Genomic DNA, 57,506 nt, shown 5'->3' on the forward strand with positions numbered 1-57,506 from the left:
GAACACATTTGCATCTCCCTGCAGCACAGAGCCCGGTGCTTTGCTTTTTGCAACAGACGGAACAAACGCTGCGTCAAACTGGAATTCGCCGTCCAATACCAAAGAAGGCTCACGACGCTGAGCCTCTGCCACAGCTGCCACGACACGCTCCGTTTCCTCTGATTTTGCTGAACCCTTCGTTGAGAAAGAAAGCATCGCTACACGTGGCTCGATATCAAACATCTCGGCTGTCCGAGCACTCTCGATCGCAATTTCTGCCAAGTCCATGCTGTCCGGCGCAATATTGATTGCACAGTCAGCAAACACGTACTTCTCGTCACCGCGGACCATGATGAACACACCGGATGTTTTCTTCACACCCTGCTTTGTCTTAATGATTTGCAGCGCCGGACGCACTGTGTCGGCAGTGGAATGGATTGCCCCGCTGACAAGTCCGGTTGCCTTATTACTATAAACAAGCATCGTGCCAAAATAATTTTCGTCCATTAAAATCTTACGCGCCTGCTCTTCGGTTGCCTTGCCTTTACGGCGCTCAACAAACGCTGCAACCAGCTCGTCCATACCCTCGTAGCTAGCAGGATCATAGATTTCTACACCATCAAGCGAAACGCCGAACTCGTCAGCCTTCGCCTTGACCTCACTAGTGCTGCCCACTAATACAGGTGTCAGCAGGTTTTCAGCCGCTAACCGTCCTACAGCCCGTAAAATCCGCTCATCTAAGCTTTCTGGAAATACAATCTTTAGGCCGCGTCCAGAAATTTTTTGCTTCAATCCTTGGAATAAATCACTCACAATTAAATCCTCCCTTACACACTTACCACTAGCTTACTTTACCCCAGTAAAATTTTAAAGCTGCATCCTTTACAGGTAACGCTTACACGCAAAAGTTCCAGTTTTCAAAAAATTCCACTCACCCTTTTACTATTTACACTTTTTCAAAAAATATCCATCTTGCCGTCAAAAAGCGTTTAATTGGGCATGTGTTGGTCAAACTATGATATAGTGTAAATGATTGTTAGGAACAATGATTATGTAGGAGTGATTATAATGAGTGAAGCAGCACAAACGCTTGATGGCTGGTATTGCCTCCACGATTTCCGTACTGTTGATTGGACGACTTGGAAGATGCTTCCCGAAGAGGAGCGCCAGGAGGCCATTCACGAGTTTCTCGGGCTGGTAGAAAAATGGAATGCCACCCAGGATCGTAAAGAAGGCAGCCATGCTTTATATACAATCGTCGGCCAAAAAGCAGATTTCATGATGATGATCCTGCGCCCGACTATGGAAGAATTAAATGAAATTGAAACCGAATTCAACAAATCGAAGATTGCGGAATTCACAGTTCCGGCATTTTCTTATGTTTCAGTAGTTGAACTTAGCAACTATCTGCCATCTGACGGCAGCGACCCATACCAGAATCCTTATGTGCAGGGCCGTCTCTACCCGATCCTGCCAAAAACGAAGCATGTCTGCTTCTATCCAATGGACAAGCGCCGCCAGGGCAATGACAACTGGTATATGCTGCCGATGGAAGAGCGCCGCGAATTAATGAAAAGCCATGGCATGATTGGCCGCACGTACGCCGGTAAAGTGAAGCAAATCATCTCAGGCTCCGTCGGTTTTGATGACTATGAGTGGGGCGTCACCCTATTCGCGGACGAGGTTCTGCAATTCAAAAAGCTTGTGTATGAAATGCGCTTTGATGAAGTGAGTGCCCGCTACGGCGAGTTCGGCGCCTTCTTTGTCGGCAATATTTTATCGGAAGAGCGCGTACCGAGCTTCCTTCACGTTTAATCCTTTTGAAAAAGTTCTCTACCTTATTAGGTTCGAGAGCTTTTTTCTTTTTCCCATTAGGCACTAAGGAAAACGCCAAAGAATAATCCTCGCAGGAACAAGCTGCGCTTGTTCCGATGACGCCTTTCGCTTTTCTTTCTCCTTCTGAAGTCATATATTTGGGCTTTCTTTCATACTAATAAAACAGCGAGTCATAGGAACCAATTTGGGCTTAAGCGAGTATGTTATAGAATGTTGGGCCATTGATTTATTTATTTTTAGGAGGGAAAAAAATGAACCAATACTATCCTCAATTTCAGCCTTATACTGGGGCAGCGGGACAGCAAGGGGCACAGCCGATGGCCGGGGGACAGCCGTTCCAGCCAACCCAGCAATTTCCACCGGGTACAGGTACGTTTCCACCACCAGGCGTAACTACATTTCCAGCGCCTCCAGCAGGCGGTGCTAGTGTTCCGGGCATGCTGCCAATTGAGCAGTCCTACATCGAAAATATTCTGCGCTTAAACAAAGGAAAACTAGTTTCTGTGTTTGCTACATTTGAAGGTAACAGTCAATGGAATGCGAAGGAATTTAGGGGAGTCATCGAGGCAGCCGGCCGCGATCACGTCATCTTAAGTGATCCTCAATCAGGCGCACGCTTCCTCATCCCAATGGTTGCCGTTGACTACATCACCTTCTCCGAGGAAATCGAGTATGATTATCCATTTGGCGCCGCACCTTCATTAGGTACTTACCCGCCGAGATAACTAGAAAAGGCATTAAGCACACAGCTTTATTAAATGATACAAGAAAAGACGTATGAATCAGCATACGTCTTTTCTTATTTATCAAGTTTTCTACGTCATTTTATTTCCGCTTCTAGGATTAAGAGTAATCCACTTTTATCGGTTGGGGGGATCCAGTTAAGTGCCTGAACCCATAAATAGACGGAACAATTCCGCTTAATTAGTAACTATTATTAAAAATGGCTTTAATGAACGGAACAATTCCGCCTATTGGTCTAAAAAACATGAAAAAAAGGAATTTTGCATTACATAACAGGAAAACCTCCGCTTATTTACCCCAAAAAGAGCGCCATTTTACATTTAACCGGAAATTCTCCGCTTATTCTTTTGTGGGTTAGACCCTGCTTTTTTATATACCTATAACCATGACCATGCGACTGTCATTTCGGAACGTATTTTTAGTCCCCTCAAAAACGGCACCCTTCAGTACACGTCTCAATGCTTTTTTATTGTTTAAAATTCCTTCACCACTCCAAGGATGATCAATACCCATGAAGCCAAGAAGCAGACACCGCCAATCGGAGTGATGGCACCAAGCGGTCCGATTTTTGTCAGGCTCAATACATACAAGCTTCCGCTGAAAAGAATAATACCTGCAAGCATCAGCCAGCCGGACCAGGTAAATAGCGAACTTGCCGCCGCTTTGCCCATCAAGAGGCCAATGACCAATAAGCCGGCCGCATGAAACATTTGATACTGCACACCCGTTTTCCAAATATCCAGGTAATACGCATCGAGTCTGTCTTTTAATCCATGGGCACCGAACGCCCCAAGCGCCACTGCCAAAAAGGCGTTGATGGCGCCGATAATAATAAATGTCTTCATGGTCATTTCTCCCCTATTTAAAAATCAAAAAGTGAATCGCCGTTGGCATCGTCATCCATTTCCAACTTTTTCGGCTGCGGCATCATCGCCGGCTGCTGTTGAAAAACAGCAGGTTGTTGGACAACGGTTGGCGGCTGAAAGGCTGCCGGCTGCGGGACGAATGGCTGGGGTTGAGAAAGCTGAGGCTTCCATGATGACGACTTTTGTGCCATGTCCCCGCTCCCCGCCTTCTTTTCATCCAAAATCAATTCGCATAATATTTTAATAGAGTAAATCCGTTCCCGCAAGCTTTCCTCCTTCTTGCTGTTCCGGGCCTGCTGCAATTCCGTTTCCATTTTGGCTAATAGTTTTTCCATTGATATATTCACGAGTGACACCTCTGATTTGAGTCTCTTATCTATTCTACATGAGTATGGTCGATTTTTCGAAAAAATAGTCTTCGGGTGGAGCTTCGACAACATTCAACGTGTTTCACGTGGAACGTCTCGAAACATGTCAAAAACCCGCACCTTGTTTTGGTACGGGTTTCATTAGCCTAGTATTCGTTGATAAACCGATTTTGCGTGAGTCAAGTCTTTCGTGCCATGTATAAGGGCACGTCCGTCCTGAAAAACAACCATCCGTTCGTTGCCAAGTTCCACCGAAAGGAGATACGGATTCCCTTTGACGTTATAGCCAAGCGCGGATAGTTGCCCGGCAAGCTGTTCCAACGAAATTTCACCAGTCTTCGACGGGCGGATTTGAACCGTATCGCGGCCGCATAAAACGGTGGTTTTCGTCATATTTTCGCGGTCCAGATATGGATATATCCGCTCCTCGCCGCACGACAAGCAGCCGGCATGCTTTGCCTTCGACATTTTTAAACTGGTATATTGGTTCCGCCACAGGTCAAAACTGACAAACGACATCCGAACAGCATCCCAATCCTCAACCAGCATTTTCAGCGCTTCCGCAGTCTGATGGGCGATGACCATTTGCACTGTTGGCGAGATGATTCCCCCTGTATCGCAGGTCATCCCCTGGAGCGGAATGGTGCGCAGCAGACAGTTTAGGCATGGTGTTTTTCCTGGAATGATTGAAAAACTCATTCCAAAACTGCCAACGCAAGCTCCATAAATCCACGGGACATTATATTTCTGTGCTGCATCGTTCATGGCCATCCGCGTCTCGAAATTGTCGGTAGCGTCAATCATGACGTCAACATCAACAATCAACTCTTCCAATAGTTCCGGGGTAGCGTCGCCAATAATCGCGCGAATCTCAACATCAGCATTAATGGCATGTAACCGCTTCTCCGCTGCGGCTGCCTTTGGCAGTTTTTCCGCGACATCCTCCTCGGTGTAAAGCTGCTGGCGCTGCAGGTTGCTTGCCTCAACATAGTCGCGGTCGATAATCGTAATCTTACCGACTCCGGCTCTGGTCAAGATTTCTGCATTTCCAGAGCCAAGGGCACCGGCACCGATGATCAAAACATGTTTGTTACGAATTTTTTCTTGTCCTTCCTTGCCGATTCCGGGGAAGAGGACTTGCCTTGAATAGCGTTCGTTCATCGTATCAGCCTCCGCTGACCGGCGGAATGAACGCAATTTCATCTCCGTCTCCGATGATCTCATCATTGGAAGCGAACTCTTCGTTAATCGCCGTCATTACCGTTTCCATCCGAGGCAGGTTATATTTTGCAGCTAATTCCGCCTTCAATTCAGCGACGGTTTTACCGCTTGCATCAAACCGTAAAACCTCTTCACCAACTGCGTCGCGCAAATGCGCAAAAAACATCACCTTATTCATTGTAGTCACCCTCCTCAGGCTTCCCGCTTGGATAGGCAACCGTCTCCTTTTGATTGCCGACCCATTCCTCGCCGTCTTCCCAGTGCTCTTTTTTCCAGATCGGGACAATTTCTTTAATCCGCTCAATCGCATAACGATTTGCCTCATAAGCATCGGCGCGGTGCGGTGTCGACACCGCAATCACCACAGCGATATCCGTGATATCGAGGCGTCCAACACGATGGGTAATCGCCACCTTCGAACCCGGCCAGCGTTCCTCAATTTCACGGCCAATCTGCTCGAGCTTTTTCACGGCCATTGCTTCATACGCTTCATAGATTAAAAACAATGTTTTCTTTCCGTAAGTTAATTCACGTACTGTACCAATAAACGTTGTAATCGCACCGGCTTCACGCTGGACGACCTTATCGATTACAGCTTGGGTATTAATTGGTTCTTTGGAAATTTCAAAGTACTTCAATAGGCTCACCTCTTAAACCAATGACTTAGGTTCGGCATTTTCAACCACTTGATATCCGCCGATGTTTTCCACCCGCTCCTTAAAGGCCGGGGTATGAATAATCTCGCGTAACAGCAAACCCTGTTCACTTTCATAAAAACTTCTCGTCATCACCAGATCATACTCTTCATCGGCAAGCGGAACAAATTCCAGGTCCATTGCTTTTGCCGCTGGATAAATGCCCAGACCTGCAGCATTACGATCTCCATTTACTTCCGCCGCCACCGCCAGATGCGAGAACATTTCACGGTCATAGCCAAGGACATCATCCGAACTTAGGCCCGCCTCTTCCAAGAGCATATCGAATAGGATTCTTGTCCCAGCGCCCTTTTGCCGGTTGACAAAATTGGCCTTCTTCTCGACCAAATCGTGGACCGTCCCTATACCAAGCGGATTGCCTGCTGGTAAAATCCAGCCCTGCTTTCGTTTCAAAAATGGGTATAAGACTATATCCTGCCCGGCTAAAAGCCTTCGAACATAAGAAATATTATATTGTTTCGTTTCCGGGTTTAGCAAATGAATGCCTGCTACATGGGCTTCGCCCTTGCGGATCGCCATAATTCCGGCCATACTGCCGACATGCGAGGAGACAATTTTCATATCGGTCCTTACCTGCTTTAATGCGGATGACAGCAGGTCAATCGTTAAATCATGGCTGCCAGAGAACACAATTGCTTTTTTGATTTCTTCAAGCGGGCGCAGAAGCTCTACTTCTGCCGTTTCCCCTTGCTCATAACCGATTACATCCGGCGGTACCACCAGCATGCCGTCTGCCCGTACATAGGACATCGTTACCCCCGCCGCGCGTGTCAGCGGATTGGCGACGAATTCCCCATCGACATAGCCGATATTCATTCGGACAAAATCTTCAGCTCCCATCGACGAAACAATCCGGCGGCCTAACCTAACTTCAACCTTCTGCCGCTCGGGTTCAGGAATGCCAAGATACTTGCAGACAAGCGGTCGGGCAAACCACTCCAGCGCTAAATAGGCAGATACAGGATAGCCTGGTACGCCAACAACGATTTTTTCATTTACTTTCCCTAAAATTACTGGCTTACCCGGACGTGCGGCAACTCCGTGAGTAAACACAGTCCCGATTTCGTTAATAATGTGGACGGTATAATCCTTGCGGCCCGCCGATGAGCCGGCATTAATCACGATAAAGTCGGAAGTTTCTGACGCCTCGAGCAATGCTTCCTTGATTTTGTCAGGCTCATCCTTCACAATCCGGTGCAAACGCGGTTCGCCGCCCCAATTTTTAATAAAATTTGCGAAAACTGTTCCGTTAAATTCAACAATCTTCCCTGGGTCCATCTCGGTACCGGGCTCGACCAGCTCATTTCCAGTTGGAATCACGGTGACAACTGGCTTTTTCACGACCGGTACGGTCAGCAGCCTTGAGGTCAGCAGAATACCTAAATCGGCCGGGCGCAGCTTGTGGCCTTGAGGAAACAACATTTCCTCCTGGACAATATCCTCTCCAATTGGCCGGATATGCTGCCAAGGGGTTGCTGGCTCGATAATTTCAATCGTATTATCTTCAATAACGTTCACATTTTCAATCATTATGACGGCATTGAATGGCGAAGGTATCGCATTACCGGTGTCGACATAAACAAACTGCCCGCCGCCCTTCAAATGCAGCGGATTTTGCTCATGGGCAGAATACGTGCTTTCCGCAACAACAGCAACACCGTCCATCGCTGATGCATGATAATGCGGTGTGGAAATCGGTGCGAAAATCGGCTCCGCTGTGATCCGTCCTAATGCATCGACTGCCGGAATCCATTCTGTTTCAGGGGTCAGATCGAATGCAGCAAGAATTTCGTCTCTGGCCTCAGTCCGTGGTTTATCTTCCAAGTAAATTTTCCGTTTGTACATGACTGCGCCTCTCCTTACCGTGACGGAATCACAGGAACGTATTCACCCTGTGAAACGCCTTCTTTTTCTGAACTAATCTCGACAATGCCATCGCTTTTTACCAGTGTGGTAATCAAGCCGGACTTTCCGATAATCGGCTCTGCCCACCATTCGCCGTCTTGTTCAAATAAGCGGACTCGGATGTAATCAGATCTGCCCATCGCCGAAGGGATATTTTTTAAAATGCGGGCATAAATACGCTCTGGGCGATTCACCAACACTTCTCCCTGTAATTGGCGAATGATCCTCTCGCCGAACAGGTTGAAAATAATCATTGCCGAGGCCGGATGCCCTGGCAGCCCGATGACCGGTTTGCCGTTTGCCACCGCCAAAATCGTCGGTTTGCCCGGCTTGATGGAGATTCCGTGGACAAACACGCCAGGCTCTCCCAATGACTGAATGACCTCTGTTGTGTAGTCCTTGGCTCCGACCGAACTGCCCCCGGAAACGATTAAACAATCTACTTGAGCATAAAGTTCCTGCATCCTTGCTTGAAACACAGAAAAATCATCCTTGACAATTCCTCCGTAGACAACCTCCGCATTCCAATCAGACGCCAGTCCGAGGATGGTCAAACCATTAATATCACGGATTTGCCCCATGGAAAGCGTTTCGGTCTCATATGGGACGATTTCATCTCCTGAAGAGATGTAGCCGACCTTTACCTTGCGGAACACCTCAACATGGGTAATCCCCAATGAGGCAAGTGCCCCAAGCTCCTGCGGTCGAAGCTTTGTCCCTTTATCGAGAATTATTTCGCCTTCACGGATATCCTCACCCTTGCTGATGACGTTTTCCCCAGGTGCCACCTGCTTATATGTATTGAGCAATCCGTCGACATCCTCACAATGCTCAATCATGATTACCGCGTCGCTCCCCTCCGGCATCATTCCCCCTGTCGGGATATACACTGCCTTACCGGAGACGACCTTTTCCGACGGGACTTCGCCCATTTTCACTTCTCCCGCTACGGTTAAAAAGCCGGGCATCGATTCGGAAGAACCATACGTATCTTTCGCGCGGACGGCATAGCCATCTACAGTTGAACGATGAAAGCCAGGCACATTTTCCTTCGCTGTCACCGGCTTGGCCAAAACGTAATGAAGAGCATCCTTCAATTCCCTTAGTTCCGTTTCCTCAAGTACCGGTATCTTTTCTTGAATCAAGGCAAATGTCTCTTCAACTGTTTTTACTTTGAAAAATTGCATGGCTCTCTTTCTCCCCTTTACTTTTCCTCCGCCCACTTCCTGGCATTCTCATATTCTTCTGGTTGATTCATATTAAAAAAAGTCCGATCCAAACTTTGTTCGCAAAATTTCGCCAATTGTTCTTTTGATAAGTATAACACATTTAACTCCTCAAGCATGGCCTTAATTGCCAGGCGGCCATTCTCAATCTTTTGCGCAGCTATAGCAGCGACCTTCTTATCGTAGGCTGCAAATAAAGGGTTTTGTACACCGTCAATAACAGGTATAACGGCATCATAGCCGCTGCAGCTTTCAGCAAGGTATTTGGCCAGTTCTCCGGAGATAAATGGCATATCACAGGCGACGACTACATTCACATCATATGGAGATGCCTCCAAGCCGGCATGTATCCCGGCTAGCGGCCCTTTGCCAGTATAATAGTCCGAAGCCATCTTTAAACCCAAAAAATCATAGGTTTCCGGGTCATTGGTTACAAGAAGTATGTCAGAAAACTGCCCGGCAAGTTCGTCTCGGATTCTCTCAATATTCGATTTTTCATTAATTTTTAGCAGGGCCTTATTTGTACCCATTCTACTCGATTTTCCGCCAGATAATATAATGGCAGCAGCCTTCATCATCAGCACCCCTTTTCATCTTCATAAAAGCTCAGGGAGCCGGGACTTGGACTGCATCCCTCAACCTTCGCTTTCGTTTTTCGTGCCAACCGCCTTGTAGCCGTTTTCCTGCGCGACAAAATCGAGGTGAATCGAGTTTAAATCGAGCAGGGCTGCGCTCGGTTTTTCAATATATTGTCTTGTATCAACAATTTTAATATATCCTTCACATTCTTCACAAACCTGAATTTGCGACGCGGCATCGCCTTCAATCGTAAGAAACTTGATTTTGCTATAATCGTCGTTACCGCAATGTGAGCATTCTAAGCGCTTTGCTCTCCAGTGAGCGAGACAGCGCGGACAGTGCAGGATTTTTTTCCCCTCATCCTCGAGTACAGCCAATCTCGCCGGTTCACCGCAAACGGGACAGCCGGCGCCGGAAACGCCTCGGTCAAGCTCTGGCTGGACCATTTCTGCTGTAAGCTGTAGATACGGGCGCAGTGCGGTCTCTGCCAAAAATTGCGGAATCCATGACTCAAGCCCATGTTCTTCGGCAAAGCTTTCAAAGTAAACTTGATTAAGGGAAAAAGCTTCCTCAATCCAACGGGCCGCAGTTTCTTCGTTTAGTAAATTTTCGACTCCGGCAAACTTGTCTTCTAGCTCTGGATTATTGTTGATTAATAGTGTTTTTATATCCTCTATCCACTGTAGGAATAGTGAAATTTCAAAGTCAATAGCCGTTAGAGCGGCAACCGGCACCCCTGCAGCCATAGCTGCTTTGTCCAGGTTCGGTTTAATGGTTTCAGGATTAATCATCCCTTTCCATTGCTCTTGAAGCCGAATAATGTCTTTTTGCAGGTTTTGGTACTCCTTTGAAACAACGGACTTAATCATGTCGCTTCACCTCGTTTTCTATTTTTAAAGCTTTAACTACAGGCCGGCCATATACCTGCCGGATGCTTTGTACTCTTTAGGTTATTATAAAACAGATAGTGAAAATCTATAATATTTAGAAAATACTCTTTCATTTAAAGGGAATGGCTGTCCGATACCAGACAGCCATTCCACTTATTCAATTGTCTAGCTCCAGCGGGCCAAGTCGCTTCTGCTTATCAATTTACGCACCTTTTTTATTCTTAGGATCGTCCAAGTTAGGGAAGTTGCCCTTCTTGGCTTCTTCATCATACCAGTCAGCATAGTGGCCTTTTGCCCACCAAGCAGGGACTTTACCAGTTACAACCCCTGACCAGCCTGGGCGTGAATGCTTGTGGATGACACTCAGATAAATGTGTCCGACAATAACCGCGATTCCCAATCCGAATCCAATGTTATGAAGCACATAGCCCCATTGAACTAATGCTCTTGGGAAGAATTCAGGAAACCACATGGTAAACCCGGATGCAATGACCAAAATGGCACAGAACATCTGAAGGATGGAGTTAATCTTTTCTCCGGCGTTAAAGAAAGTCTGTCTCACGTGATCAAACTTAAAGCCAAACAATTCTTTAACAAAGTTTCCGAAGAACGCCATATCACGTGCTTTCCAGGTGATCAATTCTTTAATCCATAGCGCAAACCACTTCGGGCTAAAAATTAACAGGATAAAGGTTGGTGTTATAAAGGCTACTGCGAAAATTCTATGCAACAGCCGTGCCATTTCCGGGCCGCCAAGAACCGGATACAGCCAGTCAAAAAATTCGGTATACATTGGCAGTGCCGTAATATAGAGAGCAAAGAATGAAAGACCATTAATAGCATGGGCCCACACAAATGCTTTTGGGAAACGCCTGATCTGTTCATTCGCCTTCGGGTGCTTCTGATAATTACTCATGGCTTTCACCACCATTCTCTTGCTCAGTTTTTTTACTGAAAATCTTATTCGTTACAAATGCACCGACAAGGGCCATCGTAGTTGCGCCAAGCATCATCTTGCCGATTGGCTGTGCATAATCCTTCCAGACAACTGCAGAGGTCGGAACCTTTGGATTTTCAGGAAGCCCGTACACAGATGGCTTTTCTGCTAAAACATAGACAGTGTGCGTTCCGCCAACGCCTTGTGGATTGTACACTTGGGCATTAGGGTAACGGTCTTTAATTTCCTGCACGCGCTTTTCAGCTTTTTGAATCATTGCTGCTTTATCGCCAAATTCCATGGCACCGGTGTGGCAAGTGGTAACACATGCTGGCTGCAAGCCCTCTTCTAAACGATCGGTACACATGGTGCACTTCTTCGATTTACGATATTCTTTACCATTTTTATCAATATAAGTTTTTAACGAAATCACTTCAAATGGACAGTTCTGCACACAGTAGCCGCAGCCTACACACTTGTCTTCATCAATAACCACAGATCCAAACTCCGTATAGCTGATTGCATTTTCAGGACAAACCTTTTCACAGGCTGCATCTGTACAATGGAAGCAGGCAGAGTGACGGAACAGATAGTCAAGGCCTCCTTTGGAGTTATCATGCTCAATATACTGAAGCACGTTCCATGTGTCTGCCGATACTTTTGGATGGGATTGGGAGCTGCCTTGGAACTGTGTTTCTTCAACAGGCAGGTCGTTCCAGTTTTTGCAGGCAACCATACAAGCTTTACAGCCGTCACATTTGGTTACGTCAACAAATTTCACATATTCTTTCGCCATTAGTCAGCCCTCCTTATATCACAAAGGAATGCTTTGTATTCAGGAATTTGCGTGTTGGCATCCCCAATGTGCGGAGTCAGGCGGTTTGCTGTATCTCCTGTTACAAATCCTTTATAGCCAAAGTGCCATGGCATTCCCACTTGGTGTACTACTTTTCCTCTAACTTTGAATGGTTTATACCGTTTGGTAACCATTGCGTAAGCAGTGATGTCCCCTCGTGCCGAGCTGACTTTGATCTTATCTTTATTCTTGATGCCTTTTTCTTTGGCAAGTTCTTCGCTGATTTCTACATACATGTACCCGGCAATTTCGGAAAGCCATTCCTGGTTACGTGTCATCGAACCTGATTGCCAGTGTTCTGATACCCGGTAGGTTGTCGCAATAATTGGATAGTCTGCTTTAAAGCCCTTCTTATTGAAGTCGCCTTCATGAATGACAACAGCAGGGTTTAACTCGACAGATGAGAAGGCATTTGGCACTGGGCTTTCAAATGGCTCGTAGTGCTCAGGGAATGGTCCTTCATTCATTGTTGGTGCGTAAAGCAAACCGACACCGTCTTTGTTCATCATGATTGCGCCAGTTCCTCCTGGTGCGGTAGGTGCCGTATCAACTTTAAAGTCAGGAACGTCGTTACCGACCCACTTGTTCTGAAGCGCATCCCACCAAATAACTGCCTTTTCCTTGCTGTATGGTACACCGTTTGCATCTGCGGATGCACGGTTGTAAAGAATCCTGCGGTTTGCAGGCCAAGCAAATGACCAGTTCAGGAAGTTGCCGCCGCCAGTATCTTTGTTATCGCGATTTTTGGAACGGTTCTTGCCTTCTTCAGGGTAGAAGCCGCTGTAAATCCAGTTACCGCTTGAAGTGGTACCATCGTCTTTTAATGCGCCGAATCCAGGAAGCAGTTTGCCTGTTGTCAGGTCATAGCCGTTGATTTCCTTTGCCACCATATCGAGGTCAGGTTCATGGCCGTCGCCATAGTTCCAATCAAGTGCAAGGAACGGTGCTGCTGCTGCGCTTGTATCACCTGCATACATCTTTTTGAGTTTAAGTGCCAGCTCATGAACGATATCAAGATCAGGCCGTGCTTCTCCTCTAGAATCGATTGCCTTCCAGCGGTATTGCATCCAACGGGAGCTATTGGAAATACTTCCTTCTTTCTCGAATGAGGCAGATGCTGGAAGCATGAATACTTCGGTATTAATTTTGGATGGGTCGCTGCCGGCTTCTTTTTTCCAGAATGCCGCAGTTTCGGTTTCCCAAAGGTCCACTGCAACGAGCCATTTTAAGTTGCCAAGTGCCTCTTTTTCTCTGCCCGCGTTTGGTCCGCCAACAACAGGGTTAGTTCCCCAAAGGAAAGCACCATCAAGCTCTTTATTGAACATGGCTTTGAATAAGAAAATGTGCGAGTAGTTCTTTGCACCTGGTTTAGGTAAGTACTGGTAGCCAAATTCGTTGGCTGCTGTTGCGTTTTGTCCGTACCATGACTTTAATAGGCTGACCACGAATTTCGGTCTGTTGCTCCAATATCCTGATGGAGGAGTTTCTTTTTTCAAGTAGCCCTCCAGTGTGACATGCTCAGGAACAGATTGCTTTGGAATGGCTAAGTAACCTGTTAAGTTATCCCATAATAAACCAAAGTCTGTAGAACCTTGAACGTTGGATTCACCGCGCATTGCGTTAATCCCGCCTCCAGGTAAACCAATGTTGCCGAGCAGCATTTGGATAATTGCAAAGGCACGAACGTTTTGTGAGCCGACTGTATGCTGGGTTGTACCCATTGCATAAAGAATGGTTCCGGATTTGCCAACTTTGCTAGTTTCACAGAATGCCTTATAGACTTTTAGCAAATCTTCTTTTGGTGTACCTGTTACAGATGCAACAGTATCCACATCATAGCGAGAATAATGCTTTTTCATTAATTGGAATACCGAACGAGGATTTTCCAATGTTGGATCCTTTACCGGTTTTCCATCCGCGTCTGCAGCAAGCGCCCATTTTGTTTTATCATAGCTGCGTTTTGCTTCGTCATAGCCGGAGAACAAGCCATCGTTGAAGTCATAGCCATCTGCTACAATAAATGATGCATTTGTATAGTTAACTACATAATCCTTATGAATAAGGTTATTATCCAGAGCGTATTTAATCATCCCGCCCATAAAAGCAATATCTGTACCAGAACGAAGCGGTGCGTAAATGTCAGACACTGCTGAAGTCCGTGTATAGCGCGGATCCACACTAATGATTTTTGCGCCTTTATCTTTTGCTTTTGTCAGCCATCTGAAGCTGATTGGATGGTTTTCTGCTGGGTTTGCGCCCATAATGAGAGCAGCATCTGTCCACTGAAGGTCATTCCAGTGGTTGGTCATTGCTCCACGACCAAATGAAGGTGCCAGACCGGCAACCGTAGAGCTGTGTCATATTCGTGCCTGGTGCTCAAGATAAACCACACCAAGCCCTCTCATTAATTTTGAAACGAGATAAGTTTCTTCGTTATCGAGTGCCGCGCCGCCAAGGCTGGCAATCTTTTCTGTTCTATTTACAGTGAAGCCGTTATCTGTTACGACAAATGACTTATCACGAGTTTCCTTTGTCCGTTTGGCAATGGTGTCCATCATCCATTCCCAATCTTTTTCTTCCCACTTATCGCTGCCTGGGGCACGGTAAAGTGGTTTGGTCAAACGTTTTTCAGAAGTGTATAACTGTCTTAATGTTGTTCCTTTGCTGCAAAGCTTGCCTTCGTTAATCGGGTTATCCGGGTCCCCTTCCGTATAAACCACTGTGTTATCTTTTGTATGGACTAGAATTCCGCAGCCCACACCGCAAAAGCAGCAAATGGTTGGTGTTACAGTTGCTTTGGCAATCTTGAATTCTTTTGATTTCGCATAGGCTTTTTTCTCATTAAAGCCCAGTTCAACAACAGCTAATGTAGCAGCGGTTGCACCGGAAAGCTTTAGAAACTGCCGGCGATTCAGGTTCAATTCAACCATTTTCAATCTCCTTCCCTTAACATGAATAGAACATCCCAATTTTTTTCTCTTTCTATCTGCTTACCCTCTCTTGGTCAATTCCCCCCTTCAAGGATTCTCTCCAGAACCGGTTCGACAGCTAAGTCGTTTTCGATTCTGCCTGCCGCGGTATAAATAGTTGCCATTTTCCCTCTTAAATAACCGACTATATCAATGTTCAAGTACCTGGCCAGCTGGACGGCCTGTTTGGTGGCAGCTGTCCGTGAGCCGATGACAGGAAAGCCAAATTTGGCTGCTTTAGAGAGCATTTCATATGAAACCCTTCCGGTTGTAAGCAGAAGTAACCGTTCGGGCTGTAACCGTTTTCTAATGGCGTGACCGATAATTTTGTCGACTGCATTATGCCGCCCAATATCCTCGCGAATGGTAATATTGCCGGATTCGTCTACAATACAGGCCCCGTGCATGCCGCCCGTTTCGAGATAAAAACGGGAATTTTGCGCAAATTCAGCCCGCTTTTTTAACAGATAGCTAAGCTGATAGGTTTTATCCGTGGATACTTTATCGAATTGTTTCACATCGGTCATTGAGAAAAATGTGACACCTCTGCCGCAGCCTGCTGTGTAGTGCTTTTTCTTCGAAAAGATCTGTTCTTCATCAAAGTCAGTGCAAAGCAATACATGGATGCTGCCCTGTTCTTCATTGATCACGATGGATTCGATATCAGATGCATCCTGAATAAATCCTTCAGAAAACAAATATCCGTAAGTCCAGTCCTCAAGGTCGAATTTTGTCAGTTGGAATACAGCCATCTCGTACCCATTTATGATTAAGGAAATCGGATATTCATCGGGACAACCTTTATGATTCATTGTTTGTTCCCTCCTCCAAAGGAATATTTGTGTTTCTATATTTTTCATTGTAAGAATGGTAGCTACCCGAGACAGCGATTTTCATCACACTGCAGAAGCATGCTCCTTTTTACGGAGGGACTTTTGGGGGATATCTACCATTTTAAAGCCAATTAAACCCTTGAATTCATGCATATTTGACAAATTTCTTTCTTTTTTGCAACAGAAATTCTACAATTTTGTGAACTCGCAAGTTAAGCAACATGGCAACGTTATTTACCAGGGTCATGTAAGCGATTGCATCCACCAGTTTGCGCTGGTGCCAACTGTTCTTTATCCTCATCGTACGCCCCCAGCCTCTCTCTGTAAGTGCCAAAAGTCACGCAAACCACCGCTTGGACCCCTTGATGTTGCAATCGTCACTTTTCTGTCAAATTAACGTTTGTTACTGTTTAATAAGTGGCAGTGTTAGATATGGTGTCAGGCACCATCCGTGGACAATTTTCCTGTTTTGTCCACGTGGGGTGGACACTTGCGGGTCCATTTTTACCGCCCTTGTTCCTGTATGAATTTGTAATGCGTGGGATATGTTATTTTTTTGTTATTGAATTATAATAAGAAGGTGAATTTAAGGCATTTAAGGGAGGTTTACATAATGACAATTAAGAAGGTAATGACGATTGCCGGTTCTGATACGAGCGGCGGTGCGGGGATCCAGGCCGATTTAAAGACATTTCAAGAGCTTGGCGTATATGGTATGACGGCCCTGACAACGATTGTAACAATGGATCCGAAAAACAATTGGTCTCATAGTGTGTTCCCGATTGACGTGGCAGTCCTTGAAAAGCAGCTTGACACTATCCTGTCCGTCGGAATTGACGCAATGAAAACCGGAATGCTCGGTACCGTGGAAATTATTGAATTAACAGCCAAAACCATCGATGCTAACAAACTTGAACGTGTTGTCATCGACCCTGTTATGGTGTGTAAGGGTGAGGATGAAGTTCTAAATCCGGAAACGGCAGATGCTTTGCGTGAGCTGCTGGTTCCGCGGGCACTCGTTGTGACTCCAAACCTATTTGAGGCTGGCCAGCTTGCCGGCATGAAAACACCAAAAACAGTTGAGGAAATGAAACAGGCAGCAGTTAAAATTGTAGATTTAGGGGCGAAAAATGTTGTCATAAAAGGCGGCAGTAAGCTTCAGGCAGAAGAAAACTCCGTTGACCTTTTCTATGATGGAAAAGAATTCAGAATCTACGAAACGCCTAAGTTTAATACCACGTATACTCATGGCGCAGGTTGTACTCATTCCTCCGCGATTACAGCAGGACTTGCCAAAGGCCAATCAGTCTATGAGGCTGTTGAGGTTGCCAAGGAATTCGTCGCAGCTGCGATCTCTCAAGGCTTCCGCTTGAATGAATTCGTCGGCCCAACCTGGCACGGCGCTTATCGCAGCAGCAAGTCTGTTACAGAGTTCTGCGACGATTGTGAAGAATAAATAGCATAGTTGATTGGAGTCGGCCCTAGTGGCTGGCTCTTTTATTTAGTTCAGGGGCGATTCGCAAATAGAACTGCTATAACCGCAAATAGAACGAGATAATTCGCAAATAAAACTAGCAACCGCGCAAATAAAAAGCGGAAATTCGCAAATAAAGTTTGCACTCCTCTTTTCCGAGCACGAATTTAGCATTTTTTTACTGATTTTAGTATGATTAAAACACTATTAATTAAAATTAATCAGTAGCTATTATTTTTTAAGAAGGGAAGGGAGTCAGGTTTGGAGTCAGTTGACATTAAAAAAGTTCAAGAACTTATCAATTCCTTTGCAAACAAAGATGTCTATATCCATCTAGAAACAACAAACGGCGCTTATGCATCCCATCATAACCAGGCATTCTTCTCAGCGGGAGCCTACATCCGCAATGCCCTCGTCAACTATGAGCTGGGAAAAATCACCGGCAACGGCCCCTTTCGCGTGGGTTTGAAAATTAACCTTGGCTGGGTCTATGCCGAAGGAATCACCCATTATGAATTCGATGAGCAAGGCAGGCTATTAATGGCCGGCCACGATTATAACGGAAAGCTTGCGGTAGCGCTGGAAATCAGCGAAACCCCGTTTGAATAGAAAGGAGCGCACATATTATGGAAAAAGAACGTCATGTGCTCGTAGTCTTTCCGCACCCAGATGACGAGGCTTTTGGTGTATCCGGAACGATTGCCACCCATGTAAAAAACGGCACACCGGTCACCTATGCCTGTCTGACTCTGGGAGAGATGGGGCGGAACATGGGTAATCCTCCGTTCACCAACCGGGAAAATCTCCCGAAAATCCGGAAAGAAGAATTAAAAGAAGCTGCACGGGCTCTCGGCATCCAAGATCTGCGCATGCTTGGCTTCCGCGATAAAACAGTTGAATTTGAGGACGAATCAAAACTGACCAACATCATCTCCGGATTGATACAGGAATTAAACCCGTCACTCATTATCACTTTTTATCCAGGCTATTCCGTGCATCCCGATCACGAGGCCACCGGTGCAGCTGTTGTCCGTGCCGTGGAGAAACTGCCAAAGGCCGCACGGCCAAAATTGCACTGCGTTGCCTTCTCTAATGACTGCGTTGAAAAGCTTGGCGAGGCTGACATCATCAACAATATCACCCCTGTCGCTGAAACAAAGCTTGCTGCGATTAAAGCACACCGGTCGCAAACAGAGACCATGTTTGTTGACATGGAGGAAAAACTCAAAAACCAGGATCCGCAAATCATGGTCTGGGTCAACAATGAACGGTTTTGGACGTACAAATTTACTGATTAATCATCATACAAAAAAGGACAGAACCACCGCCGGAAGCATTTTTCCAAAGCGAATGGGTCTGTCCTTTTACTTTTTGGCTCTGTAATTATATTTTGTTGATTTCGTATAGATTTGAGAATTCTTAGGCGGAGAATTTCCGTTTATTGTATAAACAGGGATCTAAAGTAGCCGAAATAAGCGGAGGAATTTCCTTTATCTGTTCAAAATTAACCAAAATTCAAAGATTTTCACCATATAAGCGGAAAAACTTCCTTTATTTTTAAGGAAATAAGGGTATTTCCCAATTTAAACGGAATTTCTACGCTTATTTCTCCAAACAAAATCAAATCAATATTCAGCTTATTTTTTAATAATCCCGATGCATCAACGTACAGAACTTGCACCAGTCGAGAATGATAATTTTCCTAGATCTTAATTCGATCATATCTTCCTTTTTCAACTTCGAAAACACGCGGCTGACACTTTCACGTGTTGTCCCGACAATCGTGGCAAATTCCTGAACTGTTAACGGAATTTCTATTCCCCATCTCTTGCCATCGTGATTAAACTTCCTTCCCATCCGCTCAAGTGTCCTGACAGTTTTGGCATAGACGTCCAGCAAGGCGGTATCGCGCAGCTGTGAGGTCATGTCCCGCAGTACCTCGCTCATATAGCTGATCATTTGCATTGCCAGTTCCGGGTGCTCGGCGATATCCTTTTCCAGCTCCTGTTTATCCAAAAAGAAAAGCTTCCCGTTCTCCAACATCGTTGCTGTCGCTGGATAGTATTGTGTCATGCGGGTAAACAGACAAGCCTCGGCGAAAATGTCACCTTTTTGTTTCACACAAACAATGATCTCATTGCCGTTTTCATCCTCTTTCGTCAGCTTCACCGCTCCGGAATGAACAAAGAAAACCCCTCTTGCCTCCTCATCCTCCGAGATAATCCGATCACCCTTTTTAAGCTCAAAGATGACGACCCTTTTTTCAATCACTTGCAGTGATTTCGGAGACAAATCCTTGAAGATAACAATTTTCCGAAGTAATTCCTCCTTGTTCAACTCCTGATAAACAGACAAGTTCGGCTCCTTTATACAGTTGACCCGACTCATGTTAACACCACCTTCATGTGTTTTTTCAATAATTACCACCTATTGTAAATTGTTTTCCCCGCTAATGTAGTGACATGTTTCACAATCATTCTTTTTTAAAAGAAACCTTACATTTGACCTATGTCACAAAACGTTCATTTTTCAAAAATCCTTATATGACAAGGCTTTCATCTCTCATTCACAAAACGTTCAAAATCCCACAAAACATAGTGACGTGGGTCACAATTTATTACCACTTCTGGGTTTAGGATAAGGGTGTTCAATCGACAAAAAGGAGGGGGACAAACTTGCAAAAAGCAATCATTAGCTTTGTCATAAGTCTATTGCTCGGGTTCGGGCTTGGCTATCTTGTATTTGATGTCGTAATGGGGGGCAGTGACGATGCTCCTAAAGTGGCTCAAGCAGACGATAAAGAAACTCCAGCGGCTACGGAAGAAAGCACACAGTCCAAGGAGGACACCGCTGCTACAACCGCAACACCAGCCAGCGACAATATCCTGAATAAAAAAGGATGCTTAGGCTGTCACTCTGTAGAATCTCTTGATTTGAAAGGCGGAGCAACAGGTCCAGATCTTTCAAAAGCGTTTGAAAACGTCGAAGGCAAGCACGGCAAGCCAATACAAGAATTCTTAAAAGAACCAACTTCAGCTGTAATGTCAGGTGTCATTGGCGGCAATCCGCTGACTGATGAAGAACGTACACAAGTTGTCGATATGTTAAAACAAGCATCAGAAAAATAAATTCACAAGGTGGTGTTAATGGAATGAAGAAATGGGTTCCAATTGCTTCTGGTTTATTAGCCGGATTTGTTGCAGCGACGATTTCCTTCGCGGACTTCTCGTCCAATGCGAAAACCGAAACCGCTTCCGTCAACAAAGGCGATGCTGAAAAGGTTTATGTTCCATTTGGAAAAAAGGATGACTACTATTTATTTGCATCAGGCGGCCACTCCGGTCAAATGTTTATTTACGGTGTGCCTTCGATGCGCCATATCCGTACCGTTCCGGTCTTCTCGCCGGATTCTGCAACAGGCTACGGCTTTGATGAACATTCCAAGAAATTACTGGGTGACTACACATGGGGCGACCTTCACCACCCGGCATTTTCGGAAACAAATGGCGATTATGATGGTAAATACATGTTTGCCACAGATGTCGGCAACAGCCGTGCTGCGGTTATGGATCTAGAAACTTTTACTGTTAAAGATATTATCAAAGTTCCAAACACAAGCGGCCCGCACTGTGCAGCCTTCGTAACTGAAAATACGGAGTATATGTTCCTGCCAACCCGTTTTGCTGTACCGCTTGGCCAGAAATATGAAAATCTTGATGATTACAGCACAAAATACCGCGGGGTTATGTCTGCTGTAACGTTCGACGAAAAAAATACCAAGCTTAATGTTGAATACCAGGTTGCTCTTCCGCCATGGTCCTATGACCTGTCTGATGCTGGTAAGAAAGGCTCGGCAGATTGGGCTGTTATGACAACCTATAATACAGAAGAAGCAACAACCAATCTTGAAATCAACGCGTCACAAGCGGACCGTGATTATATTGTTCTATTTAACTGGAAAGAGCTTGCCCAAATGGTCAAGGACGGAAACTATGAAGATGTTGATGGCCAAAAAATGATTTTCCCTGAAAAACAAAAGGGCGGCATCTACTTGGTTCCTGTAGCTAAATCACCGCACGGTGTTGACGTAACACCTGACGGAAAACACTTCATTGCTTCCGGTAAACTTGCCCCTGCGATGACCGTTTTCTCATTTGAAAAAGCATTTAAAGCTGTTGAAAACAAAGATTTCTCTGGCGAACGCAATGGCATCCCAGTTTTAAAATATGAATCTGTTATGGAACGTGAAGTCAATCCCGAAAACGCTCTTGGACCGCTTCATACCCAGTTCGATGATAAAGGAATGGCTTATACAACCATGTTCATCTCTTCTGAAATCGTGAAATGGGATCCGAAGACAGGTAAAACATTAGACCGCGTGCCTGTACAATATTCACCAGGTCACTCTGTTGCCGCTGAAGGCGACACTGTTGCTCCTGACGGCAAATGGCTTGTAGCTTTAAACAAAATTGCCAAAGACACTTACTTATCTGTTGGACCATCTCACCCAGAATCAATGCAGTTAATCGATCTGAGCAGCAGCAAAATGAAGGTCATTCAATCTGCTCCGGTTAACCCTGAGCCGCACTATGCTCAGATGATTAAGGCCGACAAGATTAAAACAATAGAAGTCTATGAAAAAGATGAAAATAACAAAGACGCCGTCTATAAAAAAGATGACGCCAAGATTGTCCGCAACGGCAATAAAGTCGATGTTTACGGAATTGCCATGCGCTCGAAGTTCATTTTTGACGCCAAAGCCAAACGCCCTGACGTAATTGAAGTGAACGAAGGAGATGAGGTCACCATCCATCTGACCAACATCGATTTCGATGAAGACATCACTCACGGCTTTGCCATCAACAGCTATGATATGAACATTGAAGTCCAGCCTGGACAAACTAATACGATCAAATTTACTGCTAATAAAGCCGGTACATTCCCGATCTACTGTACAAACTTCTGCTCGGCCTTGCACCAAGAAATGACCGGCTACTTCCTTGTAAAACCAAAGCAATAAACAGAAAAGCGAAAGCGCCTTGCCCAGGGGCGACAGGCATAAGACGAACCGGCGAGAAGGCTGCTCTTTAGCCTTCTTGACGGATTGGCTTATGACCCCGAGCCCCTAGGCGCTGCAGCTAGACAAAAGTATTAGCGGTGGGTATCAATGTTTCATTGATACCCACACTCATTATAAAAGGAGTCTTAAAGTTGAATGATAATAAGAAAAGACTGAAACTATCGCTTACTTCTTCATTACTGATTGGACTTTCTGCTATCTTGATCATTATCTCTATGTTTTTCCCATGGTGGAGGATGCTGTTTATTGCGCCGCAATATCCGGAAGGGTTAAACATCATCGTCTATCCGAACAAATTGGAAGGCGAAATTGATATCATAAACGGGCTTAATCATTATATCGGCATGTCCAACTTTAGTGCAGAAAATTTCCCTGAACTGGGCTACCTGATTTACCTTATCGGCGGATTAGCTGTCCTCACTCTAATCACAGCTTTACTCCGCAATAAAAAAGTGCTGTACGGATTGATCGGTATTTTTATGATTGGCGGGGCCGCAGGCATTTGGGATTTATATTCTGCATTAAAACGATACGGTTCTAATCTTGATCCAAAGGCGCCGATTCAAATGGACCCATTTGTTCCGCCAATTATTGGTGAAAATACCGTGGCAAACTTTATTACCCACAGTATCCTGGGCACAGGTGTCTATTTTGTGATTGCCGCGTTTATTTTATTATTAATTCCGTTATGGAAGGATCGAAAAGTGAAATGAAAAAACTAACGCTCCTATCTTTCATTTTTTCTCTCTTCTTTATCATGAAACCAGAGGAATATATGGCAGCCGGTAACCTGCAGGCGACAATCGACTCCATGAAAGAAGGGGCGGTATTGAAGCTCGAGGGTAAAACATACGAAGGCAATATCGTTATTACCAAACCGCTTACGATTATTGGCACCAAGAACACCGTAATCAAAGGGGACGGTAACGGAAACGTAATTTCCGTTAAAGCGCCGAACGTCAAACTAAAGTCTTTGAATGTTACCCACGGCAGCATGAACCGCAACTCGGCTGAGGAATACGCGGCCATCAAGATTTACAGTAACAACAATGTGGTCGAGCACGTAACGATAACCGACTCCTTTCACGGAATTTATTTAAGCCAGGCCCATTACAACAAAATTGAATATGTAAATATCAAAGGTCTGGGCAAAGGCGAAATTGCAGCCCAGGGCAACGGCTTCCACGTTTATTACGCAAACGACAACCTGCTTGCCCATAACAAAATAGAAGGCACCCGTGACGGGATGTTCTTTGATTACGCCAATCGCAACAGTATTTATGACAACAACATCACGGGCACCCGCTACGGTTTGCATTATATGTATTCCGACGAAAATACGTTTAAACACAATACGTTCACCATGAACCAGGGCGGCGCCGCCATCATGAATTCCAATGGCCTTACCCTTACAAACAATCAATTTATCGTCAACTATGGCAACCAATCCTTTGGATTATTACTACTGCAATCAAATGAGAATCATATTCAAAACAATTTATTTTACATGAACCAGCGCGGGCTTTATATTGACCAAGCGACACGCAACGAGATTCGCAACAATAGAATCATTCAAAATCAAATTGGAATTGAGCTTTGGGCCAGTTCCAATCAGCAAATTTTTGCATTAAACACGATATCCGACAATACGATCCCCGCCGTCACCATCGGGGGAAGCGGCGAAGGCAATGCTTGGAGCGAGCATGGCAAAGGCAATAATTGGGGCTCAACCTTCCCGCTCACCGACCTCGACCAAAACGGCATCGGGGATTTTCCGATAACCTATCATTCCTCCCTCCATCAGCTGATTGAGGCCCAGGAATTAACGAATTTCTTTTTAAAAAGCCCTGCGTTAAAAATCTATGAAAAAATAAATGCCACACAAAACGAAGATGAAATCATGTTTAACGACCCACACCCGCTTGTACCCAAAAAGGGCAGCCATTCTCCGATTTGGCTGGCAGCGCTCGGGGTGCTTGCTGTGTTGATTTTTCTAAAGGGGAGACAGCGATATGCCTTACGTTTGGAAGGAATGGAAGGAAAACCTAAGAGGTAAAGGCTTGTGGCTCGCACTTAGCATTATTGTACTGATCTCGGTCAGCATGCTGTTTAAGTCAGCCAGCCTATCGTTTGATAAAGGCTTCTACATTCTGCTAATCAATCTGTTTGATACAATCATTTATTTTATTCCGATTCTGTGCCTGTTTATCGGAGCGTTTTCGATATTTCAGGAAAAGGAACAGAAAACACTGATTATGCTGCTGACCAAGCAGGACAACTATCCTAGCTTTTTAGTAAAAAAGAGCCTTGCTCTCTATACCGTTGTCCTAGTGCCGCTCTTTGCCTGGTTTTTCCTATATCTACTGTTATTAAAGTTTCAATTTGAGGCCGACTTTGGCGGCTACATGATCTTTGTCGTCAGCATCCTGATTATGGCCTTGATCTTCCTCCAAATGGGCGCGGCTATCGGCAGCTTTTCCCGTTCGCGGATGCAGATTATCGGCTATAGTATTTTCGTCTGGTTTTATTTCTTCTTCCTGCATGATTTTATCCTGCTATCACTCTTGCCGGATGTTACTTACGAAAATGTAAAAATCTTTTCGCTCTTCTACTTTTTAAATCCGCTTCAGGCCGTGCGGATGTTTATGGAGACAGGCATGGGCGTCTATTCGTTCGGCCATATGTCAAGGCTGCTCGAGGAGTTCATGTGGATGAAACCGGTGTTCTTCTTGGCCGGAAGCATGCTGCTTTGGCTAGTTGTTTCCTATTTGACTGCCGTGCTGTTTAACCGCAAGGAGGGCTACGAATGATCAACGTACAACACTTATATCAATCTTTTGGAAAAAAGAAGGTACTGGACGATATCAATTTGGAAATACAGCAGCAGGAAGTTTGTGCTCTTGTCGGCCATAACGGTGCCGGAAAGTCAACCTTCATTAACAGCTTGCTTGGGCTATTGCCGGTGGGGCAAGGCTCAATTTCGATTAATGGCGAGGCTGTAACGAAGAAAAACGGCGCATGGAAAAATGCCATTGCTTATCTGCCGGAAAAATTTATGCTGTATCCTAGCTTGACTGGGCTTGAAAACTTGACGTTTTTTGCAGAGGCTGTCGAAAAGAAGGCCGATGGTGCGCGGATGGAGCAGGCACTGCGGTCAGTGCGGCTGTGGGATGACCGCAACGAGCAGGTGAAGGGCTACTCAAAAGGGATGCTTCAGCGCCTTGGATTGGCGATTACACTATACCAGAATGCCAGTATATTGATTCTTGATGAACCGACAAGCGGCATTGACCCGATGGGCCGAAAGGAAATTTTAGAAGTCCTGAAGTCGCTTCATAACAAAACCATCCTGCTTTCCTCGCACCATCTGGATGAAATTCGCCAGGTCTGCACCCATGTTGCCTACCTGGAAGATGGAAAAATGGTAAAGTATACGGTGGAGCAATTTTTGGCAACACATAATTTGGGAGGATTAAGCTCATGAGAAAACAGTTGTTAGTGGCCCTGCTGCTACTGGTCGCAAGCTTGGCCGCCTGCAGTTCGGGTCCTGAGTATAATATAAAAGTAACCAATGATGTTTATTTCCAACTGGACCAACCTGGCACAATTGAAATCAAAGTAACAGAAGCCGGGAAACCGGTGAAAGATTTAAAGGTTTCTGCAGTATTGTCAATGTCCAATATGGACCACGGCACAAACAAAGTGAAGTTTGTTGAAACAGCAGAAGATGGAGTATACTCCGGGGAAGCTGATTTTTCGATGAGCGGTAAGTATGAGGCCGTATTCACGCTGGAAAAGGATGGCAAGAAGTCTGAAAAAGTGATTACCATCAATGTCGTAAAGGCTCAAGGCACAGCAAAAATTAACGGTGAATGGATTACGGCTGAGGATGTTGCTTTTTATAAGTTAATCAACCAGCTTCAGCTCGAGATTAACCGCGAGGCCGCCAAAAAGCAATACAGCGGGGCGCAATTGGAGGAACAATTAGCTTATTTGGATTCCCAGGAGAAGGTCGCCGAGGATAAAAACAATCTGTTAACACAGATCATCCGCCTGCGCTCAATGGCCATGCTTGCGGAGGAAAAAGGCCATAAAGCTGAAGCAGGCGAGGTCGACACTGCGGTGAACAAGGCCCGCAAGCAATATAATCAGTACGAATCAGCCAAGGCATTAATTTCTAAATACGGCGAGGATAAGTTTTGGGCTACCGAAAAGCAGCAATACGAAATGATCGTTTTGTCGCAAAAAGTCCAAAGTGACCTTATTGCCAAAGTCAAAAAGGAAAATCCAACCTACGGCGAGCAAGAAGTTATCTTCCAAGCTCAAAAACAGTATGAGGAATTGCTTGTTTCACAGGTGAACTCACTTAAAATAGAAATTCTGTAGTTATATCGATCGCAAATAGAATAGGGAAATTCGCAAATAAACGTGTCTTTTTCGCAAATAAAAAAGGAATTTCCGCAAATAAGACGAGCAATCAGTGAAGATTGCTCGTCTTATTCTTATTTTACATCCCGCAGCAGTACCCGATAGAGTTTGTCGTCTTGTTCATCAGGGGTACCGCGGCCATCGGTGTTGTTGCTGACGAAGTAGAGGTAGTCGCCGTCGATGAAGACGTCGCGGATGCGGCCGAGACCGGTGATCACTGGTTTTGTCCGGTCTTTCTTGATATCAAATTCCCTGACAGCGTTACCTCGCAATGCCGCGACATACAACTTTTCATCCCCTGACGCAGCCATACCTGATGGTGCCCAAGTCTCATCACCCGATTGAAACAAGGGGGTTTCCATACCGGATTGCTTCTGACGCCCCTCAATCACTGGCCAGCCGTAGTTGGCTCCCGGCTTAATCACATTAATCTCATCGTGTGCAGATTGTCCGTGCTCACTGGCATATAGCGTCGAACCAATCCACACCAACCCCTGCGGATTGCGGTGCCCATAGCTGTAAACGTACGAATCTGCTCCAAACGGATTATCCCTAGGAATTGTTCCGTCCAAATTCATCCGTAATATTTTTCCGTTAAGAGAGGCCCGGTCTTGCGCGGAATCCTTTACGGTGGCGTCGCCTGTCGTAATATACAGCTTGTCATCAGGGCCAAGCTTTATCCGCCCGCCATGGTGGTACGCAGCACTCGGTATCCTATCTAACAAAATATCCGCTTCAGTCCAAGAAGTACCGTCATTTTTCAAGATAACGACACGGTTAAATTGTTCGTCCCCCTCAGAATAGGTGTAATAAGCATATGCTTGTTTTGACGCCGCAAAATCAGGAGCAAGTACAAAACCCAATAACCCGGCCTCTGCAGCCTCCGCCAACGGTTTCCGCAACACCACTTGCTGCCGTTCCACATTCCCATCTTTAATCACTGCGATGCTTCCTGTTCGTTCACTGATGTAAAAAGCTCCATCCACCTTATTGATTGACCAAGGCACAGATAAATTTTCCGCCACCACTTCCACATCTTGCTGCAGTACAATCGCCTCATCCCCAGGATCCTCTTTTTCAACAGAAGAACAACCTGAAACCAGCAGCATGACCATCAGTAACATCGAGCATAATCGCAACATACGCCTAGCCGCGCCCCTCCTTCAAATCCTATAATACTTCCAGTATCGCCTTTGCCACACCGCTGTTTTCATTGGTGTCGGTGACCATATCACACATCGTTTTAATGACCGGGCTGGCATTCCCCATTGCCACCGCGCGGCCAACCTTTTCAAACATTGACACATCGTTAAAATTGTCGCCGATTGCCATTGTCTCATCGAGGCCAATCCCGTTTGCACCCACAAACGCCTCAAGGGCGATACCTTTTTGCGCATCCTTGTGAGTAATTTCAATATTTTCTTCACCTGATTTTGTCACTGACAATTCCGTAAACCCATTTAGCGAACCTTGAGCAGCAGCCAGCTTTTCCTCGTCAAACGAGAACGCCAAAAACTTGTAGATTTTGTATTCATTACTATCAAACAGCACACCATAATTATCTACAGGATGAATCAAGTTATCGCGAAGTCTCGCACCCGCTGCATGTTCAACCACCGCGCGATCTGCTTCTGGATTGGCAGTCAGTACAATGTCTACCATGATTGAAACAGCCTTATCGGTATCCACAGTGAACGCACCTTTATCGGTATATACTTCAAAATACACATCACTTTTCGCTAGCTGTGCTGCGACATCTCTGGCAACAGCTTTATCAATTGGCGTTGCCGAAATGATCCCGCCATCGCGCCCGCGGACCTCTGCGCCATTGACGCAAATTAACGGACAAATTAACCCCGCCTCATCCAGCACATAGGTTGCCTCCTGATAGGCCCGGCCGGTTGCCACGACCACCTCTACTCCCTCAGCCTGCGCCTTTAGAATGGCCTGTTTGTTTTCTTCACTGATGGTCTGCATCGCGTTTAATAATGTCCCATCCATATCTGTTGCAATACATTTAATCATAATGGTCTCCTTTAGTTTCATTCATTAGTGCCATTCTATCATGAATAGTGTTTTTGCTCACGCCAGATACTTGCTGCCCTCCCTGACACTTAACGGCGCCAGCTGCGTGCCAGCAATAAACTTTTTAACCGAGGCCGGATTAGTCTTTGAGTATTCCCGTAACGCCCAGCCAATCGCTTTTTGAATAAAAAAATCCTTGCTGTCCGCGTTTTGTACTATGTATCGATAAAGCAGCTCCTCATCCGTCTGTCTCTTGTATTTTAATTGAAAAAGAATAGCCGCCCGCCGCAGCCACATATATTCGTTAACCGCCCAACCGTCAATACTCTCCTTAATAACCTCATGATAACGTGCTGCAATCCCCCCAACAGGCTTTGGTGCAATTGCATCAACACTATCCCACCACGACTTTGTTCTGATCAGTTGTTCCATAAATGGCAGGTCTGCCTTTTGCAGCTTCTTTGACGATTTTTCAAGATAAACAAGAGCCGTATATTGATATTCCCGTTCCTCCTTTTGCCAAAGGGTCCACACAAAGTCTTGCTGAAACTGTTCCTTCAAGATTCCAGTCTCTTTGAAAAATTGCTTTTCCAGTTGTGCCCGCAGCGGCTTTTTTATCCCCAGAAACGGAAAATGATTTTTCATATATCTCTCCATCGGTCCGGCATTTTCTTCATTTCGATTGCTTTCAAACAAGTCTGTTAAGATATCAATTGCTTCCGTCATCGCTACCACCTCTTCCTTTTATTGTAAAAAATACGGAGCGCATAAACAATCCCCCCAATGCCAAACTATTAATTAGAAAAAGGAGGGATTCCCTAATGACGAAAAAGTACAATAAAGGCAGCGCCAACCAAAATTCGCCTACAGCTGGGCATGCAGAGGCGGAATTCGGCACAGAGTTTGTGAGCGGTGATAACAGCAAGGGCAATAAACGGAATAAAGACCAGCAAAGCAAGACAAATCCACATAAATAGACAAGTGCCGGGGGACTTTCCACCCGGCACGATTATTTTTAACCTTTTACCCCAGCTAGCAAATTTATTTCCTCAGCAATATTAGCATGAATTTTATCGACAATTTCGAAATTCATTGCGGAAACGTAAATTTGCTCCAGCTCATCGTGCAGTTCCTTTGCCTTGGCGAGCCAGCTTGTTGCTTCGTTCATCTTGTTGCGATACTTGGCAGAAATTTTACTGATGATATCGGCAAAAATATCATCGGTTCCCGGTTCAATTAAAATCTCATACATATCAATGATTTCATCGCCGTCCCTGCTCGGGAAATATTCATGCGGCGCCGTACTGTCAAAAATCGCAATCCCCAGTTCCCGGAAAATCAGCATATCCAAGCTATTCGGGTCAAAACCGCAATGGTAGACTTCCGTATCGACTCCGCGCGCCTCAGCAGCTGCGGCCAATTTTTTCAGCATTGTCGATTTTCCGGAACCAGGACGTCCTTTAATAAAATAACGCTTTGGAATCTCTTCCGTTAGATTTGGTACAAAGTCAACCGCACCCTTTGGTGTAGCCGCTCCTAGAAAACGGTGGCGAACATCCGGCTTCTTATTCAACTTCATTTTTCCAAAAAACGAATCAATCAACTTGTTTGTCAGTTGGTCGGCCTTTTGAAAATCCATGCTGTTGATATAGATTTTTTCCCAATCATCATGGACCTCGAGCGCCTCTTTAAAGGTTGCGTAGGCATTGGCGAAGGCGGCGCTGATTTGCTCCGTCAGCCTTTGAATACTGTCTTTGTGGGCGGCAAGGGCCATCTTATCCCATGCTTCACCGAGATTGATATATTCCTCAACTGCTCCAGGTGCCTTCGGTTCAATCACATGCGGCGCTGTGCCGTCGACTATGCCGACCTTTAAGGCCGGAATCAGCACCCCATCAATAGAATTATTGTCTGACGAGCAATGGAGAAATTCAATATTATATCCCTTTTCCAGCCACTCGTTGCCAATTTTCTTCATTAGCGAGGACTTCCCGGTTCCTGGTCCGCCTTTTAAAATGAACAAGCGGTCAAGCCCCTGCAAATTGGAATCATACAAGTTGTGAAAGCCCTTGGCGGTATTGCCGCCGGCGAAGTAGTTTTTCACTTTTCCTGCCATTCATCAACACTCCCTTTTTAAGCAACTTTGCCTCTGTTGTGTAGTCATGCAAAGTTTCATATATGTCATTTGCAAAGATTATGGTCACATTATCTTATGCATCAGGAGTCTGTAGGTGAATGCCCATGAAAAAATCTATTTTATTCGCGCGGGGTTGGCAGATCTATTTGATGACGTCAACGAATTCTGCCCCGGTGACTGCTTGCAATTGAGCTGGTTCCAACACGATTTGCATACCGATTTTTCCGGCACTGACAACCATGGTGTCAAGCTCTTGGCAGCTTTCATCGAGGAAGGTCTTGTATTGCTTTTTCATGCCTAATGGTGAGCAGCCGCCGCGGATGTAGCCGGTCCACTTTTGAATATCCTTTACCGGAAGCATTTCCAAGTTCTTTTCCCCGGCAGCTTTGGCTGCCTTTTTCAGATTTAACTCCTCAGCAACGGGGATAACAAACACATAAAGCGCTTTGCTCGCTCCTTGGGTAACAAGTGTTTTGTAAACTTCCCTTGGATCTTTACCGACTTTTCCCGCAACCGATACCCCATCGATTTTTCCATCTTTATTTTCGTAGGTAAGGACCTCATATTGGATCTTCTGCGTGTCAAGAATCCGCATTGCATTCGTTTTGGCATGGGCCATGGTGATCATCCTTCTGTTTTTGTATTTATTTTATCAAAAATAGGAAACCTTTTTACAGTTTGGGAGTACCTTGTTGGTTTATTGGTCGATTTCTCGCGTTTTCTGGTCAGTTTTATTAATTTTCTGGTCTCTTTTTATTGTTTTCTGGTCCCTTTTTGTATTTTTCTGGTCGATTTTCACACTTTTCTGGTCGATTGGAAATTTACCGGCGATTTCACCCATGTTACCGGCGAATTGCAGTAGTTTACCGGCGAATTTTTCAATTTACCGGCGGTTCCGTACTTATTACCGGCGATTTTCTCCGCTTTACCGGCAAACACAAAAAGGTGTCAGGCACCATGATGATATGCCTAACACCCTTTTGGGGGAACGTTTTTTAAAAATCAAACAGCACCTTATGCAGGGCATCATAAGCATTGACATATCCTGCCCCGACTTCCCATGATTCGTAGCCTGGCATGTTGGTAGCGGTATTCTGAAGCACCTGCTTAATTTGGTCAGGTGTCAGCGTTGGGTCAGCTTCAAGCATAAGCGCCACAATTCCAGCCACATGAGGTGTTGCCATCGAGGTACCACTCATCGTTGTATAAAATGGCAAATACTGCGGCTCAATAAGCCCAATATCGGACGTCAGACCCAAAGTTGCAACGGGACCAAGCACTCGGGTGGAAATAATATCGACCCCTGGGGCGGTAATCGAAGGCTCATCCTTCCATGTCCAGGTCCGGCCATCCATCTCAAATGTGCCGCCGACACCTTTTGTACCGCGGGAGGAGAAGTCCGCCAAGCTGCCTTCCTTATCTCCCGCAGCAACGGAAATGACCCACGGGGCCTTGGCATAAGGGTTATGGGTGTTTTCAGCCGGTCCTTCATTTCCCGCGGCAAAAAGCACCGTAATTCCGTTATCATAGGCCGCCTTACTTGCTAGATTAATAGGATCATTGGGGTCGAACTCGCCCGAGGATCCCCAAGAATTGTTAATAACACGAATATTGTATTTTTCTTTATTAGCAATCGCATAATCAAAACCGCCAATACCGTCTAGTACTAGAAGGGCTGCACCGGAACCGTAGCCAACCAGGTTGGCACCAGGGGCAACGCCTTCATATTTACCACCAGACATTTCACCCGTTCCACCAATGATCCCAGCCACATGGGTGCCATGTCCCGAATTGGAATCGGTATTGGGGACATTTTCAATATATTTAATCGGCACAAGACCGCCTGTTAGATTGCTTAAATTTACACTTGCCAGCACATTCTGCACCAGGTGACTGCCAAACTTTATATCACCATGAAGGCCGTCAACTCCGCTGTCATTGATGACCACTCCAACACCTTTACCGGTTATCGGCAGGCCGCCGTTTGCCTGGGTCATCGCAGCATCGGCGCGCGCCCTATCAACGCCGGTCATCGCCGTTGCATCGGCATTATAATATGTAAGCTTTTTATTTAAATAGATTGATTTTACACCAGGTGTGGCAGCAAGTTTATTAATCTGGTCCTTTGTCGCCAGCAAACCTGCAATTGGCAAAGCCTTCATCGAAATTGCTTTGGTAATCCCCAGCTTTTCCAACAAATTTAGGTTATCTTTAGTAGGAGGGCCGTCTCCTTCAAAAGTTACAACCACTTGTACCGGCTGTGTTGTTGTTTTTAATACCTTCACAAGATCCAAATCTAGTACTGCGGGAATTACCTCTGCTTTAGCCTCTGGTAGATTTGGCAGCACCAACGAGAATAGTAAAGCAAAAATAAGAAGTCCTGAAAGCCACTTTTTCATATCCAAACCCCTCTCACAATTGGTATATATCCCATTTTCCGGGAATATGCCAGAAAACACCATTCGCCAAAAGGAGTAATATTAATGAATATCGGTACTAACTTTCCCTCATACCGAGGATATACCTCCGTAGACGAGCCAAAACAAAAACCAGGCACAAAGCACCCGGTTCCATCTCCTCCTAAACAAGAGTTTATTATTAAATAATAGAAATGTCCGCCCCACGTGGACAAAAGGGCGAATTTGTCTTTTTGTGGTGCCTGACACCAATACCACCATTCCCACTATTGCCACATTGCCACATTACATTACGTCAATGGCACCAGTTGGTTTTGTACGGCGTAGATGACGACCTGCGACCGGCTTTTAACACCTAGTTTTTTGAAGATGTTGCTGACGTGAATTTTGACGGTTTTGTCGCTGATGAATAGGGTTTGGGCGATTTCTTTGTTGTTCATGCCCTTGACCAAGCACAACAGTACTTCTTTTTCCCGCTCGGTCAGCATCGAGTCTGCCGGTTTTTCTTCCTCAACCACCTCCGGCTTAGGCTGCATGAAACCCAAAAACTTCTTGGTCATACTTGGATGGATCACCGATTGGCCATTTGCCACTGCGCGAATCGCATCGACAACATGTTGAGACGGCGCATCCTTTAGTAAATAGCCATCGGCCCCCTCACGAATCGCCGACATAAAATACTCGTCATGGTCAAACATCGTTAAGATTAAGACTTTTATCGATGGATATTGCTTTTTAATCACACTGGTTGCTTCAATCCCGTTCTTTTCGGGAATATTGATATCCATTAAAATGACGTCCGGCATCGCTTCCTTTACCCTGGCGATTGCATCGTTGCCATTGACCGCCTCAGCAATCACATCAATATCCGACTCCATTTCCAAAATGTTTTTCAAACCGTCCCGCAGCACGGCATGGTCATCGACTAGCATAAGCTTGATCATGTATTTCTCCCCCTTCAATCCCCATTCTTGGAACCGTTAACGTAATTTCCGTTCCAGCCCCCTCACGGCTGTCGACCTGAAGCATCGCGTGAATCTTCTCCGCTGCTTCATTCATATGTAGTATCCCAAAATGCGGATGCTCGCGCGCTTTTATCATTGCCTGAAACAGCGAAAAACCGTTACCATTATCCTTCACCTTTAACATCACATTCTCTTTTTGAAAGCTTAGCAGTATATCAATTTTTGACGCCTCTGCGTGCTTAAGGGCATTCTGCACACTTTCCTGACATATATCAAAAATAATTTTTTCGACCATTGAGCTTAATTGAAACTCTGGCCCGCGGGTCTCAAGACAAATTTCCAGATTGTGTTCGCGGCGGAGCATGTTAATCTTGGCAGTGATTGCGGCCAGCAGACCGACCCGCTCAGTTGGATATGGCCTCAAAGCATAAATCGATTCCCGCACCTCTTTTAAGCTTTTTCTCAGCTTCCCTGTGCTTTCCACCATCAGCCGGAGTGAATCTTCAGGCACCTTGGTAAACTTCCGCTGCGCCGTTTCCAAGTTCATAATCGCACCGGCAAGCGACTGGGCAACGCCATCGTGGATATCCCGGGCAATCCGGTTTCTTTCCTCCAATATCAGCCGCTTCTCCTGCTCTGCAAACAGCCAGCGCGTTTTAATCAGAACCGCAAGCTGGTTGGCCAGCGTTGCCGCCGAGCGGTAGTCCTCTTCACCAAAACTTCTTGTCCGGACACGGCCAAGGACAAACAATCCAACTAATTCTTTTTCAATAATTAATGGGGCATACAATAAGGAGCCGACTTCCTCTGTAAAAAAATCACCTGCAGGTCCGGCTTCTATTTTCGTATTTTCATAGACTTTTACCCCTGTGATATGTTCGAAAGCAGAGGCGGTTTCCCCGGATAATTCCGAGCCCATCACAACCGGACCTTCGCCAAAGCTAAACACCCAGCCGGTCGGTCGCCGCTTCCACAATATCCAAGCATCGACATCAATAAATTCTTGAAGATTATTGGCTAAAAAGGTAACCCAATCGGGAGCGGCAATTTTTTTATTTAACTCGGAGGAAATGCTGAACAATGCCTTCAGCTTCGCCCTCTCCCGCTTTAAATTGGCGATTATTGAGCTTAGCAAAGCAAAGCAGACTAGCGGCGAAAAGAAGAAAAAAAAGGTAAATACGTCAACTTGGCCGCGATTTTGATTGCCCAACACATAAAAAAGCACGAGATAGACGGCAGAAATCAGAAAACTGTTCAGCTCCTGGAGCGTCTTTCGCTTCCAGACCCTAATAGGATAATTCTGCGGCCGGATCCACAGCACGAAGTCAACAATCAAGTTATTAATCAAGTAATAGGGGATAATCACAAGGCCAACATGAATAAGACCCTGCAAGACTTTAGAAACACCCTCGAGAGGCAGCATCGGATCCAGCCATTGGCCCGCCATATGGGCCACAAAGAAACTGATCATGTGCATGGCCGGGTTAAACAAAATAATTCGCAGCGGACGACGCCCAATAATATTAACAGCGGCAACAATAATCCCGTAAAAAACGAGCGTATTCGCAACCCCATCAATAACATAAATGACGTAAACGAGCGCAAACGAAATGGTAACTGTACCATTCCAGACCGGTAACGGGAAATACTCTACAATAAATAGGAATAGTATCAATAACGCGAAAATTAACGGATCATGTGGGACCGATAACTGCGTCAGGCCAGCTTGAAGAAAAACCCATCCGCCAGCAAATGTTATCAGCCCTAAAAATTGCCGCGACAGCCTCTCTTTCTTTTGCAAAATGCCTGAACTACTCATGGCAACGACCCCTTTATTTCCGTTACGGATTACTAAATTTTCAGTTAATTACAGTGTAAAGGATATCTTCATTGAAAACAATCTGGGAGAATCCTTCCTCCCAAAACATATGCAAAAAATAAAAACCCAGACCGGTCTAATGCACCACACTGACCGGACTGGATCACCAAACATGGTATGGTATGGTTTGGTATACAATATTATGTCATAATCACCTTCCTATTTTCTATTTGGCAAAAGCATTATTCTTGCGATACTACCTTAGTACTAGAATCAAATTGGCACAAAATTAACCAAATTCTGTCACTCAATTGTCACTCTATCAAACCATAATTATTGTAAACTAAAATTAACAAAGGATTTACAATTTACCTTTTTGACGTTGACAACGGAATTTATGTGAAATACATCACAAACTACAAAGTCCTTTAAATAAACATTTTTTATAAGAGGTGGTTCATAATGAAATATGATTTGGTGCTGCTCCACGCTCCGAGTGTGTATGATTTTCGAAAAAATGCCCTGCTTGCCGGCCCGATAAGTGATGTTGTGCCATCATCACCTGTGTTTGAGATGTATCCAATCGGCTTGACCAGCATTGCAGACTATTTAGAGGGCTATGGGCTCAGGGTAAAAATAATCAATATTGCCAACCGCATGTTGATGAGCGAAAACTTTGATGTCGAGAAAAAATTGAAGAATATTAAAACCCGGGCATTCGGTATCGATTTGCACTGGCTGCCGCACGCCCATGGCAGCATCGAGCTGGCCAAAATCGTCAAGAATCTCCATCCGGAAACACCGGTTATTTTTGGGGGATTATCCTCCACCTACTATCATAAGGAGTTAATTGACTATCCGTTTATCGACTTTGTCATGCGCGGCGATTCAACGGAAAAACTCATGCTCCTGCTGATGAACAAATTGGAAACAGGCAACACTCACTACGCCGATATTCCAAACCTGACTTGGAAAAAAGGCAATGAAATTGGTTATAACTCGATTACTTACGTACCAAAGGATTTGGATGATATTGATGTTCCCGGCTACAGGTATACAGTCCGTTCCGTGTTCAAATACAGGAATTTCCTTGACCCGCTTCCTTACAATGGCTGGCTGCAATATCCAAACACAGCGCTGCTTACCGCTCGCGGCTGTACGCAAAACTGCCTGATCTGCGGCGGCTCCAGGGAAGCCTATGACCAAAACTGTAACCGCAACTCACTGGCACTGCGGTCACCGGAAAAACTGGTGGAGGACATTCAATTTATTTCCCGGTTCAGCCGGGCTCCGATTTTTATCCTGCATGATTTGCGCCAGGGCGGACGAGAATATGTCAATGAATTTTTCTGCCGCTTGAAAAAGTTGAATCTGAAAAACGAAATGGTATTTGAATTGTTCCAGTATGCCGATGAGGAGTATTTTAGAAAAATTGAGGACAGTGTTCCGCACTATAGCATTGAAATTACCTTGGAAACCCATGATGAAAAAATCAGACGCTATAATGGGAAATTCAGCTGTACAAACGAAAAAGTGATTGATACGTTAAACTTTGCATTAAAGCATAGCTGTAAAAAAATCGACTTGTTCTTTATGGTTGGAATTCCGGACCAGACATACGCAAGTTCTGTCGAGAACATTGACTTCTGCGAAGATATTCATCTTGCCTGCAATCGGGACCCTAGGATTTTCTATTTTGTCGCGCCGCTTGCGCCGTTCCTTGACCCGGCGAGCCCGGCATTTGAGCATCCGGAAATCCATGGCTACAAAAAATTCTGCCATACGCTCGAAGATCATCGCAAGGCGATCACCCAGCCATCATGGAAGCATATGCTCAGCTATGAGACCAAGCACATGACCCGGGACGATATTGTAAATGCCACCTATGAAGCTGCCTATAAACTGAACGACTTTAAATTAAAATACGGTCTGATTGACACTGCAGGCTATGAAGATATAAAAGAAAAAATAAAAAAATCGCAGGCTTATATCGAGAAAATTGACCATATTCTCTCCCTCCCAGAGGCAGAGCAGGCTGCGGAACTAGCCATCCTGCAAAAGGAAATACAAGAGTTGAATCAATACAGCATTTGCGGCAAGAACGAGCTGAAATGGGAAGTCCAGAAAAACTACGCCAATTTCTTCTCACTCGCCATGGTGGGACTGGAGCAGTTGTGCGTTGAATATAAAAATAAACTTAAACATTCATTAAGTCCAAAACTTCGCTATCAGTTTAAGCTTGAACCGGAACGGCAAAAAGTGAAAATGTAAATGAGAAAGAGGCTGTCTCATGCAGCCTCTTTTCGCTTTAATGCCCGCCAAGGTAGGCATTCCTAATTTGGTCACTTTGCCCCAACTCTTCGGCAGTACCACTTGCCACGATTTTCCCCGTCTCGATCACATAAGCGCGGTTGGCGATGGACAATGCCATGTTGGCATTCTGCTCGACCAGCAGAATCGTTGTGCCAGTTTGATTGATTTCCTCAATGATTTTAAAGATTGTTTTAACGAGCAGCGGCGCTAGACCCATCGACGGCTCGTCCAACAGCAGTAATCGCGGGCGTGCCATTAACGCGCGGCCCATCGCGAGCATTTGCTGCTCACCACCGGAAAGTGTGCCTGACAGCTGCTTGCGGCGTTCTTGAAGCCGAGGGAACAGTTCAAAAACCTTTTCGAAGTCCTCTCGGATCCCCTGTTTATCCTTGCGTAAATATGCGCCAAGCTCCAAATTTTCCTCAACCGACATATTGGCAAACACGCGGCGGCCTTCAGGAACATGGGAAATGCCCCGTTTCACGATGAGCTGCGGCACTTTTCCAGCCATATGCTCACTTTCAAATAATATTTCACCCGTCTTTGGCTTTAATAGCCCGGAAATCGTTTTAAGCAGTGTGCTTTTACCTGCCCCATTGGCACCAATCAAGGTCACAATCTCGCCCGGATTGATGTCGAGGGAAACTCCCTTTAATGCATGAATAGCTCCATAATAGACATTGATATCATTGATTTTTAGCATGTTAGGAAACCTCCTCGCCGAGATATGCTTCGATGACTTTAGGATTATTTCTGATTTCTTCAGGAGTCCCCTGGGCAATTAATTGACCGTGGTCAAGCACATAAATTCGTTCACAAACACCCATGACAAGATTCATATCATGCTCAATTAATAGAATCGTTAGCGAGAATTTTTCACGAATTAGGGCAATTAGATTCATCAACTCTTCCGTTTCCTGCGGATTCATTCCGGCAGCCGGCTCATCAAGCAGCAGCAATCGTGGATTGGCCGCCAACGCCCGGGCAATTTCAAGGCGGCGCTGCTGGCCGTACGGCAGATTTTTCGCCTGCTCATGGAGCACATTGTCGAGCTTGAAAATTTTTAAAAACTCAATTGCCTTTTCCTCCATTTCCTTTTCACCCGAGAAATGGGAAGGAAGGCGGAAAATCGAGCTGACGATTGAATGCTTGGCCTGTGAATGATAGGCCACCTTTACGTTATCCAAAACCGATAAATCGTTGAACAAGCGGATGTTTTGGAACGTCCGGCTGATCCCTTTTTTAGTAATTTTATAGGGGGCCAGTCCATTTAATTTCGCACCGTCCAGTGATATGCTTCCCTCAGTTGGAACATAAACCCCGGTTAACAGGTTGAAAAAAGTTGTTTTTCCAGCTCCGTTCGGGCCAATCAACCCGACCAACTCTCCTTCCAAGAGTTCCAAATCCACTTCAGAAACAGCCTTTAATCCGCCAAATCGGATGCCAGCATTGTCAACTTTAAGCAACGGTGTTTTTGTCGACATCATGGTTCCCTCCTTTAGCGGCTTTGCCAATTTTCAAGAAGGCAGTAATTTCTTTTGTCCCCATCAATCCCTGCGGGCGGAATAGCATCATGGCCACGAGCACAAGGCTGTAAATGACCATCCGGACCTCTGGATAACTGGAGAGGAAGGTAGAAATGATGGTTAGCAGAATCGCGGCAATAATCGAACCTGACATACTGCCTAAACCGCCAAGAACAACGAGTATTAATATATCAAATGACTTTAAAAAGCCGAAGTTAACTGGCTGAATGATATAGAAGTTATGGGCATGCAGAGCTCCTGCAACCCCTGCAAAAAATGCACCAATAATAAAGGCCATTACTTTATAATACGTCGTATTGATTCCCATCGCGTCAGCGGCAATTTCATTTTCCCGAATCGAGATACATGCCCGGCCATGAGTTGAATTCGTAAAGTTGGCAATGACAATAATCGTAATCAGCACACAGGCAAACAGCCATGGCCAGGTAATCAAGTGGGAGACTGTCATCCCGCTCGCTCCGTTAACATAGTCCATGTTTAAGAATACAATCCTCATGATTTCCCCAAAGCCTAAAGTAGCAATCGCTAGATAGTCACCTCTAAGCCTTAAGGTAGGAATTCCAATAACCACACCAGCAATTGCTGCGGCGACACCTGCTGCTAGGATTGCCACTGAAAACGGAAGACCTAATTTCATCGTTACAACCGCTGACATATATGCACCGACAGCAAGGAACCCGGCATGTCCAATCGAAAATTGACCAGTAATCCCGATAATTAGGTGTAAGCTGACTGCTAGGATAATATTAATTCCAATTGAAAACAATGTATTTATATAAAAAGAGTTTAAAATGCCCCCGTTAATCAGAAACTGAACCACAACCGCAAAAACAACGGCCAATACGATGGATGTCCAAAAAAACTTTGCTTGTTTCACATTTTTGCCCATCTCAGCTGCGCACCTCCCTAAACCTTTTCCCGGACATTTTTACCAAACAGTCCGGCAGGTCGGAAAATTAGAATCAAAATTAACACGACAAAAGCAACGCCATCACGCCATAACGAGAATCCGGCGGCGCTGACAAGAGACTCAATGACGCCTAATACCAATCCGCCAACCATTGCACCCGGGATAATGCCAATTCCGCCCAATACCGCGGCAACGAATGCTTTAAGGCCCGGAATAATCCCCATCAATGGTTCAATTTTTGTATAATATATGCCAAAAATAACTCCGGCTGCTCCAGCAAGTGCCGAACCGATGGCAAATGTAGCCGAAATTGTGTTGTTCACGTTAATTCCCATCAATCTTGCCGCATCCATATCATGTGAAACCGCGCGCATCGCTTTGCCAATTTTCGTCTTGTGAACAATAAATTGCAGTATAATCATTAAAGCAAGCGATACTCCTAAAATCAGCAATGACTGGCCGCTGATTTTAACACCGAATAGCTCTATACTCTTCAACTGAATAATATTGTTTGGATACGCTTCCGGCTGGGCACCGCGGACATAGATCGTTCCGTACTCGATAAATAATGAGACACCAATTGCCGTGATCAAGGCGGCGATTCTTGTCGCATTTCTCAGCGGCTTGTAAGCAATCCTTTCAATTAATACTCCGAAGATGGCACAGGCCGCCATTGATAAGAGCAAGCTTGGGAACAGCCCTAAATCAAGAATAGTAATAGAATAAAAACCGATAAATGCACCGACCATGAATACGTCCCCATGGGCGAAGTTAATGAGTTTGACAATGCCGTATACCATTGTGTAACCAAGGGCAATCAGCGCATAAATACTGCCCAGGGACACGCCGTTTACCAGCTGCTGTATGATTTGCTCCATGTCCGAACACTCCTTAAAAAGGCTTTAAAAACAAACAGGGAGAACCTGCGCTCTCCCTATTCAAATTATTAAAATTGTCTAGCTCCAGCACCTGGTCAAGGCGCTTTCGCTTTTCTATTATGGATTTACCTTTGTATTAAATTGCTGCTCACCGTTCTTGTACTCAAGAATTACAGCGGATTTGATTGGATCGTGATTCTTATCCAGCTTCATTTTACCGGTTACCAACTGAAGTCCATCTGTTTCAGCAAGCGCCTTTTGAATCTTCTTGGAATCACCGCCGCCAGCACGCTTGATGGCATCAGCAAGGAAATAGGCTGTATCATAACCTAAAGCATTGAATGCGTCAGGAGATTTGCCATCGTACTTTTTCTTGAATGCTTCAACAAATTTTTGAACGTCCTTATCAGAATCCCCAGAAGAATAGTGGTTTGTAATAAATGTATTGTTCAAAGCGTCCTTGCCGGCAAGGTCAACAAGTGTTGGAGAATCCCAGCCGTCAGCACCCATCAATGGTACATCGAGACCTAAGGCACGAGCCTGCTTCACGATTAGACCCACTTCTTCATAATAGCCCGGAATAAAGACGAAATCCGGGTTTTTCCCTTTGATGTTGGTTAACTGGGCATTGAAGTCAGTGTCTTTTGCTACATATGCTTCCTCAGAGATCACTTTGCCGCCTTCTTTAGCAAATTGCTTTTTGAAGGAATCAGCCAAGCCTTTTGAATAATCACTTGAGCTGTCAATGAAAATCGCAGCCGTTTTAACCTTTAATTCCTTGGCAGCAAAGTTTGCAGCAACTGTGCCTTGGAATGGGTCAATGAAGCAAGTACGGAATACGAAATCATTCAATTTGCCGTCTTTTACGGTTACGTCAGCTGCTGTTCCAGTTGGCGTAATCAATGGAATGCCATTGCTTTGTGCAATTTCAATCTGAGCCTTTGTGTTACCGCTCGTTGCCGAACCAATAATCGCAACAACTTTATCCTGGCTGATTAGCTTGGTTGCACCGTTAATCGCTTCTGGAGCTTCCGACTTGTTATCAAATGAAACCAGCTTTAACTTTTTGCCATCAATGCCTTCTTTGTTGATTTCTTCAAGCGCTAAATCAACACCTTGCTTGATCGATGAACCATAAGATGCCACACCACCGGACAATTCAAGGTTAGAACCGATAATAATGTCGCCGCCCTTGTCCCCACTTCCACCAGTTTCTGCTGAACCACAGGCTGCCAACACCCCCGCCGTTAACATGAACGACGCAAAAATACCAGCTAATTTTTTCTTTTTCATTGCCTTACCCCCCGTTTTTATAAAAATTTCCCAAACAAAGTTGTCCTACTGTTCCTAAAAGAGATAATATTCTGAAAACATTGTACATAATAATTCTGGGTTCGTCTAGTATTTAGTTGTGTTATTTCAAAATAATTTAAAAAATAATAAATTCTGTACTTTACCAAAATTTTAATATGGTATTCCGTTAAAGTGAATAAGAATTTACTTTTACTTTTTATAAAAAAACAGGCTATGAAATATTTTGTCTAAATATGATTGTTTTCCCCGTAAGCAAAAAAGAGACCCCAAAAATCAGGAATCTCTTAGCTAATAATATTATGCTAATTCTTGTCGTTTCGTTTCTTTTCCCAAAATGAACACAGTGAACGCTCCAATTAACACGGCAACACAGAAGATGGTAAAGATGATGGAAACGTCCGTCTTCTGTGCCACAAGATAGCCGACCAACAGCGGTCCCAACACACCGCCAATCCTTCCCACAGCAGCAGCCATACCAGATCCGGTGCCGCGGATGAGGGTTGGATATTGCTCAGGCGTATACGCATAAAGCCCGCCCCAGGCGCCAAGATTGAAGAAGGATAACAGGATGCCTGAAGTCATCAGCAGTGCTGTAGATTCCGCCGTGCCAAAGAAATAGGCGCTGACAGCTGTTCCAATTAAGTAAACCACCAGCACAAATTTTCGGCCGAATCTCTCAATGCACCAAGCAGCCGTAAAATAGCCAGGCAGCTGCGCCACGGTCATAATCAGCACATACTCAAAGCTCTTAATCAAACTGAAACCCTTCATGACCATTACGCTTGGCAGCCACAGAAACATACCGTAATAGGAAAAGACGACACAGAACCAGACAATCCATAATGTCGCTGTCTGGCGGGCATATTCCTTTGACCATAAGCTGGCAAGATTTTTAAACACAGAAACCTTTTCTTTCTCCTTGATTGCGGCAAAACGCGGCGAATCGGGCAGGCCGACCCGTAAATAGAGCGCATAAAGGGCAGGTGTCGCACTAAGCAGCAATGCAATTTCCCATCCATACTTAGGGATAATAAAGTAGGAAATAACCGCAGCAATCAGCCAGCCGCCTGCCCAGAAGCTTTCCAGCAGCACAACCGTTTTGCCTCGTTTTTCAGCGGGGACAATTTCCGAGACGAGCGTCGAGGCAACGGGAAGCTCACCACCGAGACCCATTCCGACCAAAAACCGTAAGATTAGAAACACAGTTAGCCCGGTAGCAAATGCCGATGCACCGCTTCCTATTGAAAACAACAACAAAGTAATGATAAATACATGCTTGCGGCCAATTTTATCCGCCATTAATCCGAAAATGAACGCCCCGACGGCCATCCCAATGGAATTGATACTGCCAATCCAGCCCATTTGCCCTGGAGTCAAGTTCCATTCTTTCTGCAATGCCGCAATAATGAATGACAGCATGCCGACATCCATTGCGTCGAACATCCAGCCCATCCCGGCAATACCGAGCAGTTTCCTTTCTGAAAAGCCCGACTTACGGCCGGCATTGGCACCATATAGTTTCCCGCCTGAGATACTATTTGTATTGTCCATAACATCCTCCCTGTTAAAATACCTATTACCATTATTCCTCTTTTATAGAAATAATATTTTATCTAGTATTCTAACAGGTGTCTTTACAGTTGTCACAATATAAAAAATAGAATGCGGGCTTAAGCCTCCGCATTCTTAAATTGACTGGAAAACATTTGATAGTATTTCGCTTGTTTAGCCATCAATTCTTCATGGCTGCCTGTTTCGACAATTTCTCCATGGTCAATGACCATGATGCAGTCGGCATCACGGATTGTATTCAGGCGATGGGCAATGATAAAACTCGTCCGCTCCCTCATCAAGGCTAGCAGCGCCTTTTGAATATGAAGCTCTGTTCTCGTATCAATGCTGCTTGTCGCTTCATCCAAAATCAAGAGCGATGGCTTCGCCAGCATCACCCGGGCAATCGCCAGCAGCTGGCGTTCCCCCTGACTCAAGTTCCCGCCATTCTCTGCAAGAACCGTCTCATATTGGCGCGGCAGCCGCTTAATGAACAAATCAGCTCCCGCCATCATTGCTGCCTGCTCTACTTCTTCGTCGGTTGCTTCCGGTTTTCCGTATTTAATATTTTCCTTGATCGTCCCGGAAAACAAATACGTATCTTGAAGAACAAAGCCAAAGCAGCGCCTTAGGCTGTCGCGGGTATAATCGCGGATATCGCGGCCATCCAACAGAATCCGGCCGCCAGTGACATCGTAAAACCGAGTCAGCAGATTAACGATTGTCGTTTTCCCTGCTCCGGTTGGCCCAACTAAAGCTGTGCTTGAGCCAACCTCCGCTTCAAAGCTGATATTTTTTAAAATGGACACATCATTTCGATAGCCAAAGCTGACGTTTTCAAACACAACATGGCCGCGAGGATTTGTTAGTGTCACGGCAGTTGGCGAGTCAACCGGCTCTTCCTCTTCGTCGATAATATCAAAAACCCGTTCAGCGCCGGCAACACCAGACTGCAAGATATTAAAGATGTTGGCCAGGTCATTCAACGGTCTGACAAATTGCCGTGAGTAGGTGATAAAACTGGCAATCGCCCCAACAGTTATGTGGCCTTTTACCGCAAGGAGGCCGCCGACAACAGCCACTACTGTGAAACCAAGGTTATTGATCACGTTCATGATTGGCATCAAAAAGCCTGACCAAATTTGCGCCTTGAGGCCGACCTCACGCAGCCTTGTGTTAACATTTTCAAATTCCTCCATCACCTTGTCCTCGTGGTTGAAGGCCTTGACTACTTCAATGCCGGAAATACTCTCCTCAATATGGCCATTTAGTTTACCAAGCTGCTGCTGTTGATTTTTAAATAGGACACTCGTCCGCTTGGCAATCGTCCGGGTCAGTAAAAACACAAGCGGCACGGTTATCATGCTGGCCAACGTTAGAATTGGGCTTAAAATTATCATCATGATTAATGACCCGGCAATCACGATGACCCCGGACATTAGCTGCGTGGTCGATTGGGATATCGTATTGCTGACATTGTCAACATCATTGGATAAGCGGCTCATCAGCTCCCCATGCGTGCGCGAGTCAAAAAACGAGACCGGTAACTTCTGCAATTTTTTAAACAGGGAATCCCGTAAACTCTTCACAATCCGTTGGGCGACGCCAGCCATCAGCCAGCCCTGCAAAAAGGTGAGGGCGGCATCAGCGAGATAGGCAGCAGCCAGGATGACAATCATGACTTCCAAAAAACTAAAATCCACCTTGCCAGAACGAAGGCTCATGGCATCGATGGCTTTTCCGATTAAATAGGGATTCATCAGCATAATGATGGAATCTACTAAAATAAACAGTAAAATCAGCGTCAGCATGTTTCGCTCTTTGCCGAAATAGTCCCAAAGCCGCTTTAAGGTTGCTTTAAAATTTCTCGGCTTGATAACCGGGCCGCGATGGTGGGCACCGCCTGGCCTCAGCGGCGGCGGTCCGGGAGGAGTAGTTTGTGCCTGCTGGTTTGCCTTCGTCATTTAAAGCGCCTCCTGTTGTCCCATTTGCGAACGATAGATTTCCTGATAGACACTGCAATCCCTCATTAACTCTTGGTGTGTGCCAATTCCCGCCACTTCACCTCGATCAAGAACGACAATTTTATCGGCATCGATAATGGAAGAGATACGCTGGGCAATCAGGATGCAGGTTAGCCCGTTCGCATATTTCTTTAACGCCGCCTTCATCTTTGCTTCGGTGGCTACGTCAACCGCACTTGTACTGTCATCAAGTATCAAAATTTCCGGTTTTTTCACCAGGGCTCGGGCAATCGAAAGCCGCTGCTTTTGGCCGCCGGAGAAATTGACGCCACCCTGGCCAATCCTCGTTTGATATCCTTCCGGTGAAGCTGTAATAAACTCATCAGCGCAGGCCATTGCTGCTGCTGCTTCCATTTCTTGTTGAGTGGCATCTTCCTTACCCCAGCGGATATTTTCAGCCACCGTGCCGGTAAACAGTACATTTTTCTGCGGCACGAAGGCAATTTTTTCGCGTAGAAGTTTTGGATTTACATTTTTCACATCTTCACCGTCTACCATAATACTTCCGCCTGTAACATCATAAAAGCGAGGGATCAAACCGACGAGGGTGGTTTTTCCCGAGCCAGTTGACCCGATGAGGCCGACCGTTTCACCGGGGTGAATCGATAGATTGATATCTTTTAAGACAGGCTCACTCCCTGCAGCGTCATAGGAAAAAGAAACATGTTGAAATTGAATGCTGCCTTTTTCACTGAAGGTGCTTAGGCTTTCATCCCAGGTCAGCCGGGTTTCTTCGGCAAATACTTCCCCGATTCTGCCAGCCGAGGCCTTAGCCCTGACAAACATCGTAAACACCATCGAGATCATCATTAAGGAAAACAGTATCTGTGTCATATAGTTGATAAACGCAATGACATGGCCGACTTGAATAGTACCAGTATTGACGCCGAGGCCGCCGAGCCATAGCACGACAACAATTCCAAGGTTGACTGTCAGCATGATCACTGGGCTGAATATCGCCATTAACCGGTTTGCTCCAACCGATTCCTCTTTAAAGTGCTCGTTGGACCTTGAAAATTTGGCCATTTCAACATCAAAGCGATTAAACGCCTTTACGACGCGTACACCTGACAGGTATTCGCGCATAACCCTGTTAACCCGGTCCAATGCCTGTTGCACCTTAAAGAACTTCGGAAAGCCCAGCTTTAAATTAAAGACAATAAGGACAGCCACAATTGGCACGACGACTGCGAGGACAACCGCAAGGTGAAGATTGAGTCTTGCTGCCATAATCAAGCCGCCAATTGCAAGCAACGGTGCCTTGACGAATATCCGCATTAGTCCATTAACAAAGATTTGCACCTGCGTAACATCGTTCGTTAAGCGAGTAATTAATGACGCACGGTCAAAATGATCGAGATTGCGAAACGACAGTGATTGAATCTTTTTAAACAGATCGGACCTAAGTTCGGTACCGAAATTTTGTGACACAATACTGGCCATGATACTTCTGGTTGAAGCTGCTCCGGCGCCAATCGCGGTAATTAACAGCATGACTCCGCCCATTTTCAGCACATAATCAATATCTCTGCCTGCTACCCCATCATCAACAATGATCGCCATTACCGTCGGCTGCAGCAGGTCACAGACTGCCTCAACTGTTAGAAACAGGACCGCCACGATAAACGACTTCCAATATTTTTTTATGTATTTGGTTAAATAGCCCATAAGGATGCCCCCAGTTCAGCCTGCCTGACAATTTGAATAAACCTATTATAATTTCGCTAGCTTAAAAACTACAATTAATTTAATTCGAAAAGCGAAAAATCGGTCCTTCTTTTCGCGATGGACCGATTTTCTCATTATTTTTATTCTACTTCGCGGAATTCATGGACCCAGACGCGCATTTGCGGCAGCCATGGCATTCCCGGGTGGAGGGATAGGATTGATTGTTTATACTCTTCGACGGTTTCAAAGCCCTCGCGGCGGGCATCCTCATCTGTCAGTTCACCGAGGCTTTGCGAATAAACCTTTTCAACCACGAACTGGCGGCCTTCAAGCGTCATTACTTCACCCGGATCGGCATAGCGTCCATTTCGGCGTGTCGCTGTTTTTTCACCGGCCAATACTTTCTTAACATCCTCTTCCATTGTAACCAACCGTTCAATTGAACACGTTTTTGGCGGTAATGTATTATTTTCAGGCTGTGTCATTACTTTTCCTCCTTTTTCCATTATCAGCTATCTATTTTAACACTATTCTAGAGGTAAAAACAAAAAAAGGGGACAGACCCCTTAAACGACCTGTCCACCGCTTGCATGATATTTTTGGATTCCTTCAGCTGCCCGATAGGCAAGGGCACCGACTGTCCCTGTTGGATTGTAGCCTGAGTTATGGGCAAAGGCAGAAGCGCCGACAACAAATAGATTGTCCACGTCCCACATCTGCAGATAATTATTGACCGCAGACGTTGACGGGTCAGGGCCCATGATCACACCGCCGGTATTGTGAGTTGACTGGTAGGTAGTAATATCGTATGGCCCGAGTTCCTTTAATGAATCAATATGATCGGCACCCATCTCCTTTAAGATATCGGCACATTTATCAGCCAGGAATACCGCCAGCTTCCGGTCCTGCTCTTCAAAATCAAAGGTAATTCGGATTAGCGGGTCTCCGAAGGCATCTTTATACGTCGGGTCCAAATCTAGATAATGATGCTTAAACGGCATCGACGACCCTTGCCCGGCTACAGATATGTAGCGATTGGCATATTTTAATGATTGTTGCTTGAATTCTTTTCCCCATGTCGGTTTACCATTCGGAACCGCATTGTTTTGGATAGGACGCATGCCCGTTTGTGTATACGCAATACTTCCGCCATGGATAAAGTTCAATTTAGAATGGTCAAAATTATCGCCATTATAATCATCGAGCACCATGCCAAGCGAGCCTGCGCCGGCAAACGTATTAAATTCCTTATCATCGAAAAAGCCAACCGCATTACCCTTCATTACCTGATAGGCATAATTTCTGCCGATCACCCCGGACCCGGACGCGGGGTCATACGGTTTGCCAAGACCCGACATAAGGAGCAAGCGGACATTGTTAAACAAATAGCTTGTTAATACGACGATATCTGCCGGCTGTTCAATCTCTTCGCCTGTGGTTGTATCGACATATAAGACGCCCGTCGCCTTGCCTCCACTATGTAAAATCCTTCTTACATAAGAGTGGGTGCGGATCTCAAAATTTCCCGTTTTCTTGGCAACCGGAATCACCGTGACAACAGGGTCGGCCTTTGCCCCGTACTCACAGCCAAATCGCTCGCAGTATGCGCAGTATTGGCATGCTGCTCTAGAGATGCCGTCCGGATTTGTATACGATTCCGATAAATTCGCCGATGGCACTGTATAAGGGTGCAGCTTTAATTTTTTTGCTGCAGTCTCAAACATCTTCATCGGCGGTGATTTTTTCATCGGACCGGTTGGATATTTATCCGACCGCTTCCCGACATTCGGATGTGGATTTTCCTCACCGGAGATTCCGGCTGTTTTTTCAAATTTATCATAGTACGGTTCGAGCTCATCATAGGTAATGCCCCAGTCCTGCAAGGACATTTCCGCAGGGATTTTGTCTTTTCCGTAGCGTTCCATTGTCTTGCTGCGAATTTCAAAATCATAAGGCAGGAACCGATATGTCTGGCCATTCCAATGGACGCCGGCTCCGCCGAGTCCGTCTCCGAGCAGGAAAGACCCGTACTGTCTCATTGGCAGGGCGCGGATTTTTTCGTTACCGCGGAATGTAATCGTCTCCTTCGAAAGGTCCTGAAACAAGTCGTATCTTAGTGCGTAGCGGAGCTCATCATGAACCATGAAATAATCTTCTGTTTTTCTCTCTTTGCCCCGTTCCAATCCAACCACTTTAAGGCCTTTTTTGGTTAGTTCCGAGGCAATAATGCCTCCAGTCCAGCCGACTCCGACTAGGACTACATCTGTCTTCGGTAATTTTCTCGCCATTTTTCCACCTCATTATTAGGGGGGATATCCCCGTTGCTTTATGCTGTTTTCAGGGGGCAGTCCCCCTTTACATTAATGATTCATATGGCTTTGCAAGCTTTGTGGTGCGATTTTCTGAAAGTCTTTCTCAATAATATTGGCATACGCCATCTGGCTGCCGGGATAGTTGCGCATTTTCCAGCCATCCATATTGCGATTGCCTCCGTATAATGGATCGCTGTATACTCCCTCCATTGTGGCGCTGCGCAGCATTTGGAAAAATCCGCTTGGCGAAATCGTCGTGAGGTTCACCTTATCTCCCTCAAAATCCTGCAAAACCTTATCCTGCTCTTCACCCGATAAATCAGGGAAGTTTTTCTTATGAACAGCGTTACTGTGGTTTTGCAGCTCGCGCAGGCCGATATCAAATAGATCTCTTCGCTTAAGCCGGCCTTGGTAGCCTTGCACTTTTTCACCCCGATAAAATGGTGGCTGCATATAATCCCTGGCATTGAACCCCCAGTCCCCAGCCAGCTGATGGTCAATGAAATAGGCCACTCCCAACGCCTTAGCGCCCGGCCCATTGTCATCCTCAGGAAAAATCCGCTCAGTCGCGGCTTCGACAATCTTAAATTGCTCCGGGGTAAGATACATGAGCGCCTGATTATAATTGTTTTCTTGAGGAGAAGGCGGTTTTTCCTTTTGGCCATCCTTATCCCGTGTAATCAGACTGCCCAGGACTCCGCCAACAGCCAGGCCGCCAACGGTGAATCCCGTATTGCGCAGGAACCTTCTTCTTGATATTGCTTCCGGCTTTTTGTTTTCTTCAGCCATTGCATACACCTCCAAGTGAAATGACATTTATGGAATGTTTTTGATAATGTTCCCAAAATAATCCGTGTATACTCACAAATTTTTAGGGAAATTTATTGGGTAAAAAGGAGGAAAAAATATGAAAAGAATTTCGTTTTTGATTTTACTAGGTGTAATGTTGCTGCTTGGCTCCTGCTCGGCACAGCAAGAAATGAGAGGAAATGCGGAGGATCTGCATGATAACTCGTTGAATTCAAAGGGCAATGGCCATGAGCATGGAAAAAATAATGCGAACGTCATTCCAAGTGTCGACAGAAACAAGAAACAGACAACAGCGGCAGACACTGCCAGCGAGATAGGGGCCAATGTCTACAGTTTAATCGGCAGTTCAAGCCTGCATGATGGAGGAATTTCCTCCCATCTAGAATCAAGGCTGGCAGGAGCAGGAATCACAGGTATTAAGGTATTTGTCCTTGACGACACGGTGATCCTGGCAAGGGCAGCTAAAGAAGCAACCTCAACTCGTTATGATGACATGCAGAATAAAGTCCTCCGCAATGATTCCGGCATGTCTGCAAAGGGATTTAGCCAAGACGGTGTTGATCAAACTGCAAATGATGATGATAATTTGGCTCAGGCAAAAGATTTAATGAATAAAGCGTTTAATGGCCAAACTCAAGTCCTGACCATCACCAACCCAAAAGCGCTGCCTCTGATTGAAGGAATCAAGACCAATATCAAATCGGCAAACCCTTCTTATAGTAAGCTGTCTAGCGATATTATTACACTTGTACAAATGGCGAATGAAAAGTAAAAGGACCGGTCCCGGTCCTTTTTTTACACATTCAAATCCCTTTTTTTATAAAAAACATAGGTAACCGCCGTCAGGACTGCAAATAAGGTTACGGCCAATACCACAAAAACTGTTTCGAATCCGCCGCCATACATCATATTTTTCGCCTCAAAGTATTTAAACGGCGTGACATATTTCAACGCTAATATGCTTTCATTTAAATCGATGGCAACCGATAAGACAAAGGTCAGCAGCAGGATTCCGGCCGCAAGCGAACCCGCCGTTTTTGGTCTTTTTTTCAAAGAAGAAATGGCGCTGCCCATGACCATAAACAATAGCTGCAGCAAGAACATCCCCATCATCGTGACCGCAATATCTCCATTCACAGCCTCGCCATCGGCATATTTACCCACAATGACAGCAGAGGAAATCCATGTAACGAGATTAAAGATCACGATATTCGTGAACGCCGCCAGCAGCTTAGCGGTAATGATTTTCGCTCTAGATATCGGCTTTACAAACAGGAACTCCGAGGTCTTATCCCGCTCTTCCTTGGCAATAATCGTTGCTCCAAGCATCGCTGCATGGATGGTCGCCATTAATAGTAAATAAATATAAAGCAGCCCGTAGAAGCCACTTGCTGTGTTAAGGTCAAACGTTCCGACTCCCATTATCACCTGCAGCGATTTGGGCATATCAGCCATCAAGTCGTTCATGGATTCGCCCGATGAGGACAACCCGGTATATTTGGCCATCCCCGACACCACCATCAAAAAAACGCCAATGCACCAAAAGATAAGCGATTTCCGGTGCGATTTCATTTCTTTTAAATAGATATTCATGATTCGGCCTCCTATACGGCGTGGATATCCTTTTTTGTGTAAATGTAGTAACTGGATGCCACAGCAAAAATAATGATCACTGCGCCTGTAATCAAAAACGATGCTTCATAGCTTGAATGCTTTAAAATATAGTCATTATCAAAATATTTAAATGGTGAAAAATAGCGCTTGGCATCGTCACCCGTTGTCACCGCCATCGCCCCGATAAAGTAAAAGGCAAATACTGTACCAAGCGACACCGTCAGCACGGATTTAATCTTCGGAATCATCACCGAAACAATTATTCCGATTGCCAAGAACATAAGCTGCACGAAAAGCATTGTCAGTGATAGCAGGATGAACTGCTTCATACTGAAATCGTCCGTTTTCACTTGATTAGCAATGATTACCGCTGCTGCCAGATAAATCATATTTGTGATAACAAGGGATGTTACGGCCGCTGCAAGCTTTCCAGTGATCACCTGTGTTCTGGTTACCGGTTTTGTTAACAGGAAGTCCGCCGTTTTTTCCCGAACTTCTTTGCTGATGATGGAGGTCCCGAGATTCATTGCCTGAATTGCTCCGCACAGGACGATAAACGTCAAGGCGTAACCATAGAATCCGAGAATCGTAAATAAATTCTCCAAGTTAAGGCCAATCGCTTTTCTTAACGCTAGCGGATAGCCCTCCAACATCTTTTTAAATTCATCGGCATCTTTGGAAAAGTTCGGAAACATCGACATGAACAGCGCGAATACGGCAATGAGGGATATCGTCCAAATGATCGTCGACTTCCGGCAGGCCCTTAATTCATGAAAAAAGATATTCATCGTTTATCAGGCCTCCTTTTCGTAATAGTGCATAAAGATCTCTTCCAGATCCGGTTCCTCAATCCACAGGTTAGTGATTTCAATGTCAGCGATTTTTTTCAGAACCATATTGATATCGCCTCTAAACAAGAAGCTAATGATGTTATCCTTTACCGCCAAGTTATTAACACCGTTTATATTAAAATAGTTTTTATCGAGCGGCGCCTTCATTTCTACTTTGAACTTTTTATAATTGTTTTCTTTTAGAGTACTAATCTTTTCAACTGTAACAATCTTACCTTCTTTTATGATGGCGACGCGGTTACACAGACGCTGCACCTCGCTGAGGATGTGCGAGGAAAAGAGAATCGTTGCGCCTTTTTTATTCTCCTCCTCTAAGAGTTCAAAGAACTTCTGCTGCATGAGCGGGTCGAGGCCGCTGGTCGGTTCGTCAAGGATGATCAGCTTTGGTTCGTGCAGCAGGCCTTGGACAATCCCGACCTTCTTTTTATTTCCCAAGGAAAGGTCATCAATTTTTTTATTGAGGTCGAGGTCCATAATTTCCGCCAATTCCTTAATGCGCTTGCTGCAATCCTTTTTATAAAAACTGGCCGAATATTTTAACAGGTCCTTTACCTTCATATTGTCATAGTAAAAAACTTCAGACGGCAGGTAGCCGATTTCCCGTTTTATTTCCGGGGCAAATTTAATGCAGTCTTTGCCAAAAATAGCAGCACTGCCGCTCGTCGGGTAAATGAGCGACAGCAGCGTGCGGATGGTCGTCGATTTCCCGGCTCCGTTCGGCCCGATAAACCCGAAAATCTCGCCTTCCTCAACATTAAAGCTTATATCCGTGATTCCTCTTGACTTGCCGTAAGTCTTGGTTAGGTTGTTAATTTCGATTACGTTCATTTGTTGTGCCTCCCTTATTTATAAAAGCACGTTTTTAAAATAGTTAAATATTCTTCGAACTCGTCAAAGATTTTCTTATAATCTATTTCGTGTCCGGGGATGACCTTCGCCTTTGACAGTTCTTCGTCGCTCATTTTTTCAAACGTCCAAGTGATAATCTTTATGATTTTTTGAAGGTCGACATCATCTCTGAATTTTGAATAATCGACACCTTCATAAACCTTATTGATGTTGAGGTGAATCAACTCCCGTTTCTTTTCCTCCATCTCTTGTTTTATTTCGACAGCGTCCTCCATGTATGCCTCCTGGATAAATTTAAAGATATCCGGATACCTTTCCGACAGTTCCATTTTGATGATGACCGACTGCCGCATTCTGTTGAAAAAATCCACCTCGGTAAAGGAAAACTTTTGATAAAATAGTTCGGCAACAGTTTCGTAGCAATAGTTAACCAAAAACAAAAACAATTGTTTTTTGTTTTTAAAGTAGTGGAACAACAGCCCCTTTGAAATCTCTGCCTCCTTGACGATTTCATTTGTTGACGCTTTATCATATCCCTTCTGGGCAAATTCCTTTATCGCTGCATTGATAATTCTGTCTTGTTTTTCCGGTTCCAGATTTAAAAATTTCTCATACAATCCTGGCACCCTCCCTCCATTGACCCCTCTGGTCAATTACAGTTTATTCCTTTTGACCAGAGTGGTCAACAACTATTTTTGTCAAAAATATGAAATGTTTTGTCGAGGATAGTATGGGTTGGGTGGGTGTGATACGATGCGGGTGCTGGACAAAATTTTTAATGGAGGTGAAGTTGGAATTAAAATTGAATTAACGGAGGCGAGAGGTCATTAACATGAAAGTCAGAGATCGTTCATTAAAGTTAGAAGGGCTGATTGCTGCGCAGAGTCGGTTGTCACCGGGGCATCCGATGTTACCTGTATTGGCTGCAAAACAGGCTTCCACAGTTTCAGGTATCGGCGGCGAGGAGAGGGTGGCCGAAGTTTTTCGCAGGAGCTCCTTTTCATTCCCACACCATGTATTCCACGATCTATCACCCACGTCCGACGAAAGGTTTCAAAATGACAACTTTGTGCTGACTCCCTGGTATGGTAATGTGTTAGAAGTTAAAAATATTGGCGGTATTCTTGAGTTCAGGGACAATCCACCGCAGTTGATTAGAACACGAGAAGATGGGCGCAAAGACGGCTTTGAAAGCCCGGTCGTCCAGTTAGAGAGAAATGTTAGGTTATTACATGACTGGTTTCACGTACGCAACATCCAACTCCCGATTTACGGGGCAGTGGTGCTGGCCTATCCAAAGCAAATTGTTGCAGTTCCACCTTCGAAAACTAGACTCTTATTCCCCAACTTGATTCCTCCATACATTCGAAGTATTCCACAACAAGCACAAAAGTTGGATGTAGACACCTTCAATTGGCTTTCTACTGAACTACTTAACAGCCATCATCCTTTTATTCCAAAACCGATATCAGAGTCCTATAGCATTCCAATTGGCGATTTTCGTCCAGGAGTCAGATGTTCACCGTGCGGCCGAATTGGGATGGTGAAAGAGGTAAGGACCTGGCGATGTCCGTGGTGTGGGGCTGTGGATCATTTGGCGCATCAGGGAACATTATTGGAGTGGTTCTTGGTGTGCAAAAGGACGATTACAAATCGGGAGTGTCGGTGGTTTTTGGGGGTGGATGACATTTACCTTGCTAATCGAATTCTACAAAGCATGAATTTTCCTAGTGTCGGAGCCTTCCGGTATCGGACATATTTAATGGATTTCAGTCATTTTAAGGAGAAAACAATCATATACAAATGAAACTGGCTTATCCGCAAGTTGGGGAGGCTCTTCCACAAGTTGGCGCGCCTTATCCGCAAATTGGACGGCTCTTCGCAAGTTGAAACGCCTTATCCGCAAGTTGAATCCCCTTATCCGCAAGTTGGAGCGCCATTGCTCATATTACTAGTCAACTCGGTACTTCTCTTTACTTTAAAATGTGTACCCGCCCCCCGAAAGTGATATTATAATCATGTACTTAACTCACAATAAAGGGGAGTGCAGCAATTTTGAGAGAAGAATTGATTAAACGATTTACTTCCTATGTAAAGGTGGACACACAATCCAATGAGGCGAGTGAGACTTGTCCGTCAACGGACGGGCAGTGGACGTTGCTGCGCATGCTGGAAGCGGAACTGAAGGAAATCGGCATGCAAGAGGTCACGCTTGATGAGAATGGCTATCTGATGGCAACTCTGCCAGCAAACACAGATAAGGACGTGGACACCATCGGATTCCTAGCCCACGTTGATACCGCGACTGATTTTACCGGCAAAAATGTCAACCCACAGCTAGTCGAAAATTACGATGGCGGTGACATCACTTTAAACGAATCCCTAAAAGTCATCATGACCACAAAGGATTTTCCTAGCCTCAACGACTATAAGGGCCACACGCTAATCACTACTGACGGCACAACGCTGCTTGGGGCAGACAACAAGGCTGGCGTAACCGAAATCATGACGGCGATGGCTTACTTAATAAACCATCCAGAAATCAAGCACGGCAAGGTCCGCGTTGCGTTCACGCCGGATGAGGAAATTGGCCGT

The 57,506-nt window shown here is 45.3% G+C and carries 55 protein-coding genes and 1 pseudogene (2 of these 56 cut by a window edge); 17 read left to right on the forward strand and 39 right to left on the reverse strand.

The genetic code is table 11. The annotated features are described in order from the left end of the window. Window positions 1-792 carry the 5' portion of a phosphate acetyltransferase gene (gene pta / locus ACZ43M_RS25950; RefSeq protein WP_464505396.1) on the reverse strand. 180 nt of this gene lie to the left of the window's left edge, so 792 of the gene's 972 nt are visible here — the first part of the coding sequence; the start codon lies at window positions 790-792; its stop codon lies beyond the left edge, outside the window. A 255-nt stretch (window positions 793-1,047) separates the two neighbouring features. On the opposite strand from pta, the gene hemQ reads away from it, so the two are divergent. Together hemQ and gerQ are read left to right on the forward strand one after the other, a co-directional pair. Next, window positions 1,048-1,794: a hydrogen peroxide-dependent heme synthase gene (hemQ, locus tag ACZ43M_RS25955; RefSeq protein WP_464508119.1), complete on the forward strand. Its 747-nt coding sequence runs from the start codon at window positions 1,048-1,050 to the stop codon at window positions 1,792-1,794. 272 nt (window positions 1,795-2,066) lie between these two features. Further along, window positions 2,067-2,540, forward strand: coding sequence for a spore coat protein GerQ (gene gerQ / locus ACZ43M_RS25960; protein ID WP_464505397.1), 474 nt, complete (start codon window positions 2,067-2,069; stop codon window positions 2,538-2,540). A gap of 492 nt (window positions 2,541-3,032) precedes the next feature. Here the strand turns inward: gerQ and ACZ43M_RS25965 are convergent, their stop codons facing one another. The 14 genes and pseudogenes from ACZ43M_RS25965 to fdhD all read right to left on the reverse strand — a co-directional run bounded on the left by ACZ43M_RS25965 (window position 3,033) and on the right by fdhD (window position 15,904). Beyond that, a complete protein-coding gene (locus ACZ43M_RS25965) occupies window positions 3,033-3,404 on the reverse strand; it encodes a DUF423 domain-containing protein (RefSeq protein ID WP_464505398.1) in 372 nt (123 codons plus the stop codon). A 17-nt stretch (window positions 3,405-3,421) separates the two neighbouring features. Next, window positions 3,422-3,772 (reverse strand): YwdI family protein, encoded by a 351-nt coding sequence (locus ACZ43M_RS25970; RefSeq protein ID WP_464505399.1) that lies wholly within the window; start codon window positions 3,770-3,772, stop codon window positions 3,422-3,424. A gap of 162 nt (window positions 3,773-3,934) precedes the next feature. Beyond that, window positions 3,935-4,954, reverse strand: coding sequence for a thiazole biosynthesis adenylyltransferase ThiF (locus tag ACZ43M_RS25975; RefSeq protein WP_464508120.1), 1,020 nt, complete (start codon window positions 4,952-4,954; stop codon window positions 3,935-3,937). 4 nt (window positions 4,955-4,958) lie between these two features. Further along, entirely contained in the window at window positions 4,959-5,192 is a 234-nt protein-coding gene (gene moaD, locus ACZ43M_RS25980) for a molybdopterin converting factor subunit 1 (protein WP_464505400.1), read from the reverse strand. Continuing rightward, window positions 5,185-5,652: a molybdenum cofactor biosynthesis protein MoaE gene (locus tag ACZ43M_RS25985; protein ID WP_464505401.1), complete on the reverse strand. Its 468-nt coding sequence runs from the start codon at window positions 5,650-5,652 to the stop codon at window positions 5,185-5,187. The genes moaD and ACZ43M_RS25985 overlap by 8 nt, the downstream gene beginning before the upstream one ends. Before the next feature lie 12 nt (window positions 5,653-5,664). Further along, window positions 5,665-7,575 carry a molybdopterin biosynthesis protein gene (locus ACZ43M_RS25990; protein ID WP_464505402.1) on the reverse strand — a complete coding sequence of 637 codons (1,911 nt, stop codon included), beginning with the start codon at window positions 7,573-7,575 and terminating at the stop codon, window positions 5,665-5,667. A gap of 14 nt (window positions 7,576-7,589) precedes the next feature. Next, entirely contained in the window at window positions 7,590-8,822 is a 1,233-nt protein-coding gene (locus ACZ43M_RS25995; protein WP_464505403.1) for a molybdopterin molybdotransferase MoeA, read from the reverse strand. Window positions 8,823-8,839: 17 nt separating this feature from the next. Further along, window positions 8,840-9,439, reverse strand: coding sequence for a molybdenum cofactor guanylyltransferase (gene mobA, locus ACZ43M_RS26000; RefSeq protein ID WP_464505404.1), 600 nt, complete (start codon window positions 9,437-9,439; stop codon window positions 8,840-8,842). A gap of 57 nt (window positions 9,440-9,496) precedes the next feature. Beyond that, window positions 9,497-10,309, reverse strand: coding sequence for a formate dehydrogenase accessory protein FdhE (locus tag ACZ43M_RS26005; RefSeq protein ID WP_464505405.1), 813 nt, complete (start codon window positions 10,307-10,309; stop codon window positions 9,497-9,499). Between the two features lie 223 nt (window positions 10,310-10,532). After that, a complete protein-coding gene (locus ACZ43M_RS26010; RefSeq protein ID WP_464505406.1) occupies window positions 10,533-11,246 on the reverse strand; it encodes a formate dehydrogenase subunit gamma in 714 nt (237 codons plus the stop codon). After that, the gene (locus tag ACZ43M_RS26015; protein ID WP_464505407.1) at window positions 11,239-12,063 is read right to left on the reverse strand and encodes a 4Fe-4S dicluster domain-containing protein; all 825 of its coding nucleotides are present in this window, start codon (window positions 12,061-12,063) and stop codon (window positions 11,239-11,241) included. Before ACZ43M_RS26015 ends, ACZ43M_RS26010 begins: the two co-directional genes overlap by 8 nt. Continuing rightward, window positions 12,063-14,468 (reverse strand): annotated as a pseudogene (gene fdnG, locus ACZ43M_RS26020) (formate dehydrogenase-N subunit alpha); the annotation flags it as partial. The gene ACZ43M_RS26015 and the pseudogene fdnG, both read right to left, overlap by 1 nt. A 12-nt stretch (window positions 14,469-14,480) precedes the next feature. Beyond that, a complete protein-coding gene (locus ACZ43M_RS26025; protein ID WP_464505408.1) occupies window positions 14,481-15,053 on the reverse strand; it encodes a twin-arginine translocation signal domain-containing protein in 573 nt (190 codons plus the stop codon). A gap of 74 nt (window positions 15,054-15,127) precedes the next feature. Next, complete coding sequence (gene fdhD, locus ACZ43M_RS26030) at window positions 15,128-15,904, reverse strand: formate dehydrogenase accessory sulfurtransferase FdhD (RefSeq protein WP_464505409.1); 777 nt, start codon at window positions 15,902-15,904, stop codon at window positions 15,128-15,130. A gap of 634 nt (window positions 15,905-16,538) precedes the next feature. Between fdhD and pdxK the strand changes: the two genes are divergently transcribed. From pdxK to bshB2, 3 genes are all read left to right on the forward strand, one after another. Then, window positions 16,539-17,381 carry a pyridoxine/pyridoxal/pyridoxamine kinase gene (gene pdxK / locus ACZ43M_RS26035; RefSeq protein ID WP_464505410.1) on the forward strand — a complete coding sequence of 281 codons (843 nt, stop codon included), beginning with the start codon at window positions 16,539-16,541 and terminating at the stop codon, window positions 17,379-17,381. A 279-nt stretch (window positions 17,382-17,660) separates the two neighbouring features. Further along, window positions 17,661-18,008, forward strand: a complete 348-nt coding sequence (locus tag ACZ43M_RS26040; RefSeq protein WP_464505411.1) for a YojF family protein — start codon at window positions 17,661-17,663, stop codon at window positions 18,006-18,008. Window positions 18,009-18,025: 17 nt separating this feature from the next. After that, the gene (gene bshB2, locus ACZ43M_RS26045) at window positions 18,026-18,697 is read left to right on the forward strand and encodes a bacillithiol biosynthesis deacetylase BshB2 (protein WP_464505412.1); all 672 of its coding nucleotides are present in this window, start codon (window positions 18,026-18,028) and stop codon (window positions 18,695-18,697) included. Between the two features lie 346 nt (window positions 18,698-19,043). Here the strand turns inward: bshB2 and ACZ43M_RS26050 are convergent, their stop codons facing one another. Continuing rightward, window positions 19,044-19,787, reverse strand: coding sequence for a Crp/Fnr family transcriptional regulator (locus ACZ43M_RS26050; RefSeq protein ID WP_464505413.1), 744 nt, complete (start codon window positions 19,785-19,787; stop codon window positions 19,044-19,046). A gap of 287 nt (window positions 19,788-20,074) precedes the next feature. Between ACZ43M_RS26050 and ACZ43M_RS26055 the strand changes: the two genes are divergently transcribed. The 7 genes from ACZ43M_RS26055 to ACZ43M_RS26085 all read left to right on the forward strand — a co-directional run bounded on the left by ACZ43M_RS26055 (window position 20,075) and on the right by ACZ43M_RS26085 (window position 26,865). Then, entirely contained in the window at window positions 20,075-20,527 is a 453-nt protein-coding gene (locus ACZ43M_RS26055) for a cytochrome C (protein WP_464505414.1), read from the forward strand. Between the two features lie 23 nt (window positions 20,528-20,550). Beyond that, window positions 20,551-22,419: a Sec-dependent nitrous-oxide reductase gene (nosZ, locus tag ACZ43M_RS26060; protein ID WP_464505415.1), complete on the forward strand. Its 1,869-nt coding sequence runs from the start codon at window positions 20,551-20,553 to the stop codon at window positions 22,417-22,419. A 191-nt stretch (window positions 22,420-22,610) separates the two neighbouring features. Continuing rightward, the gene (locus ACZ43M_RS26065; RefSeq protein WP_464505416.1) at window positions 22,611-23,192 is read left to right on the forward strand and encodes a hypothetical protein; all 582 of its coding nucleotides are present in this window, start codon (window positions 22,611-22,613) and stop codon (window positions 23,190-23,192) included. Further along, entirely contained in the window at window positions 23,189-24,535 is a 1,347-nt protein-coding gene (gene nosD, locus ACZ43M_RS26070) for a nitrous oxide reductase family maturation protein NosD (RefSeq protein ID WP_464505417.1), read from the forward strand. The genes ACZ43M_RS26065 and nosD overlap by 4 nt, the downstream gene beginning before the upstream one ends. Then, window positions 24,492-25,289, forward strand: a complete 798-nt coding sequence (locus ACZ43M_RS26075; protein ID WP_464505418.1) for an ABC transporter permease — start codon at window positions 24,492-24,494, stop codon at window positions 25,287-25,289. The genes nosD and ACZ43M_RS26075 overlap by 44 nt, the downstream gene beginning before the upstream one ends. Continuing rightward, window positions 25,286-25,963 (forward strand): ABC transporter ATP-binding protein, encoded by a 678-nt coding sequence (locus ACZ43M_RS26080; protein ID WP_464505419.1) that lies wholly within the window; start codon window positions 25,286-25,288, stop codon window positions 25,961-25,963. Before ACZ43M_RS26075 ends, ACZ43M_RS26080 begins: the two co-directional genes overlap by 4 nt. Continuing rightward, a complete protein-coding gene (locus ACZ43M_RS26085; RefSeq protein WP_464505420.1) occupies window positions 25,960-26,865 on the forward strand; it encodes a FixH family protein in 906 nt (301 codons plus the stop codon). Before ACZ43M_RS26080 ends, ACZ43M_RS26085 begins: the two co-directional genes overlap by 4 nt. Before the next feature lie 116 nt (window positions 26,866-26,981). On the opposite strand, the gene ACZ43M_RS26090 is transcribed toward ACZ43M_RS26085, so the two are convergent. From ACZ43M_RS26090 to ACZ43M_RS26100, 3 genes are read right to left on the reverse strand one after another with little or no spacing between them, the layout of a single operon-like run. Next, complete coding sequence (locus tag ACZ43M_RS26090; RefSeq protein ID WP_464505421.1) at window positions 26,982-28,049, reverse strand: PQQ-dependent sugar dehydrogenase; 1,068 nt, start codon at window positions 28,047-28,049, stop codon at window positions 26,982-26,984. Between the two features lie 28 nt (window positions 28,050-28,077). Beyond that, complete coding sequence (locus ACZ43M_RS26095) at window positions 28,078-28,932, reverse strand: Cof-type HAD-IIB family hydrolase (RefSeq protein ID WP_464505422.1); 855 nt, start codon at window positions 28,930-28,932, stop codon at window positions 28,078-28,080. A gap of 57 nt (window positions 28,933-28,989) precedes the next feature. Then, on the reverse strand, window positions 28,990-29,658 hold the full coding sequence (locus ACZ43M_RS26100; protein WP_464505423.1) for a DNA alkylation repair protein: 669 nt from the start codon (window positions 29,656-29,658) through the stop codon (window positions 28,990-28,992). 95 nt (window positions 29,659-29,753) lie between these two features. On the opposite strand from ACZ43M_RS26100, the gene ACZ43M_RS26105 reads away from it, so the two are divergent. Then, the gene (locus tag ACZ43M_RS26105) at window positions 29,754-29,909 is read left to right on the forward strand and encodes a hypothetical protein (RefSeq protein WP_464505424.1); all 156 of its coding nucleotides are present in this window, start codon (window positions 29,754-29,756) and stop codon (window positions 29,907-29,909) included. A 38-nt stretch (window positions 29,910-29,947) separates the two neighbouring features. On the opposite strand, the gene ACZ43M_RS26110 is transcribed toward ACZ43M_RS26105, so the two are convergent. The 5 genes from ACZ43M_RS26110 to ACZ43M_RS26130 all read right to left on the reverse strand — a co-directional run bounded on the left by ACZ43M_RS26110 (window position 29,948) and on the right by ACZ43M_RS26130 (window position 36,270). Next, window positions 29,948-31,048 carry a PRK06851 family protein gene (locus ACZ43M_RS26110; RefSeq protein ID WP_464505425.1) on the reverse strand — a complete coding sequence of 367 codons (1,101 nt, stop codon included), beginning with the start codon at window positions 31,046-31,048 and terminating at the stop codon, window positions 29,948-29,950. 163 nt (window positions 31,049-31,211) lie between these two features. After that, window positions 31,212-31,688, reverse strand: coding sequence for a Cys-tRNA(Pro) deacylase (gene ybaK, locus ACZ43M_RS26115; RefSeq protein ID WP_464505426.1), 477 nt, complete (start codon window positions 31,686-31,688; stop codon window positions 31,212-31,214). 376 nt (window positions 31,689-32,064) lie between these two features. After that, window positions 32,065-33,468, reverse strand: coding sequence for a S8 family serine peptidase (locus ACZ43M_RS26120; RefSeq protein WP_464505427.1), 1,404 nt, complete (start codon window positions 33,466-33,468; stop codon window positions 32,065-32,067). Window positions 33,469-33,776: 308 nt separating this feature from the next. Next, window positions 33,777-34,430 carry a response regulator gene (locus ACZ43M_RS26125; RefSeq protein ID WP_464505428.1) on the reverse strand — a complete coding sequence of 218 codons (654 nt, stop codon included), beginning with the start codon at window positions 34,428-34,430 and terminating at the stop codon, window positions 33,777-33,779. Continuing rightward, on the reverse strand, window positions 34,405-36,270 hold the full coding sequence (locus ACZ43M_RS26130) for a GAF domain-containing sensor histidine kinase (protein WP_464505429.1): 1,866 nt from the start codon (window positions 36,268-36,270) through the stop codon (window positions 34,405-34,407). Before ACZ43M_RS26130 ends, ACZ43M_RS26125 begins: the two co-directional genes overlap by 26 nt. A 462-nt stretch (window positions 36,271-36,732) precedes the next feature. Here ACZ43M_RS26130 and ACZ43M_RS26135 point away from each other — a divergent pair, with 462 nt between their 5' ends. Further along, window positions 36,733-38,541 (forward strand): TIGR04190 family B12-binding domain/radical SAM domain protein, encoded by a 1,809-nt coding sequence (locus ACZ43M_RS26135; RefSeq protein WP_464505430.1) that lies wholly within the window; start codon window positions 36,733-36,735, stop codon window positions 38,539-38,541. Window positions 38,542-38,578: 37 nt separating this feature from the next. Here the strand turns inward: ACZ43M_RS26135 and ACZ43M_RS26140 are convergent, their stop codons facing one another. The 11 genes from ACZ43M_RS26140 to ACZ43M_RS26190 all read right to left on the reverse strand — a co-directional run bounded on the left by ACZ43M_RS26140 (window position 38,579) and on the right by ACZ43M_RS26190 (window position 51,576). After that, a complete protein-coding gene (locus tag ACZ43M_RS26140; protein ID WP_464505431.1) occupies window positions 38,579-39,286 on the reverse strand; it encodes an ABC transporter ATP-binding protein in 708 nt (235 codons plus the stop codon). Window position 39,287: 1 nt separating this feature from the next. After that, a complete protein-coding gene (locus tag ACZ43M_RS26145; protein ID WP_464508121.1) occupies window positions 39,288-40,067 on the reverse strand; it encodes an ABC transporter ATP-binding protein in 780 nt (259 codons plus the stop codon). Then, window positions 40,042-41,019, reverse strand: coding sequence for a branched-chain amino acid ABC transporter permease (locus ACZ43M_RS26150; protein ID WP_464505432.1), 978 nt, complete (start codon window positions 41,017-41,019; stop codon window positions 40,042-40,044). The genes ACZ43M_RS26145 and ACZ43M_RS26150 overlap by 26 nt, the downstream gene beginning before the upstream one ends. Window positions 41,020-41,036: 17 nt before the next feature. Then, on the reverse strand, window positions 41,037-41,918 hold the full coding sequence (locus ACZ43M_RS26155) for a branched-chain amino acid ABC transporter permease (protein WP_464505433.1): 882 nt from the start codon (window positions 41,916-41,918) through the stop codon (window positions 41,037-41,039). A gap of 117 nt (window positions 41,919-42,035) precedes the next feature. After that, the gene (locus ACZ43M_RS26160) at window positions 42,036-43,211 is read right to left on the reverse strand and encodes an ABC transporter substrate-binding protein (RefSeq protein WP_464505434.1); all 1,176 of its coding nucleotides are present in this window, start codon (window positions 43,209-43,211) and stop codon (window positions 42,036-42,038) included. 318 nt (window positions 43,212-43,529) lie between these two features. Then, window positions 43,530-44,684: an MFS transporter gene (locus ACZ43M_RS26165; RefSeq protein WP_464508122.1), complete on the reverse strand. Its 1,155-nt coding sequence runs from the start codon at window positions 44,682-44,684 to the stop codon at window positions 43,530-43,532. A 218-nt stretch (window positions 44,685-44,902) separates the two neighbouring features. Then, on the reverse strand, window positions 44,903-46,747 hold the full coding sequence (locus tag ACZ43M_RS26170) for an ABC transporter ATP-binding protein (RefSeq protein WP_464505435.1): 1,845 nt from the start codon (window positions 46,745-46,747) through the stop codon (window positions 44,903-44,905). Then, window positions 46,748-48,475 carry an ABC transporter ATP-binding protein gene (locus ACZ43M_RS26175; RefSeq protein WP_464505436.1) on the reverse strand — a complete coding sequence of 576 codons (1,728 nt, stop codon included), beginning with the start codon at window positions 48,473-48,475 and terminating at the stop codon, window positions 46,748-46,750. 140 nt (window positions 48,476-48,615) lie between these two features. Further along, window positions 48,616-48,960: an ASCH domain-containing protein gene (locus tag ACZ43M_RS26180; protein ID WP_464505437.1), complete on the reverse strand. Its 345-nt coding sequence runs from the start codon at window positions 48,958-48,960 to the stop codon at window positions 48,616-48,618. Between the two features lie 81 nt (window positions 48,961-49,041). Then, entirely contained in the window at window positions 49,042-50,763 is a 1,722-nt protein-coding gene (locus ACZ43M_RS26185) for a GMC family oxidoreductase (protein WP_464505438.1), read from the reverse strand. 72 nt (window positions 50,764-50,835) lie between these two features. Next, window positions 50,836-51,576, reverse strand: coding sequence for a gluconate 2-dehydrogenase subunit 3 family protein (locus ACZ43M_RS26190; protein WP_464505439.1), 741 nt, complete (start codon window positions 51,574-51,576; stop codon window positions 50,836-50,838). A 118-nt stretch (window positions 51,577-51,694) separates the two neighbouring features. Between ACZ43M_RS26190 and ACZ43M_RS26195 the strand changes: the two genes are divergently transcribed. Further along, window positions 51,695-52,369 carry a hypothetical protein gene (locus ACZ43M_RS26195; RefSeq protein ID WP_464505440.1) on the forward strand — a complete coding sequence of 225 codons (675 nt, stop codon included), beginning with the start codon at window positions 51,695-51,697 and terminating at the stop codon, window positions 52,367-52,369. A 23-nt stretch (window positions 52,370-52,392) separates the two neighbouring features. Here the strand turns inward: ACZ43M_RS26195 and ACZ43M_RS26200 are convergent, their stop codons facing one another. Genes ACZ43M_RS26200 through ACZ43M_RS26215 form a run of 4 tightly spaced genes read right to left on the reverse strand, consistent with a single transcriptional unit; the run spans window position 52,393 to window position 55,528 of the window. Continuing rightward, entirely contained in the window at window positions 52,393-53,190 is a 798-nt protein-coding gene (locus ACZ43M_RS26200) for an ABC transporter permease subunit (RefSeq protein WP_464505441.1), read from the reverse strand. An 11-nt stretch (window positions 53,191-53,201) separates the two neighbouring features. After that, window positions 53,202-53,999 (reverse strand): ABC transporter permease subunit, encoded by a 798-nt coding sequence (locus ACZ43M_RS26205; protein ID WP_464505442.1) that lies wholly within the window; start codon window positions 53,997-53,999, stop codon window positions 53,202-53,204. A 6-nt stretch (window positions 54,000-54,005) separates the two neighbouring features. Continuing rightward, a complete protein-coding gene (locus tag ACZ43M_RS26210) occupies window positions 54,006-54,890 on the reverse strand; it encodes an ABC transporter ATP-binding protein (RefSeq protein WP_464505443.1) in 885 nt (294 codons plus the stop codon). 14 nt (window positions 54,891-54,904) lie between these two features. After that, entirely contained in the window at window positions 54,905-55,528 is a 624-nt protein-coding gene (locus ACZ43M_RS26215; RefSeq protein ID WP_464505444.1) for a TetR/AcrR family transcriptional regulator, read from the reverse strand. 215 nt (window positions 55,529-55,743) lie between these two features. On the opposite strand from ACZ43M_RS26215, the gene ACZ43M_RS26220 reads away from it, so the two are divergent. Then, complete coding sequence (locus tag ACZ43M_RS26220; protein ID WP_464505445.1) at window positions 55,744-56,718, forward strand: NERD domain-containing protein; 975 nt, start codon at window positions 55,744-55,746, stop codon at window positions 56,716-56,718. Window positions 56,719-56,966: 248 nt separating this feature from the next. Further along, window positions 56,967-57,506 carry the 5' portion of a peptidase T gene (pepT, locus tag ACZ43M_RS26225; protein WP_464505446.1) on the forward strand. Its footprint extends 693 nt past the window's final position, so the window shows 540 of its 1,233 coding nt (coding positions 1-540); its start codon is at window positions 56,967-56,969; its stop codon lies beyond the right edge, outside the window.

Source organism: Neobacillus sp. B24, from assembly GCF_055381825.1.

What these genes read in the sequence shown, in the direction of transcription:
- hemQ (WP_464508119.1), top strand. Translation starts at nt 1,048, where the DNA reads ATGAGTGAAGCAGCACAAACGCTTGATGGCTGGTATTGCCTCCACGAT.
- gerQ (WP_464505397.1), top strand. Translation starts at nt 2,067, where the DNA reads ATGAACCAATACTATCCTCAATTTCAGCCTTATACTGGGGCAGCGGGA.
- ACZ43M_RS25965 (WP_464505398.1), bottom strand. Translation starts at nt 3,404, where the DNA reads ATGAAGACATTTATTATTATCGGCGCCATCAACGCCTTTTTGGCAGTG.
- ACZ43M_RS25975 (WP_464508120.1), bottom strand. Translation starts at nt 4,954, where the DNA reads ATGAACGAACGCTATTCAAGGCAAGTCCTCTTCCCCGGAATCGGCAAG.
- moaD (WP_464505400.1), bottom strand. Translation starts at nt 5,192, where the DNA reads ATGAATAAGGTGATGTTTTTTGCGCATTTGCGCGACGCAGTTGGTGAA.
- ACZ43M_RS25990 (WP_464505402.1), bottom strand. Translation starts at nt 7,575, where the DNA reads ATGTACAAACGGAAAATTTACTTGGAAGATAAACCACGGACTGAGGCC.
- ACZ43M_RS25995 (WP_464505403.1), bottom strand. Translation starts at nt 8,822, where the DNA reads ATGCAATTTTTCAAAGTAAAAACAGTTGAAGAGACATTTGCCTTGATT.
- mobA (WP_464505404.1), bottom strand. Translation starts at nt 9,439, where the DNA reads ATGATGAAGGCTGCTGCCATTATATTATCTGGCGGAAAATCGAGTAGA.
- ACZ43M_RS26005 (WP_464505405.1), bottom strand. Translation starts at nt 10,309, where the DNA reads ATGATTAAGTCCGTTGTTTCAAAGGAGTACCAAAACCTGCAAAAAGAC.
- ACZ43M_RS26010 (WP_464505406.1), bottom strand. Translation starts at nt 11,246, where the DNA reads ATGAGTAATTATCAGAAGCACCCGAAGGCGAATGAACAGATCAGGCGT.
- ACZ43M_RS26015 (WP_464505407.1), bottom strand. Translation starts at nt 12,063, where the DNA reads ATGGCGAAAGAATATGTGAAATTTGTTGACGTAACCAAATGTGACGGC.
- ACZ43M_RS26025 (WP_464505408.1), bottom strand. Translation starts at nt 15,053, where the DNA reads ATGGTTGAATTGAACCTGAATCGCCGGCAGTTTCTAAAGCTTTCCGGT.
- fdhD (WP_464505409.1), bottom strand. Translation starts at nt 15,904, where the DNA reads ATGAATCATAAAGGTTGTCCCGATGAATATCCGATTTCCTTAATCATA.
- pdxK (WP_464505410.1), top strand. Translation starts at nt 16,539, where the DNA reads ATGACAATTAAGAAGGTAATGACGATTGCCGGTTCTGATACGAGCGGC.
- bshB2 (WP_464505412.1), top strand. Translation starts at nt 18,026, where the DNA reads ATGGAAAAAGAACGTCATGTGCTCGTAGTCTTTCCGCACCCAGATGAC.
- ACZ43M_RS26050 (WP_464505413.1), bottom strand. Translation starts at nt 19,787, where the DNA reads ATGAGTCGGGTCAACTGTATAAAGGAGCCGAACTTGTCTGTTTATCAG.
- nosZ (WP_464505415.1), top strand. Translation starts at nt 20,551, where the DNA reads ATGAAGAAATGGGTTCCAATTGCTTCTGGTTTATTAGCCGGATTTGTT.
- nosD (WP_464505417.1), top strand. Translation starts at nt 23,189, where the DNA reads ATGAAAAAACTAACGCTCCTATCTTTCATTTTTTCTCTCTTCTTTATC.
- ACZ43M_RS26075 (WP_464505418.1), top strand. Translation starts at nt 24,492, where the DNA reads ATGCCTTACGTTTGGAAGGAATGGAAGGAAAACCTAAGAGGTAAAGGC.
- ACZ43M_RS26080 (WP_464505419.1), top strand. Translation starts at nt 25,286, where the DNA reads ATGATCAACGTACAACACTTATATCAATCTTTTGGAAAAAAGAAGGTA.
- ACZ43M_RS26085 (WP_464505420.1), top strand. Translation starts at nt 25,960, where the DNA reads ATGAGAAAACAGTTGTTAGTGGCCCTGCTGCTACTGGTCGCAAGCTTG.
- ACZ43M_RS26090 (WP_464505421.1), bottom strand. Translation starts at nt 28,049, where the DNA reads ATGTTGCGATTATGCTCGATGTTACTGATGGTCATGCTGCTGGTTTCA.
- ACZ43M_RS26095 (WP_464505422.1), bottom strand. Translation starts at nt 28,932, where the DNA reads ATGATTAAATGTATTGCAACAGATATGGATGGGACATTATTAAACGCG.
- ACZ43M_RS26100 (WP_464505423.1), bottom strand. Translation starts at nt 29,658, where the DNA reads ATGACGGAAGCAATTGATATCTTAACAGACTTGTTTGAAAGCAATCGA.
- ACZ43M_RS26105 (WP_464505424.1), top strand. Translation starts at nt 29,754, where the DNA reads ATGACGAAAAAGTACAATAAAGGCAGCGCCAACCAAAATTCGCCTACA.
- ACZ43M_RS26110 (WP_464505425.1), bottom strand. Translation starts at nt 31,048, where the DNA reads ATGGCAGGAAAAGTGAAAAACTACTTCGCCGGCGGCAATACCGCCAAG.
- ybaK (WP_464505426.1), bottom strand. Translation starts at nt 31,688, where the DNA reads ATGGCCCATGCCAAAACGAATGCAATGCGGATTCTTGACACGCAGAAG.
- ACZ43M_RS26120 (WP_464505427.1), bottom strand. Translation starts at nt 33,468, where the DNA reads ATGAAAAAGTGGCTTTCAGGACTTCTTATTTTTGCTTTACTATTCTCG.
- ACZ43M_RS26125 (WP_464505428.1), bottom strand. Translation starts at nt 34,430, where the DNA reads ATGATCAAGCTTATGCTAGTCGATGACCATGCCGTGCTGCGGGACGGT.
- ACZ43M_RS26130 (WP_464505429.1), bottom strand. Translation starts at nt 36,270, where the DNA reads ATGAGTAGTTCAGGCATTTTGCAAAAGAAAGAGAGGCTGTCGCGGCAA.
- ACZ43M_RS26135 (WP_464505430.1), top strand. Translation starts at nt 36,733, where the DNA reads ATGAAATATGATTTGGTGCTGCTCCACGCTCCGAGTGTGTATGATTTT.
- ACZ43M_RS26140 (WP_464505431.1), bottom strand. Translation starts at nt 39,286, where the DNA reads ATGCTAAAAATCAATGATATCAATGTCTATTATGGAGCTATTCATGCA.
- ACZ43M_RS26145 (WP_464508121.1), bottom strand. Translation starts at nt 40,067, where the DNA reads ATGTCGACAAAAACACCGTTGCTTAAAGTTGACAATGCTGGCATCCGA.
- ACZ43M_RS26150 (WP_464505432.1), bottom strand. Translation starts at nt 41,019, where the DNA reads ATGGGCAAAAATGTGAAACAAGCAAAGTTTTTTTGGACATCCATCGTA.
- ACZ43M_RS26155 (WP_464505433.1), bottom strand. Translation starts at nt 41,918, where the DNA reads ATGGAGCAAATCATACAGCAGCTGGTAAACGGCGTGTCCCTGGGCAGT.
- ACZ43M_RS26160 (WP_464505434.1), bottom strand. Translation starts at nt 43,211, where the DNA reads ATGAAAAAGAAAAAATTAGCTGGTATTTTTGCGTCGTTCATGTTAACG.
- ACZ43M_RS26165 (WP_464508122.1), bottom strand. Translation starts at nt 44,684, where the DNA reads ATGGGCTGGATGTTCGACGCAATGGATGTCGGCATGCTGTCATTCATT.
- ACZ43M_RS26170 (WP_464505435.1), bottom strand. Translation starts at nt 46,747, where the DNA reads ATGACGAAGGCAAACCAGCAGGCACAAACTACTCCTCCCGGACCGCCG.
- ACZ43M_RS26175 (WP_464505436.1), bottom strand. Translation starts at nt 48,475, where the DNA reads ATGGGCTATTTAACCAAATACATAAAAAAATATTGGAAGTCGTTTATC.
- ACZ43M_RS26180 (WP_464505437.1), bottom strand. Translation starts at nt 48,960, where the DNA reads ATGACACAGCCTGAAAATAATACATTACCGCCAAAAACGTGTTCAATT.
- ACZ43M_RS26185 (WP_464505438.1), bottom strand. Translation starts at nt 50,763, where the DNA reads ATGGCGAGAAAATTACCGAAGACAGATGTAGTCCTAGTCGGAGTCGGC.
- ACZ43M_RS26190 (WP_464505439.1), bottom strand. Translation starts at nt 51,576, where the DNA reads ATGGCTGAAGAAAACAAAAAGCCGGAAGCAATATCAAGAAGAAGGTTC.
- ACZ43M_RS26195 (WP_464505440.1), top strand. Translation starts at nt 51,695, where the DNA reads ATGAAAAGAATTTCGTTTTTGATTTTACTAGGTGTAATGTTGCTGCTT.
- ACZ43M_RS26200 (WP_464505441.1), bottom strand. Translation starts at nt 53,190, where the DNA reads ATGAATATCTATTTAAAAGAAATGAAATCGCACCGGAAATCGCTTATC.
- ACZ43M_RS26205 (WP_464505442.1), bottom strand. Translation starts at nt 53,999, where the DNA reads ATGAATATCTTTTTTCATGAATTAAGGGCCTGCCGGAAGTCGACGATC.
- ACZ43M_RS26210 (WP_464505443.1), bottom strand. Translation starts at nt 54,890, where the DNA reads ATGAACGTAATCGAAATTAACAACCTAACCAAGACTTACGGCAAGTCA.
- ACZ43M_RS26220 (WP_464505445.1), top strand. Translation starts at nt 55,744, where the DNA reads ATGAAAGTCAGAGATCGTTCATTAAAGTTAGAAGGGCTGATTGCTGCG.